Origin of the sequence: Acinetobacter sp. YH12040 (assembly GCF_013420005.1) — a bacterium.
Lineage (GTDB): Bacteria > Pseudomonadota > Gammaproteobacteria > Pseudomonadales > Moraxellaceae > Acinetobacter > Acinetobacter amyesii.
Map to the genome: position 1 here is coordinate 288,357 of NZ_VOZB01000003.1, position 57,671 is coordinate 346,027.

Annotated in this window: 55 protein-coding genes (2 of these 55 cut by a window edge); 21 read left to right on the forward strand and 34 right to left on the reverse strand. The window is 39.8% G+C overall.

The genetic code is table 11. The features are described from left to right. From FTT99_RS04645 to gcvH, 5 genes are all read left to right on the forward strand, one after another. Positions 1-1,068: the 3' portion of a GGDEF domain-containing protein gene (locus FTT99_RS04645; RefSeq protein WP_249682726.1), read on the forward strand. The gene continues 216 nt to the left of window position 1, outside the view; 1,068 of the gene's 1,284 nt are visible here — the last part of the coding sequence; its start codon lies off the left edge, out of view; its stop codon occupies positions 1,066-1,068. Positions 1,069-1,163: 95 nt separating this feature from the next. Continuing rightward, entirely contained in the window at positions 1,164-3,038 is a 1,875-nt protein-coding gene (locus FTT99_RS04650) for an ABC transporter ATP-binding protein (RefSeq protein ID WP_180129708.1), read from the forward strand. After that, positions 3,016-3,465 (forward strand): MaoC family dehydratase, encoded by a 450-nt coding sequence (locus FTT99_RS04655; RefSeq protein WP_180129706.1) that lies wholly within the window; start codon positions 3,016-3,018, stop codon positions 3,463-3,465. The genes FTT99_RS04650 and FTT99_RS04655 overlap by 23 nt, the downstream gene beginning before the upstream one ends. Positions 3,466-3,614: 149 nt before the next feature. Then, positions 3,615-4,643 (forward strand): AraC family transcriptional regulator, encoded by a 1,029-nt coding sequence (locus tag FTT99_RS04660; protein WP_078190954.1) that lies wholly within the window; start codon positions 3,615-3,617, stop codon positions 4,641-4,643. A 72-nt stretch (positions 4,644-4,715) separates the two neighbouring features. Beyond that, positions 4,716-5,090 (forward strand): glycine cleavage system protein GcvH, encoded by a 375-nt coding sequence (gene gcvH / locus FTT99_RS04665; protein WP_078193810.1) that lies wholly within the window; start codon positions 4,716-4,718, stop codon positions 5,088-5,090. 98 nt (positions 5,091-5,188) lie between these two features. On the opposite strand, the gene FTT99_RS04670 is transcribed toward gcvH, so the two are convergent. Both FTT99_RS04670 and FTT99_RS04675 read right to left on the reverse strand, forming a co-directional pair. Beyond that, positions 5,189-6,289 (reverse strand): PilT/PilU family type 4a pilus ATPase, encoded by a 1,101-nt coding sequence (locus FTT99_RS04670; protein WP_373684552.1) that lies wholly within the window; start codon positions 6,287-6,289, stop codon positions 5,189-5,191. A gap of 362 nt (positions 6,290-6,651) precedes the next feature. Next, entirely contained in the window at positions 6,652-7,734 is a 1,083-nt protein-coding gene (locus FTT99_RS04675) for a 3-deoxy-7-phosphoheptulonate synthase (RefSeq protein WP_180129704.1), read from the reverse strand. 699 nt (positions 7,735-8,433) lie between these two features. Here FTT99_RS04675 and FTT99_RS04680 point away from each other — a divergent pair. Further along, the gene (locus FTT99_RS04680) at positions 8,434-10,011 is read left to right on the forward strand and encodes an ATP-binding cassette domain-containing protein (protein WP_180129703.1); all 1,578 of its coding nucleotides are present in this window, start codon (positions 8,434-8,436) and stop codon (positions 10,009-10,011) included. Positions 10,012-10,110: 99 nt separating this feature from the next. On the opposite strand, the gene FTT99_RS04685 is transcribed toward FTT99_RS04680, so the two are convergent. The 3 genes from FTT99_RS04685 to FTT99_RS04695 form a co-directional block, all read right to left on the reverse strand. Continuing rightward, on the reverse strand, positions 10,111-11,280 hold the full coding sequence (locus FTT99_RS04685; protein WP_180129701.1) for an acyl-CoA desaturase: 1,170 nt from the start codon (positions 11,278-11,280) through the stop codon (positions 10,111-10,113). A gap of 35 nt (positions 11,281-11,315) precedes the next feature. Further along, positions 11,316-12,335 (reverse strand): flavin reductase family protein, encoded by a 1,020-nt coding sequence (locus tag FTT99_RS04690; protein ID WP_180129699.1) that lies wholly within the window; start codon positions 12,333-12,335, stop codon positions 11,316-11,318. 292 nt (positions 12,336-12,627) lie between these two features. Next, on the reverse strand, positions 12,628-13,743 hold the full coding sequence (locus FTT99_RS04695) for an S-(hydroxymethyl)glutathione dehydrogenase/class III alcohol dehydrogenase (RefSeq protein WP_180129698.1): 1,116 nt from the start codon (positions 13,741-13,743) through the stop codon (positions 12,628-12,630). 125 nt (positions 13,744-13,868) lie between these two features. Here FTT99_RS04695 and FTT99_RS04700 point away from each other — a divergent pair, with 125 nt between their 5' ends. After that, positions 13,869-15,425, forward strand: a complete 1,557-nt coding sequence (locus FTT99_RS04700; protein ID WP_180129696.1) for a phospholipase D family protein — start codon at positions 13,869-13,871, stop codon at positions 15,423-15,425. Positions 15,426-15,496: 71 nt separating this feature from the next. Here FTT99_RS04700 and FTT99_RS04705 read toward each other — a convergent pair whose 3' ends face one another. Next, positions 15,497-16,186, reverse strand: coding sequence for a class I SAM-dependent methyltransferase (locus FTT99_RS04705; RefSeq protein ID WP_218948585.1), 690 nt, complete (start codon positions 16,184-16,186; stop codon positions 15,497-15,499). Positions 16,187-16,324: 138 nt separating this feature from the next. Between FTT99_RS04705 and FTT99_RS04710 the strand changes: the two genes are divergently transcribed. Next, the gene (locus tag FTT99_RS04710; protein WP_180035746.1) at positions 16,325-16,762 is read left to right on the forward strand and encodes a hypothetical protein; all 438 of its coding nucleotides are present in this window, start codon (positions 16,325-16,327) and stop codon (positions 16,760-16,762) included. A 107-nt stretch (positions 16,763-16,869) separates the two neighbouring features. Here FTT99_RS04710 and FTT99_RS04715 read toward each other — a convergent pair whose 3' ends face one another. Beyond that, entirely contained in the window at positions 16,870-17,478 is a 609-nt protein-coding gene (locus FTT99_RS04715; protein ID WP_180129695.1) for a uracil-DNA glycosylase family protein, read from the reverse strand. 39 nt (positions 17,479-17,517) lie between these two features. Then, positions 17,518-18,234, reverse strand: coding sequence for an SGNH/GDSL hydrolase family protein (locus FTT99_RS04720; RefSeq protein ID WP_180129693.1), 717 nt, complete (start codon positions 18,232-18,234; stop codon positions 17,518-17,520). A 227-nt stretch (positions 18,235-18,461) separates the two neighbouring features. On the opposite strand from FTT99_RS04720, the gene FTT99_RS04725 reads away from it, so the two are divergent. After that, a complete protein-coding gene (locus FTT99_RS04725) occupies positions 18,462-19,826 on the forward strand; it encodes an alpha/beta hydrolase-fold protein (RefSeq protein WP_180129692.1) in 1,365 nt (454 codons plus the stop codon). Positions 19,827-19,890: 64 nt separating this feature from the next. Here the strand turns inward: FTT99_RS04725 and FTT99_RS04730 are convergent, their stop codons facing one another. The 5 genes from FTT99_RS04730 to FTT99_RS04750 all read right to left on the reverse strand — a co-directional run bounded on the left by FTT99_RS04730 (position 19,891) and on the right by FTT99_RS04750 (position 25,163). Beyond that, a complete protein-coding gene (locus FTT99_RS04730; RefSeq protein WP_180129690.1) occupies positions 19,891-20,937 on the reverse strand; it encodes a fatty acid desaturase in 1,047 nt (348 codons plus the stop codon). A 294-nt stretch (positions 20,938-21,231) separates the two neighbouring features. Continuing rightward, positions 21,232-21,975 carry an SDR family oxidoreductase gene (locus FTT99_RS04735; protein ID WP_078193819.1) on the reverse strand — a complete coding sequence of 248 codons (744 nt, stop codon included), beginning with the start codon at positions 21,973-21,975 and terminating at the stop codon, positions 21,232-21,234. Positions 21,976-21,994: 19 nt separating this feature from the next. Further along, the gene (locus FTT99_RS04740) at positions 21,995-22,693 is read right to left on the reverse strand and encodes a histidine phosphatase family protein (protein WP_180003718.1); all 699 of its coding nucleotides are present in this window, start codon (positions 22,691-22,693) and stop codon (positions 21,995-21,997) included. Further along, positions 22,690-23,811 (reverse strand): phosphotransferase family protein, encoded by a 1,122-nt coding sequence (locus FTT99_RS04745; RefSeq protein WP_180129689.1) that lies wholly within the window; start codon positions 23,809-23,811, stop codon positions 22,690-22,692. The genes FTT99_RS04740 and FTT99_RS04745 overlap by 4 nt, the downstream gene beginning before the upstream one ends. A gap of 110 nt (positions 23,812-23,921) precedes the next feature. Next, on the reverse strand, positions 23,922-25,163 hold the full coding sequence (locus FTT99_RS04750; RefSeq protein WP_180085040.1) for an acyl-CoA dehydrogenase family protein: 1,242 nt from the start codon (positions 25,161-25,163) through the stop codon (positions 23,922-23,924). A 93-nt stretch (positions 25,164-25,256) separates the two neighbouring features. Between FTT99_RS04750 and FTT99_RS04755 the strand changes: the two genes are divergently transcribed. The 5 genes from FTT99_RS04755 (at position 25,257) to FTT99_RS04775 (ending at position 29,681) form a co-directional block, all read left to right on the forward strand. Then, positions 25,257-26,174, forward strand: a complete 918-nt coding sequence (locus FTT99_RS04755; RefSeq protein ID WP_180129687.1) for a LysR family transcriptional regulator — start codon at positions 25,257-25,259, stop codon at positions 26,172-26,174. A 217-nt stretch (positions 26,175-26,391) separates the two neighbouring features. Then, the gene (locus FTT99_RS04760; RefSeq protein ID WP_078193824.1) at positions 26,392-26,946 is read left to right on the forward strand and encodes a thermonuclease family protein; all 555 of its coding nucleotides are present in this window, start codon (positions 26,392-26,394) and stop codon (positions 26,944-26,946) included. Positions 26,947-27,085: 139 nt separating this feature from the next. Beyond that, the gene (locus FTT99_RS04765; protein ID WP_078193825.1) at positions 27,086-27,862 is read left to right on the forward strand and encodes a DUF805 domain-containing protein; all 777 of its coding nucleotides are present in this window, start codon (positions 27,086-27,088) and stop codon (positions 27,860-27,862) included. 189 nt (positions 27,863-28,051) lie between these two features. After that, positions 28,052-28,498 carry a MarR family winged helix-turn-helix transcriptional regulator gene (locus FTT99_RS04770; RefSeq protein WP_180129684.1) on the forward strand — a complete coding sequence of 149 codons (447 nt, stop codon included), beginning with the start codon at positions 28,052-28,054 and terminating at the stop codon, positions 28,496-28,498. Beyond that, positions 28,482-29,681 (forward strand): MFS transporter, encoded by a 1,200-nt coding sequence (locus tag FTT99_RS04775; protein WP_373423555.1) that lies wholly within the window; start codon positions 28,482-28,484, stop codon positions 29,679-29,681. The genes FTT99_RS04770 and FTT99_RS04775 overlap by 17 nt, the downstream gene beginning before the upstream one ends. Before the next feature lie 7 nt (positions 29,682-29,688). On the opposite strand, the gene FTT99_RS04780 is transcribed toward FTT99_RS04775, so the two are convergent. Continuing rightward, positions 29,689-30,675, reverse strand: a complete 987-nt coding sequence (locus tag FTT99_RS04780) for a GlxA family transcriptional regulator (RefSeq protein ID WP_180129682.1) — start codon at positions 30,673-30,675, stop codon at positions 29,689-29,691. 122 nt (positions 30,676-30,797) lie between these two features. Here FTT99_RS04780 and FTT99_RS04785 point away from each other — a divergent pair, with 122 nt between their 5' ends. Then, entirely contained in the window at positions 30,798-32,585 is a 1,788-nt protein-coding gene (locus FTT99_RS04785; protein WP_180161269.1) for an acyl-CoA dehydrogenase, read from the forward strand. Between the two features lie 156 nt (positions 32,586-32,741). On the opposite strand, the gene FTT99_RS04790 is transcribed toward FTT99_RS04785, so the two are convergent. The 5 genes from FTT99_RS04790 to FTT99_RS04810 form a co-directional block, all read right to left on the reverse strand. Further along, a complete protein-coding gene (locus FTT99_RS04790; RefSeq protein ID WP_180129679.1) occupies positions 32,742-33,344 on the reverse strand; it encodes a nitroreductase family protein in 603 nt (200 codons plus the stop codon). Positions 33,345-33,549: 205 nt separating this feature from the next. Continuing rightward, entirely contained in the window at positions 33,550-34,041 is a 492-nt protein-coding gene (locus FTT99_RS04795; RefSeq protein ID WP_180059608.1) for a hypothetical protein, read from the reverse strand. Positions 34,042-34,402: 361 nt separating this feature from the next. Beyond that, on the reverse strand, positions 34,403-35,797 hold the full coding sequence (gene fumC / locus FTT99_RS04800) for a class II fumarate hydratase (RefSeq protein WP_180129677.1): 1,395 nt from the start codon (positions 35,795-35,797) through the stop codon (positions 34,403-34,405). 199 nt (positions 35,798-35,996) lie between these two features. Further along, the gene (locus tag FTT99_RS04805) at positions 35,997-37,004 is read right to left on the reverse strand and encodes an SDR family NAD(P)-dependent oxidoreductase (protein ID WP_180129675.1); all 1,008 of its coding nucleotides are present in this window, start codon (positions 37,002-37,004) and stop codon (positions 35,997-35,999) included. A 425-nt stretch (positions 37,005-37,429) separates the two neighbouring features. Further along, positions 37,430-38,074, reverse strand: a complete 645-nt coding sequence (locus FTT99_RS04810; RefSeq protein ID WP_180035732.1) for a phosphatase PAP2 family protein — start codon at positions 38,072-38,074, stop codon at positions 37,430-37,432. Positions 38,075-38,388: 314 nt separating this feature from the next. On the opposite strand from FTT99_RS04810, the gene tusD reads away from it, so the two are divergent. From tusD to FTT99_RS04830, 4 genes are read left to right on the forward strand one after another with little or no spacing between them, the layout of a single operon-like run. Beyond that, positions 38,389-38,757, forward strand: coding sequence for a sulfurtransferase complex subunit TusD (tusD, locus tag FTT99_RS04815; protein ID WP_180035731.1), 369 nt, complete (start codon positions 38,389-38,391; stop codon positions 38,755-38,757). A 45-nt stretch (positions 38,758-38,802) separates the two neighbouring features. Further along, a complete protein-coding gene (locus FTT99_RS04820; protein WP_180035730.1) occupies positions 38,803-39,153 on the forward strand; it encodes a hypothetical protein in 351 nt (116 codons plus the stop codon). 13 nt (positions 39,154-39,166) lie between these two features. Further along, positions 39,167-39,454, forward strand: a complete 288-nt coding sequence (locus FTT99_RS04825) for a DsrH/TusB family sulfur metabolism protein (protein WP_180035729.1) — start codon at positions 39,167-39,169, stop codon at positions 39,452-39,454. Between the two features lie 48 nt (positions 39,455-39,502). Further along, entirely contained in the window at positions 39,503-39,814 is a 312-nt protein-coding gene (locus tag FTT99_RS04830) for a TusE/DsrC/DsvC family sulfur relay protein (protein WP_111884335.1), read from the forward strand. A gap of 82 nt (positions 39,815-39,896) precedes the next feature. On the opposite strand, the gene FTT99_RS04835 is transcribed toward FTT99_RS04830, so the two are convergent. Both FTT99_RS04835 and FTT99_RS04840 read right to left on the reverse strand, forming a co-directional pair. Next, the gene (locus FTT99_RS04835; RefSeq protein WP_078191046.1) at positions 39,897-40,376 is read right to left on the reverse strand and encodes a helix-turn-helix domain-containing protein; all 480 of its coding nucleotides are present in this window, start codon (positions 40,374-40,376) and stop codon (positions 39,897-39,899) included. A 149-nt stretch (positions 40,377-40,525) separates the two neighbouring features. After that, positions 40,526-41,425 carry a LysR family transcriptional regulator gene (locus tag FTT99_RS04840; RefSeq protein ID WP_180078900.1) on the reverse strand — a complete coding sequence of 300 codons (900 nt, stop codon included), beginning with the start codon at positions 41,423-41,425 and terminating at the stop codon, positions 40,526-40,528. Between the two features lie 97 nt (positions 41,426-41,522). On the opposite strand from FTT99_RS04840, the gene FTT99_RS04845 reads away from it, so the two are divergent. Then, positions 41,523-41,975 (forward strand): CidA/LrgA family protein, encoded by a 453-nt coding sequence (locus tag FTT99_RS04845; protein WP_180115562.1) that lies wholly within the window; start codon positions 41,523-41,525, stop codon positions 41,973-41,975. Then, positions 41,972-42,682, forward strand: coding sequence for an LrgB family protein (locus tag FTT99_RS04850; protein ID WP_180129673.1), 711 nt, complete (start codon positions 41,972-41,974; stop codon positions 42,680-42,682). The genes FTT99_RS04845 and FTT99_RS04850 overlap by 4 nt, the downstream gene beginning before the upstream one ends. Before the next feature lie 64 nt (positions 42,683-42,746). Here FTT99_RS04850 and FTT99_RS04855 read toward each other — a convergent pair whose 3' ends face one another. From FTT99_RS04855 to FTT99_RS04915, 13 genes are all read right to left on the reverse strand, one after another. After that, positions 42,747-43,493 carry an adenosylcobinamide-GDP ribazoletransferase gene (locus FTT99_RS04855; protein ID WP_111884332.1) on the reverse strand — a complete coding sequence of 249 codons (747 nt, stop codon included), beginning with the start codon at positions 43,491-43,493 and terminating at the stop codon, positions 42,747-42,749. After that, entirely contained in the window at positions 43,490-44,113 is a 624-nt protein-coding gene (locus tag FTT99_RS04860) for a histidine phosphatase family protein (protein WP_180129671.1), read from the reverse strand. The genes FTT99_RS04855 and FTT99_RS04860 overlap by 4 nt, the downstream gene beginning before the upstream one ends. Further along, entirely contained in the window at positions 44,114-45,166 is a 1,053-nt protein-coding gene (cobT, locus tag FTT99_RS04865; protein ID WP_180161271.1) for a nicotinate-nucleotide--dimethylbenzimidazole phosphoribosyltransferase, read from the reverse strand. After that, positions 45,163-45,684, reverse strand: coding sequence for a bifunctional adenosylcobinamide kinase/adenosylcobinamide-phosphate guanylyltransferase (gene cobU, locus FTT99_RS04870; protein ID WP_180129668.1), 522 nt, complete (start codon positions 45,682-45,684; stop codon positions 45,163-45,165). Before cobU ends, cobT begins: the two co-directional genes overlap by 4 nt. Continuing rightward, the gene (locus FTT99_RS04875; RefSeq protein WP_180129666.1) at positions 45,681-46,355 is read right to left on the reverse strand and encodes a 2'-5' RNA ligase family protein; all 675 of its coding nucleotides are present in this window, start codon (positions 46,353-46,355) and stop codon (positions 45,681-45,683) included. The genes cobU and FTT99_RS04875 overlap by 4 nt, the downstream gene beginning before the upstream one ends. 190 nt (positions 46,356-46,545) lie before the next feature. After that, on the reverse strand, positions 46,546-48,717 hold the full coding sequence (gene mtlD, locus FTT99_RS04880; protein WP_180129664.1) for a bifunctional mannitol-1-phosphate dehydrogenase/phosphatase: 2,172 nt from the start codon (positions 48,715-48,717) through the stop codon (positions 46,546-46,548). A 235-nt stretch (positions 48,718-48,952) separates the two neighbouring features. Beyond that, the gene (locus tag FTT99_RS04885) at positions 48,953-50,173 is read right to left on the reverse strand and encodes an MFS transporter (protein ID WP_180161273.1); all 1,221 of its coding nucleotides are present in this window, start codon (positions 50,171-50,173) and stop codon (positions 48,953-48,955) included. A 111-nt stretch (positions 50,174-50,284) separates the two neighbouring features. Next, the gene (locus tag FTT99_RS04890; protein ID WP_180161275.1) at positions 50,285-52,552 is read right to left on the reverse strand and encodes a TonB-dependent receptor; all 2,268 of its coding nucleotides are present in this window, start codon (positions 52,550-52,552) and stop codon (positions 50,285-50,287) included. Positions 52,553-52,567: 15 nt separating this feature from the next. Further along, a complete protein-coding gene (locus FTT99_RS04895) occupies positions 52,568-53,839 on the reverse strand; it encodes an MFS transporter (RefSeq protein ID WP_257230539.1) in 1,272 nt (423 codons plus the stop codon). Continuing rightward, positions 53,815-54,207 (reverse strand): hypothetical protein, encoded by a 393-nt coding sequence (locus FTT99_RS04900; RefSeq protein ID WP_078190999.1) that lies wholly within the window; start codon positions 54,205-54,207, stop codon positions 53,815-53,817. Before FTT99_RS04900 ends, FTT99_RS04895 begins: the two co-directional genes overlap by 25 nt. Continuing rightward, a complete protein-coding gene (locus FTT99_RS04905) occupies positions 54,204-54,836 on the reverse strand; it encodes a GNAT family N-acetyltransferase (RefSeq protein WP_168378659.1) in 633 nt (210 codons plus the stop codon). The genes FTT99_RS04900 and FTT99_RS04905 overlap by 4 nt, the downstream gene beginning before the upstream one ends. A 54-nt stretch (positions 54,837-54,890) precedes the next feature. Beyond that, complete coding sequence (locus FTT99_RS04910; RefSeq protein WP_180161279.1) at positions 54,891-56,726, reverse strand: IucA/IucC family siderophore biosynthesis protein; 1,836 nt, start codon at positions 56,724-56,726, stop codon at positions 54,891-54,893. Continuing rightward, positions 56,726-57,671 carry the 3' portion of a lysine N(6)-hydroxylase/L-ornithine N(5)-oxygenase family protein gene (locus FTT99_RS04915; RefSeq protein WP_180129655.1) on the reverse strand. The gene runs 512 nt beyond the window's last position, so 946 of the gene's 1,458 nt are visible here — the last part of the coding sequence; the start codon falls outside the window, past its right edge — the gene reads right to left on this strand; it ends in the stop codon at positions 56,726-56,728. Before FTT99_RS04915 ends, FTT99_RS04910 begins: the two co-directional genes overlap by 1 nt.

Consider the following 57,671-nt stretch of genomic DNA (forward strand, 5'->3'; position numbering starts at 1 on the left):
CAGAAAGACTATTTAAAGCAGGTCAACTATTTCGCTCAATTGGCTTTTTTAATCTATTTTTGGGCAGATCGCTATGTCCTGCCAGACGTAGAAATGCTTTCAGGTGTAATTCGTATCATTGCAATTATTGGTGCATTTAGTCTGAATTATATTCTGTTTAAATATATCAAACAGATTAAATTGCTCGATTTAATATTACCACTAGCGACTTGCCTTTCTGCAATCCTCTGGTTTGAGATATTACTTCAGTCGAAAAATGAACTGGTTCATAGCTATCAATATGCTGCCATTATTTTGATTGTATTGGGTAATTTAAGTATTCATGTGCATTTTCGCCCTTCTATCATCACCTCAGCCATGATCACGGCAGCGATCCTTTTTGGCGCATGGCGCATTAATGATTTTGGTGATTTTACAATTTTTTTATTGGTGTACGTTCCTGTGCTGCTGTTCAGTATGTATATCTGCTGGAACTCTACGCTCAACTCTCGTAAAACGTTTCTAAGAGCGCTGCTAGATGACTGGAACTTTCATACCCTGCGCAAAATTGCCCATACGGATGAATTAACCCAGTTAAGCAATCGTCGCCAATTTGTACATGCTGCAAATAAAAAAATCCAAGAAACCCCGATGACGGTCTGTACCAGTCTGTTGATTTTTGATGTCGATCATTTTAAAACGATTAATGATCAATACGGACATGATGTCGGCGATCAAGTGTTATGCCAAATTGCTGAAATTGCAAGGAAAGAAATGCGTTTTTACGATATATTGGCGCGTTTCGGGGGTGAAGAATTTATTGTACTTTTGCCTTATACCGTCCCAGAAGATGCATTAAAAATTGCTGAACGGTTAAGACATAAAATGGAACAACATCAATTTCATATGGATGGTCAATTGGTGAAATTTTCGATCTCCATTGGTGTTTCCAAAATTGACCCTGACCACGCCAAACTTGATCAGTTAATTAAACAGGCCGATATTGCTCTATACGAAGCAAAACGCCAAGGTCGTAATCGGGTTGTACATTTTAATTCTATGAACTTTTGCAGCCAAGCTTTTAAGTAAATAAACAAATCAAAATGGAGAAAAAACAGCGAATCCATTACACTCAGAGCTGAAGAAAGAAAGATTAATTACAGCAAAATTCTCAGGTTATCTGCATGCTTAAATGGTTTGAAAATTTAGTTGACGCTTATCCTGAACAGGACTTGAATAAACCATTGCCGACAAAATTTTTCCCCTTTGTATGGCAAGCTGCGACGGGTGTAAAAAAATACCTATTGTTATTGGTACTCTGTACAGCAGGTGTAGCGAGTTTTGAAGCACTGCTTTATTCCAAAATTGGCGAATTAGTCAATTGGATCAGTAAGTCTCAACCTGAAACCTTTTTACAGCAGCACCAGACGAATCTGACTATTTTAAGCTTTATTTTATTGGCAAATATCTTCTTTTCTTGCCTTCAAACCATTATTAAACATCAGATTTTATATAGCACCTTTCCAATGCGCCTACGTTGGAGATTTCATAACTTATTACTGAAACAAAGTTTAGATTTCTTCCACAACGACTTTGCAGGTCGTTTATCTGCCAAAGTCATGCAAACTTCACTGGCTGTACGTGAGTTTTGGATTATTCTTGGTGACATGTTGGCCTATGTCTTCATTTACCTGATTTCGATCACCGTGATTTTAGGTGCTATATCGCCACTGTTGATTGTTCCATTATTACTTTGGCTGGCTTTATTTACTGGTTCTGCATGCTATTTCATCCCCAAATTAAGCAAAATTTCAAATGAACAAGCCAATGCACGCGCAGTAATGACTGGTCGTGTCACCGATGCCTACACCAATATTCAAACGGTGAAATTGTTTGCCCATGCAGGACGCGAAAGCCAATATGCCAAAGCCTCTATGAAAGAGTTTATGGTGACGGTGTATAAGCAAATGCGTCTTGCAGCAAAATACAATATCGCGACGAATTTGCTGATCATAGTTTTATATGGTGGTGTACTTGGAACAGCTGTTTGGCTTTGGATGGATGGTCAAGCTGAGCTTGGGGTCATTGCAGCAGCGACCGCCATGATTTTAAAACTCAGTAGTATTTCCGAGTTTATGATGTGGCAAACGTCTGCCCTTTTTGAAAATGTCGGGACAATTCAAGATGGTATGAAGACTATGGGCCGCCCGATTCATATTCAAGATAAACCTGATGCAACCGACTTAAAAGTACAGCAAGGCGAAATTAAATTTGAAGATGTCAGTTTTGCTTATAATGATAAAAAGGTCATCAATCAATTTAATTTAACCATTCGACCAGGTGAAAAAATCGGTATAGTCGGGCGTTCAGGTGCCGGAAAATCGACATTAATTCAACTTTTACTCCACTTTTACGATATCAACCATGGTCGTATTTCGATTGATGGCCAAAATATAGAAGATATTACCCAAGATAGCTTGAGAAAAAATATTGCTTTGGTGACCCAAGACACCTCGTTATTGCATCGCACGGTTGAAGAAAATATTAAATATGGCCGTCCGAATGCGACTGATGAAGAAATGTATGATGCAGTACGCAAAGCGAAAGCTGATGAATTCATTCCTCAATTGATCGATTTACGTGGCCAACGTGGCTATGACGCATTTGTTGGTGAACGTGGTGTTAAATTATCTGGCGGTCAGCGTCAACGTATTGCAATTGCTCGAGTATTTTTAAAAGACGCACCAATTTTAATTTTAGATGAAGCCACAAGTGCGCTCGATTCAGAAGTCGAAGCTGCGATTCAATCGAGTTTAGATGATTTGATGCAAGGCAAAACTGTGATTGCCATTGCGCATCGACTCTCAACAATTGCGCAAATGGATCGATTGATTGTCTTGGATCAAGGACGTATTGCTGAGCAAGGCACCCATGAAGAGCTTGTCGCTTTGAATGGTATTTATGCACACTTGTGGCAGCGTCAAACCGGTGGCTTTTTAATAGAACAACATAAAGTAGAATCAAAGGAAGATGAAAATGCTGTATCTGGAAGACCTTAAAGTTGGTGATCACTTTAGCAGTCGTGAATATGAAATGACTGTTGAAGAAATAAAAAAATTTGCCATCGCTTATGATCCTCAGGAATTTCATACAGATGAAGTCAAAGCCCAACAACACCCGATCTTTCAAGGGCTAGCGGCAAGTGGTTGGCATACTGCTGCTGTAACAATGCGCTTATGGACTGAATGTTTCCCTGTGGCTTATGGCTTAATTGGCTCTGAATCAAGTCTGCGTTGGCCGCGCCCAACGCGTCCAGGTGATAAAATTCGTGTAGAAGTTGAAATATCAGCAATTACTCCGTCGAAAAGTAAGACAGACCGCGGCATTGTGACCTATGTCACTCAAGCGCTCAATCAGCATAATGACGTTCTTTATATGTCTACGACCAAAATTGTGGTCTTTTCCAAAGAATTTAAAGCGAATTAATCCTTAATGGCCTACTTTACAATGCTAAGGTAGGCCGCTATAAATAGTTGAGCCTAGTCAGTTTGTCCAACAATTTTTGTGGGATACAACACAGAATCATGCCAATATAAGCTTGAACAGAAGAAAAACCCGCATTGCAACGGAACGCTATGAAAACAATTAATTCCCGTCAGGATCAGGGTATTCCCGGAGTGTATGGATTGCTCCTTTTAGATGTGGTCTCTCGATGGGGCTACACTGCAGAAACATTATTTAGTCCCTTCGGATTAAACAGCGAACAATTGGCTGAACCAGATTTCCGTATTCCAACACCCATCGCCAATCAATTGGTAGAGCACGCACTACGTTTAACTGGTGAGCCAACATTAGGTTTTCATTTAGGCAACCAAATGCGCATCTCGATTCATGGTTTTATTGGCTATGCCATCATGACGGCGAAGGACATAACCGATGCCTTAGTCTTGGCAAACCGTTTTATTCAGCTACGCATGCCCTTTTTACAGCTTTTTTTCTCGACTTTTGGAACCAAAGCTACTGTTCAATTACAAACCGACGTTACGATTGAGCCTTTACGTACTGAGATTTCAATTGCCTTAATTTTTGGCATGATCAGCATGGGCAAAGCAATTACCGGTGTGGATTATTCTGCTGGTGAAATTGATTTTGATTTTCCTCAACCTGAAGGTTTTGAGCGGTTTATTGCAAAATATCCACGCCATCAATTTAGATTTGATCAGCCACATCTCTTACTTAGTTTTGATAAGCAATATTTAACCAATAAATTGGTCCATGCAGACCCGATTGCCAGTCAAATCGCGATTAATCAATGTGAAGCTGAACTCTCCGCTTTGGGCGAACGTCACCGTATTGCCATGCGCGTTCGTGACATTTTAACCAACTCCGAACAGCACTATTTAAGTATCGAAAGTGTTGCTGAACGGCTACACATGTCCGATCGAACTCTTAAACGCCAACTTGCTGCCGAAGGGACTTCATTTTCAACATTGGTTGACGAAGTTCGCTACCGTCATGCTACTTCGCTTCTATCACGGACTGACTTTACCTTAGAGCAAATTGCTGATGAATTGGGCTATAGCGATGTCGCCAATTTTAGCCGTGCATTTAAACGCTGGAGTGGTCGTAGCCCAAGCAATTGGCGTAAAGATCCGTACTTATAAGTCTTTTGTTTTACGTAAAAAGCATGTATAACTCATGCCAAAAATGAATTTAATGGATTTAAGGAGTTATCAATGAATCATCCTTCAGATTTAAAGTACGCAAGTACACATGAATGGGTGCGAATTGAAGGTGACCTTGTTGTAACAGGCATTTCTGATCATGCACAAGACGCATTGGGTGATTTAGTTTATGTTGAAGCACCAGATGTTGGTCAACATATCACTGCTGGCGAACAAGCGGGTGTGGTTGAGTCGGTAAAAACCGCTTCTGATATTCATGCACCGGTTTCTGGTGTAGTCGTTGAAGTCAATCCGGACCTTGAAGATGATCCAGATTTTGTAAATGATGCGCCTTATAGCAAAGGTTGGATTTATAAAATTAAACCAGACAATATGGCTGATGTAGATGCTTTATTGACCAGCGAACAATATGAAGCTGGCCTGTAAATATTTCTAATATCTAAAAAATCAGCCCTCAGGCTGATTTTTTTTATTTCAATATGATAGCTGAATTGGCTTATATACCATTTGTATGAATATGCAGCTTATATTTCTTCCGAAGCTTCGGTACTTTCAGGTTCTTCTTTCTTTTCTTCAACCATACTAAAGGATTGCGCAGCCGCTGAAGTACCATTTGCACGTGAACTTTTCAGTTTAATTTGCAAACGTAATTCATTGGTTGAATCGGCATTTCTTAAGGCCTCTTCATAAGAAATTGCGCCGTCATTATATAAATCAAATAAAGCTTGGTCGAAAGTTTGCATCCCAAGTTCACGAGATTTTGCCATGATCGCTTTTAATTCATGAAACTCACCTTTCAAAATCAAATCTGAAATAAGTGGCGTGTTTAACATGATTTCAACGGCTGCACGGCGTCCTTTACCATCTTTAGTCCGGATTAAACGCTGCGAAACAATCGCTTTCATATTGCTCGATAAATCCATAAGCAATTGATTTCTTCGCTCCTCTGGGAAGAAGTTAATGATCCGATCTAGGGTTTGATTGGCGTTATTTGAATGTAGCGTACCTAAACATAAATGCCCAGTTTCAGCAAAGGCAATCGCATGTTCCATCGTCTCAGTGTCTCGAATTTCACCGATTAAAATCACATCTGGTGCTTGTCGCAGGGTGTTTTTTAAGGCGTTATGCCACGAATGACTATCTACACCAACTTCACGATGCGTAATCATGGATTTTTTATGCTTATGCACATATTCCACTGGGTCTTCAACAGTGATGATATGCCCTGCGCTGTTTTCATTTCGATAATCAATCAGCGCCGCTAAAGAGGTTGATTTCCCTGAACCTGTTCCCCCAACCACTAAAACCAAACCACGTTTTTCCATAATTACATGCTTAAGCGAAGCCGGTAATTTAAGTTTTTCAAAGTTTGGAATTTCTGCGGTAATGGTACGAATAACCATACCCACATGTAACTGTTGCTGAAAAACATTGACACGAAAACGCGAAACGTTTGGCACACTAATCGCAAAGTTACATTCAAGTTCTGTTTCAAACTCTTTGCGTTGCTTCTCATTCATCAAACTATAGGCGAAAAGCTTGGTTTTCTCAGCATCAAGCTCTTGCTGCCCAAAGGGTTTCATCATGCCTTGATGTTTAATACTTGGTGGAAAATCTGCCGTAATAAATAAATCAGATCACCCATATTCAACCACTTTGGTTAACATGTGGAACATAAAACGGCGTGCTTCTTCCAACAATTCAGCAGTGTACATCAACTTCCCCAATATAAAATTTCAAACACCCACGTACAGATTGTCTTTATTTCTAGCGCTGTATTGGGCTTAGATATTATTGTGCATAAAAATTCTGACTCACTCAAACATAAAATACTGAATTATCAGTATATATTTTAAATATATAGGCTATATTTTAATTTTTATATCACAGTAAACAACAAAGGATTTTTCAAAATAAAAGCCTTAGAACAATCAATGTTCTAAGGCTTAGCGGTTAATCAATTCAGGACTGAGTATGCTCTGGATTGTTAAGCACTACGTTTGATTTGCGATGCACGAAGCTCATTCGCAACCTGTTGAATCAAATCAATGGTTTTGTCCCAACCTAAGCATCCATCTGTTACAGATTGACCATAAGTCATGTCACAACTAATTTTTTGATTACCGTCCACCAAATGACTTTCCAACATCACGCCACGCACTTGGGTATGCTCACGCTCTGCTACAATTGTGCGTAATACTTCAGGTTGCTTCATTGGGTCTTTATGGCTATTGCCATGACTACAATCGATCACTAAAGCTGGTAAATCGCCTTTTGCTTTGCTGCGAATTTTGTCTATTTCAGCCAAACTATAATTTGGACCTGTATTTGAGCCACGTAAAATTAAATGTGCTTGCGGGTTACCAACAGATTCTAAAATACACGGTAAGCCAGTTTGACTCATACCTAAAAACTGGTGTGGATGCGAAGCAGATTGAATGGCATCTAGAGCAATTTGGATTGATCCATCTGTTCCGTTTTTGAAACCAATACTGTATGGCATATGACTCGAGATTTCACGATGAATTTGTGATTCGCTGGTACGCGCACCGATTGCACCCCAAGCCAAAAGGTCATCAAAATAACCCGTCGCCATTGGGCTTAAAATTTCAGAGGCAATTGGCAAACCCATTTCAATAATTTGTAAGTACAGCTCACGTGATTTTTCTAAGCCCAACTGCATATTAGATGAACCATCTAAACTTGGGTCATACATATAGCCTTTCCAGCCCACTGTAGTACGTGGTTTCTCAATGTATGCGCGCATCACAAGAAAAATTTGATCTGAAACCTGTGCCTGTAATTGTTTTAATTTTTCAGCATATTCCAACGCAGCAATCGGATCATGGATTGAACATGGACCTGTAATAATCATTAGACGCGGGTCTAGACCTGTCAAAATATTTTGAATAGTTGCACGATGTGCAGCAATTTGTTCTGCAGCATGAACTGATAAAGGTAATTGTTGTTTCAGTTGATGTGGCAAGCTCAAAAGCGTTTCTTTTGGCCGTGTAGATTTCTGAATTTCTGAATTTTGAGTTTTTTGTAAAGCTGTATTTAGCGCATTCATTGGTTCTATTCCTTTGGACTGTACGTATAAACAGTCCGATCTTTTATCTGAGCGTTATGGGACTTTGGGACTTCAAGGCTTTAGACATAGACTGACTAAAGTAAAACCAATAACCGTTGCTAAAATATGAATTATTTACTGTAAACATGAGATTTCTCCAAAAATATTATAAAAATCAAGACATAAAAAAACCTGATCAGGGTTGCCGATCAGGTATAAACTTGGTGGGCAACCTTTTTCATGCCCGAACGCGTTCAGGCAATTATCTAAACTGCCAGAAGTAATAATATGCGTTTGAGATTAAAGGTTGCTTTAACATCTTGATTTCATCAAAAAGTATCTGTCTGAAAATTAAAATACGCTGTATTCATCGGTTTGACAATAGTTTTTTGCTATTTTGTTGTATTAAATAACTCTACTGTCAATTATAGCGACCTATTTTTAAAATTTGATGTATTGATTAATAAATAAACATTTATTAGACTGCACAACATTAGGCTGTTTAAAGCTTTTTTCCATTTATTTTTAATTCGAGTATTTGCCAATGAAGTAAGCCCTGTTTTTTTGATCATCAAATCCATTTTTTGATGTGCAAACACATGGCTAATGACTTCGACTGCATTTTCTCAAATATTGTCTTTTTTATAGAATAAAATTAGTTATTTGTATTGCGCATCTTTGCTATCGCAAGGTGCATCTATGACTCAAACGGCTTGTACAATTTCCAAATTAAGCTTGGAATTTCCATCCAAAACACTTTTTAAAAACCTGAAATTTAACCTCAATCAACAACTTTCGGCATGTATTGGTCGCAATGGTTTAGGAAAGTCCTGCATCCTTAAAATCTTACATGCGCAAAATCTGAAAGATCTCCCCTATGAAGGTGAAATTTCATGGAATGTACCACATGCCTATTTATCACAATTTTCTCGACTAGAAGCTGACACGATTGCTTCTGCACTCGGTGTGGAAGATTTATATGACTCATTTCAACGTATCGAAATAGGCAGCACAAGTTTTGAAGACTTTGAGCTGACTGAAAATCAGTGGCACCGTCCTGCACTATGGCAGCAACAACTTAAGCAAGCTTCACTACCAACAGATTTAAATTTCCCAGTCGCTCAGCTGAGTGAGGGGCAAAAAAACAAATTGGCTTTGTGTGCATTATTTTTGAAAACTGACCATTATTTACTTTTGGATGAACCTAGTAACCATTTAGATGCATCCTCACGCTTATGGCTCATCGATCGTTTAAAAAACCATCCTGCCGGTGCATTTGTTGTCAGTCATGATCGAGAATTGCTGCAACATGTAGAGCATATCTATGCTTTAAATGAGTTTGGACTCAGTCATGTTACTGGCAACTATGAAGACTACGTTCAACAAAATGATCTGCAAAATAAAACCTTACAGCGTAATGCTATGCAGCAGCGTGAGTTAAAACAACTCAAATTACAACAACACGAAACACAGATGAAAGCGCAAAAACGAGAACAACAAGGGCGTGTCCTACGCAAGTCAAGCACCCAAGCCAAAGTGTTACTCGATTTTAAAAAGGAACAAGCCGGTCAAAGCCTCGCTTCAGTTCAAACGCAACAGCAGAAGCAATTGGAAGAAAAGAGATCTCAACTGATTCAGTCACAGCAACAACTTGAGCATGTTAAAGAGCAGCAATTCGTTTTTCAACATCACGCTGAAAAAACAGGAGAAATCTTAAGAGTTAAACATTTTCATAGCAAAACATCTCAGCACCAGCCTTTCGATTTGGCCTTACAGGCAGGTGAAAAAATTCATTTAAAAGGAAAAAATGGTATTGGTAAATCTACATTTCTAAAGTATTTGAGTCAGACCACATCACAGTCTAGCCATGAAACGTTTTTGTCTGTGCATACCCTGTATTTAGATCAAAACTTGAGTAATTTATCACCTGAACTGAGTGTTTTGGACAATTTGGCAAAGTTTAATCCTGAGGTTTCGTCAACGGAATGGCGTAATCAACTCGGTCAACTTAGAATCCGTGGTCAAAAAGCGGAACTGCCATTTCACTGTTTAAGTGGTGGTGAGCGTTTAAAAGTGACCTTATTGGGCTTAAATTATTTAACACCGAATATTGAGCTTTTATTGTTAGATGAACCTGAAAATCACTTAGATATAGAGTCTAGAGCGTTATTGGCTCAAGCCATTCAGCATTATACAGGTGCAGTGATCCTCGTTTCACATGATGCATATTTTGTAGAATCTTGTGGCATTCAGAGTAGCGTGCAATTAGTTGAATAGCTCTCTCTCACTCTTTAGAAAGATCTAAAATAGCAAAAGTAGATGAACGCTACTTTGGCGAATTTACAGCTTTAAAAATCATCCATTCGATACTGTGTTTTAATGCCCGATTTTCTTCATGATTTTTTGTTTTAGGCGCTGCTGAAGTGATGCTGAGCGTTCCTTGAGCTCGGCTCTCCAGTCATTCGGCACTGAGCATTTCGCGAGGCGAACCCAAACGCTGGCAAACTGTTTGATGAAACTGGCTTCATTATAGTGAATACCATATTCCTCACAAAGTGCTTTAATTTTAGGTGCGGCTTCTGCATAGCGGTTTGCAGGCATATCAGGGAATAAATGGTGTTCAATTTGGTGACTCAAATTACCACTGAGTATATGCAACCATTGTGTTCCACTAAAATTACTGGAGCCACGAATTTGACGGAGATACCACTCTGCTCGAGTTTCATTTTCAGTATTGTCCATCTCGAAGTTTTCCGCATCTTCAGTAAAATGGCCATTAAAGATGACAGCGGAAGCCCATAAACTACGAATCACGTTGGCTACCGCATTTCCTGCAAATACAGGAATCGCATTGGGACCTGCAATAAGCGGGAAAAACACATAATCTTTAATCACTTGGCGCTTAATTTTCTGACGTACATCGGCTGCTTCATGCCATACATCTTTCCAAGTTTTGGTTTTATACGCAATAACATCTTCTAAATGTAAACGTTGAATGCCGACATACCACTCAAAGAAAACCATGAGTTGGGCAGCCAGTGGAATATTAAAAAGGAAACGTGGCTCCCACTTTTGCGATTCACTTACACGGATTAAGCCATAGCCGACATCATGGTCCATACCGACAATATTGGTATAGGTATGATGCACATAGTTATGGGTATATTTCCAGTCTTGACCTGTGGCAATGGTATCCCAATCATAATTAGCACCATTTAAACTCGGGTCATTTAACCAATCAAACTGACCATGCATCACATTATGACCGAGTTCCATGTTCTCTACGATTTTAGAAATACCCAATAAACCCGTACCCAGTAACCACACCGGTGGAATCCAGCCTGCAAACATCAACATGCCACGAGATGCAATCTCGCTATAACGGACAAAATTACGAATTTTATAAATATACGCTGCATCTTTTTCACCTACGCTCTGCATGATTTCACGGCGAATTTGCTCAACTTTTTCGCCAAATTCAGCAGTTTGTTCTGGAGATAAATAACGTGACTTACTATTCGGACGAATATATATCGATTGATTCATGTTGATGCCCCTGATTTGTTTTTATGCGGCTTGGGTTAGAGTTGAATACGTACAGGTGAAATGGCCTGAGAGACACATAACTTGATTTGTGTGTTATTCGCATGATCAATTTCGCCAGTGATTAAGTTTTTCACTGACCCCTGTAATTTCGTACACGAACAAGTATTACAAATACCCATCCGACAACCATGCGCAGGTTTTAAACCGGCTTTTTCAGCACTTTCAAGTAAGTTACCTTCTGCTAAAAAATCTTGCTGGGCTAAACTAAAAGTGACAGGTTGAGCAGGTACTGAATCATCAGCAATCATTTGAAAATATTCAGTGTATAAATAATCTGAAAGCTTGAATTCACGATACAGTTGTTCAATGCTTTGCATCATTGGCGCTGCACCACAGGCATAGCAATCTCGCTGCTTAAAATCAGGGATCATGTGATTTAGCACTTCTGGTGAGATATGCAATTTTGTTTTCAGCGTATTAATCGCATGTAAATGTGCATGGTTAGATTGCTTCGCTAGTTGAATCAATTCATCCAAATAAGCATCATCTCGATTGAAATAAATCAGGTCAACCGTACGCCCAAGCTGAATCGCTTGTTTAAACAAAGCCATAATTGAGGTTATGCCACTACCAGAAGCAAGCAGCAAAATTGGTCGATCCGAATTTAGCTTTAGGCCAAACTCACCTTGCGGTTGCGATAATTCAACAACATCACCTGTTTTTAATTGCGTCAGGCAGTTGGACACTTTGCCTTGTTGTTTGACGGCAAACACCACATGACCTGATGTATTGATTTCGACGATGCTATAGCTACGTTGATGACGTACACCATCTTTGACAACTGTAACCAAAACACATTGGCCTGGTCGAAAGTTTGCTGATTTAAAGTTGTGATTCGCTAAAAAACTCAGTTCATAAAACCCGATCCCCACACAACGTGATTTAACCAATTGTGCTTTTACACGTTTGTAGGCCCAAATTGCATCAAATTTCTCTCCGATAAAATCAATAAAATCTTCCCGAATCCACTCAGGCTTGTAACTTGTAGTTGTCATTTTTTGCCTCGGATAATGCATTAATATACATTTGTTTTTAAATTATGCATACCTTATGTTTAGTGCTAATTTCCCACCATGTGAATTCGGGACAAAATCTATCATTTGGCATTTTTTATCATTTTATGTCTAACAATCTGTCACTTTTTGCAAATCCTAATTTGAAGTTTTGATTTGTTATAACGACACAAATAAAAAAAACTAGGCCAAAGCCTAGTTTTTAAAACAGTGCAAATTAACGCATTAATATTTAAATGATTAGTCGTTTAATCAAAAATATTTAAATCAAAGTTTAATCTTCAAAATGTACAACAGAGCGAATTGATTTACCTTCATGCATTAAATCAAAGGCTTCATTGATTTTATCCAGACCCATAGTATGGGTCACGAATGGTTCAAGTTTGATCTCGCCTGACATGGCTTCTTCTACCATACCCGGTAATTGTGAACGACCTTTAACACCACCAAAAGCAGTGCCTTTCCAAGTACGACCTGTAACCAATTGGAATGGACGGGTTGAAATTTCTTGACCTGCACCTGCCACACCAATAATCACAGATTGACCCCAACCACGGTGAGCACATTCCAAAGCAGAGCGCATCACACTGGTATTGCCAATACATTCAAATGAATGGTCAACGCCCCAGCCGGTCATTTCTACAATCACTTCTTGAACTGGACGATCATAATCTTTTGGATTAACAAAATCTGTAGCGCCAAACTCTTCAGCCAGTTTGAATTTGTCAGGATTGGTATCTACCGCAATGATACGACCTGCTTTGGCTTTTTTAGCACCTTGTACCACAGCCAAACCAATTCCACCTAAACCAAAGACTGCAACTGAATCACCTTCCTGAACTTTAGCGGTATTTTTAACTGCACCTAAACCTGTTGTTACGCCGCAACCCAACAAACATACATGTTCGTGGTTCGCTTCAGGGTTAATTTTTGCCAAAGACACTTCTGCAACCACAGTATATTCAGAGAATGTTGAACAGCCCATATAGTGATAAATCGGCTGGCCATTGTAAGAAAAACGTGTTGTGCCATCAGGCATTAAACCTTTCCCTTGTGTTGCTCGTACAGATACACAAAGATTTGTTTTACCCGATTTACAGAATAAACATTCACCACATTCTGCGGTATAAAGCGGAATTACATGATCACCCGGTTGCACTGAAGTCACACCTTCACCGACTTCAACCACAACACCTGCACCTTCATGCCCTAAAATTGCTGGAAATACGCCTTCAGGATCATCACCTGACAATGTAAATGCATCTGTATGACACACACCTGTATGGCTAATTTTGACTAAAACCTCACCTGCTTTAGGTGGTGCCACATCAATTTCAACAATTTCTAAAGGCTGACCCGGTCCAAAAGCAACGGCTGCACGTGATTTCATGTCTAAAAACATCCTGTATGGCTTATATTAACAGATGAGTTACAGTAACCTCTTTTTAAGCCTAGATACAACCTTAAAACATGATGTTATGATGAATTTTTCAAGGAATGATTAACGCTATTCGAATGATACAATTACGTGAAATAAGTTGTACTGTCGGTTTAACTGTTTCCATCAGCCTATTAACTGGATGCAGCTTACCTAGCAATCAGTCAAAAAAAGATGTCCCAATACAATCACATGCAGAAAAATGGATTACGTCTGCTACGGATTTAGAAAAATTAGAACAAAAACAAACGGCTTACTTAGCCTTAGATGATGCGTTCTTAAGCATTGCTTCTCGCCTACATTTGATTCGAAATGCAAAATACACCATCGATTTGCAATATTACATTTGGGAAAATGACGCTATTGGGCATCTGATGTTTCAAGAATTACTGCATGCCGCTGACCGTGGAGTAAAAGTAAGGTTATTAATTGATGATCAAAACGGGACGAAACTCGATCCGACCTTACAAGCCCTTTCAGCACATCCCAACATTTCAATCAAACTATTTAATCCCTATAAATTCAGAAAATTACGTGTCATTGATTATGCATTTCGCTTAAAGCATATTAACCATCGTATGCATAATAAATTAATTGTTGCCGATGGTTTTATAGGCGTAACTGGTGGTCGTAACATCAGTAATGAATATTTTGATGCCAGTGAAAGTTTTCAATTTACAGATTTGGACATCCTTTTCTATGGCGAAGCCATTCAACAAGCCAATCAGGTGTTTTTGAACTTTTGGAATGATGATTTAAGTTATTCTGTCCAGCAATGGATTGGTGCAGGTACAAAAGAAGAATTAAATCAATTAAGACAAACATACCAAGAAAACTCTATAACGTTGACTAAAGATCAGCAGCGCATTAACTATGCACAACAACAACTGGCGGCTCAGCTTAAACTTAGACCGGTGAACTGGGCTGAAGCTCATTTTATTGCGGATAGTCCGAATAAAATACGTGGTGAAGCCAAAGAACAAGAATTGATTTATAACCAATTTTCTACTTTGATGGGACAGCCCAAAGAACGCATGGAATTGGTTTCGGCTTATTTTGTTCCTACGCAACAAGGCACTGACTTTCTGACGGGTCTTGCAGGTAAAAATGTAGAAGTCCGTGTGTTAACCAATTCATTTTTAGCCAATGACGTCGCTGTCGTTCATGCGTTTTATCAGAAATATCGCAAAGACTTACTCGAAAATGGCGTGAAATTATATGAATTTAAACCCCATATAGAACGCTCTAAACGCACATGGTATGAAGTCATGACTGGAAATATCATCCCTGCGAAAGGCAAAAATGCCTCTAGTTTGCATGCAAAATTTTTCGATATTGACGGTATGTTATTTATTGGATCGTTTAACTTTGATCCACGTTCAGCAAATTTAAATTCAGAAGTTGGCCTAGTCGTTAAGTCTGATCGATTACAAAACGATATTTCTGCCGCATTAAACCAATACTTACCGCAAATTGCATATGAATTAAAACTGGATAAAAACGGCGAAATCATTTGGTTAGAGCATCAAAAAAATGGAAAAACCAAAACCTATACTCATGAACCAGAAACAACAAGATTCCAACGATTTAGTATAAAAGCAGTGTCATACCTCCCGATTGAATGGATGATGTAATGACAACGTACTGCTAAATGATTGAATTGCCCTCGTCGAGGCTATTTATTGAAATAATCTGATAAGTTCGATCAAGTCAAAAACGGTCTTAGTCTGTCTCGTTCATATGAGTGCTGGCTTTTGAAAAGAACCAAACCATTGACTTCACCCAGACATTCCACTTGGCCATAATTGGCTGCTTTCAGCGCGGCTAAATGTTCCTCAACTGACATATACAACTCATGATTTTGCTGTGCATGTGGTGCATATAAATGATCACATACAAAATACACGCCTTGTGTGTTTAACAACGTTTTTACAGTCCGATGAAACTCTGCTGCATACGCCTTATGCCTCAATTCATGTAAGGCCTGATGAATAATAATCACATCAAAGGTGCTGTTTTGATTGAAGTGAAGTGATTCTTCCCAAGCAGATTGTTTGAAATCCCCTGTTATAAAATTACATTTTAAGCGTTGCGCTGCACTTAGTTTTCCTTTTGCCAAGTCATGCATAGCTTCGGAAAAATCAAATGCTGTGTAATCTATATTTGGACAATGATTGATTAAAAACTCTGCCAAATAGCCTGGGCCTGAACCGAGTTCAAGCACGTGCGCATTCGGGTTTAAAGCCAAAATAGAGTCGACATACATTTGAAAGATGTCATAACGCCACGGTCGTTTAAGATTCACTTCAGCGGCCCATTGTTTAGCTTCGATTGGATCTTTTAAGTCTATGGGGCTGTGCACATCATTTATGTGAATATTATTTTCGCAATTCATTTATCTTAGACTTAATTTAGATAGATTGAATGCTATTTATACATAAAACATCTCAATAAAAGCAAAGGTTTTACTCACACTTGATGATGCTTTAACATCCACCGCTTATTTTGTTTTATCTCCCCCTAAAGTTTTCTAATGCAATTTTTTGATTTAAGCCGCCAATTTAATTTAAGTGATATTTTAACGCCTTTTACGACACTTCCTGAACTTGGTCATCAAGAATGGTTTTTGTCGAAAGTTCGGGTTGAGCATGACTGCTTATCTGACAATGACATAATTGAAGGCCAAGCTGTACTTAAATCTAATCACAATATTCAAATTGAGTTGGAATGGTTAATTCAAGATACAGGTCATGAATTACAGCTTTTATTTAAAGGCATTGAAACTGCAGCTAGCGAAGAAACTTTGGTGATCGTGAAAGGCGCGCAAATTGTAGATGATGCAAACAAAAAAGTTTCATCCCAGACTCTGAGTTTGTGGATCGATGGCACTTTACTGCCTATGCTGCCTCATATTCGCAAAGAAATTAAAGCGCGTTTAAACCTTTGGGATTATGTTGAATATGATGGCTAAGGAATTGGTGTTTATCCATTATTAAGATGCCACCTTTTAATCATTGAATGTTTGCCTGTTTAAATGAGACATAAATTTCAAGGTATCTCACAATAACGCAAACTTCCCTAAAGCAAGCCTATATCTTTAAATAAGCTTTGATAGGCTTCGGCTTTTTTTTCCAGTGCTAGTGGATAAGCTCTAGATGATGATGGCATACGGTATAAAGTCAAATCTCTGCCTGCAAATTCGGTATGAACAGCATGCCCAATGTGTGGTTTTTCCGTATTTTCTGGCATAGAGAGCATTAAAGTATCAGTCGCTTTGTCTCCTGTCGTCATAATACTATGGCAATTAGGCATCTGCGTAAGAAGCTTCGCAATATCGGTTGGCTGATGAATCTGTAAAAACTTGTCTGACGCATTGCCTTTCAAACGAATCACTTGATAGGCCGTATCAAAAATGCCTATGCCTATTTCATTGAAAAAATCTCGAATGAGCTGTTCTTTAAAAGTCTTGCTATCAAGATTGAGAAAATGATTTTTATCCTGAAAAAAACATAAGCCAAAGATTTTCCACATGTCATTTTGGAAATTTGGATAATAAAAATCCATCTTCCAGCGTGTTTTAGGTGGCGGAAAACTCCCTAGCATCAAGAGTTTCCCATTTGCTGGCAAAAATGGCGCTAAAGGATGCGTTTCGATTTGCGGATTCACGTCTGAAATATCTTTACTCATATAGATGTAACTTCACCAAGTGATTGAATCATATATTATCTATGAAAATTGTTCAGTGATATGTTTCGCTATTTTTTCAGCCCATAACTGATAAATTTCTTTACTCGGGTGAAAGCCGTCTTTGGCCATTTTTAATTTTTTTTCACGATACTCGTGTAAATCGTATTGAATTAATCTCATATTCGCTTGAGTATTAACATAATTTTTTAACAGCGCATTCATCTTTTGCGAATATTGTCCAAACAACCATGACAATGGAAACGGTAAAGCTGGAAACGCATTCATTGGTGGCACACCTGAAATGATCAATAGCTGTGGATGAAACCTTTCCTCGACAGCTTGATATAAACGCTGCTGGAGCTTCAACCATTGGTCTGGCTGTTTTAAAGCTGTGACATCATTGACACCAACAGAGCTGATCACGACATTAAAGTTCTGCGTAGTGACATTGTCCAAAGCATTGATGATTTGCTGGCTGTTATGTCCCGTTGTGGCTTCAAGGCAATAGTGAACTTGATAATCAGGCGATAAAATTTTAAGCAATTGTCCCAATAGCGCATCCGACTGATGCTCGACGCCGACACCTGCTGCTGCTGAATCACCTAGTATTAATACCGATAATGGCCGATTACCCTGACCAATTATTCCACAGCGCTCTCCCACCGGTTCTGCTAAACGTGGGGTATTTTTTTTCACACGGTAACCTTGGATCAGTAATGCAGGTAACAGCAGCAGTGTTGATACTTTGAGTAGCATAATATTTAGCAATGATTGAGAGCTTGTCGACTGCATTATTTTAATTAGTTTAAAAAACAAAGCATTGACTCTATTGTTATTTTTCTACATTTTCTTTTTTTAAAAGCACCATTCTGCGGCATATTGCTAGTTTTTTATATTAATAATGATTATCATTTATCTGATTTCATTCTACCTATTTTATTATTTCAATGAAAAAACTTTCCCCACTTTTTTTAGCTTGCTCTATGAGCGTTGCTGTTTCTTCTGCTTTTGCCCAAACTCAAAATTCACCCGCTTTAACCGATACAACAGAAAAAAAACATTTCCCCTATGCTGCTGCATGTGAAGATGTCAAAGCGCAAAGCCAAATATTATTAAACCTACAGCATCAGTTAAATCAAAATCCAAAACAACGTGCTCAAATACTTGAAGATTTTTGGATGAGTGTCGAGCTTATTGGTACACCAATCATCGAAAACTATGATGAACAACATAGCCGCATAGTTTTCTTATGGAAGGGTGCGCAGCATAATGTTCGTCTTATTGGTGGCCCGAGTAATGACCATGAATGGTTAACACGCCTACCAAATACCGATATTTGGTTTAAAGAATCCATCATTGATCATCGTTATATTGGCAGTTATAGCTTTGCTGTCGACTTACCGAACTTAGAAGGTTATCTGTCAAATTATTGTCCGCATCTGAATCCTAAACTTAAAGAATCAAGAACGCAGCGTCGTGCTGTGATACAAGTACAACGCATTGATCCTTTCAACAAAAACACTTATCTCGCAAGTGATGACACATCAGGCTTGCGTAATGAAAATTTAGTGGCGCTTAAAGATGCCCCGCCTTTTATTGATCCAAAACAATATCCAAATGTGAAACAGCCCCAATTACAAGAGTTTGCTTTAGACAGCAAAATTTTGAATAACTCACGTAAAATCCAAATTTACCAATCTAAAGCTAAGAAAAATCAAAGCTATATCACCGCTATATTTTTTGATGGTCAGCAATATAACGAGTTGCTGAATGTTCCAAAGGCATTAGATATATTAGTTGAGCATGGTCAGTTACCGCCAATTCAAGTCATATTTGTTTATCCACCGAACGATCAGGAACGACCGAAAGAATTAACACCCAATGCAAAATTTTCAGCTTTTTTTAGTGATGAACTGATGCCTTGGATTCAAAAAAATGCACCTGCAAAAGTCGATTCGAAGAAAACGGTACTACTTGGGTCAAGTCTTGGCGGTTTAAGTTCAGCTTATTTAGCCTTAGAAAATCCAAATCAAATTAGTCATGTCGTACCGTTATCTGGATCATTTTGGTGGCAAAATGCGCCGACAGACCTCCCTAATGGCATGAGTAAAATCATTCGTGATAAAACCTCACAACCTAAACAGCATTGGTTTATTACTGCCAATAGTTATGAAAGCTCTCGAAATAATAATGAACTGAGTATTTTAGAGACTTCACCTATTGTTGCAGCCGATTTAAAAAATAAAGGTCATGATGTGCATTACCAATCGTATATCGGCGGACATTCCTACGCGGTATGGCAAGTTGCCTTGCAAGATGCACTCAAACATTTTTTTGCGCAAAAGTAGTTTATAAACGTTTAGATCATAAAAAAGCCCTCAATTGAGGGCTTTTTTTGAAGCTAGTACTGATTTAATTCCAGCGATTTATGCGTTTAAAGGTTCCAAAATCATTGAAACGTACACCAACCTCACGCATGACTTGGTGTGCAGTTTTTGCGGTTAGATGACGAATATAAAACGGCTCTTTGACCACAAAATGGTGGATGGCATGGGTCGAACCAAAGTTAAAGCAAAACAATTGCATTGGGAACAACCACCACGGATTTAACACCTGAGTTTGTTTAATGATATCGCGTGGGTCAATATCGCCATAATAATGCATATTTGAGCTGATAAATTGTAAGCAGAAAGAACGTATAAAGTTCGGAATAATCCAAATCACAGCTAAAAAATTAATCATTGGAATTAATTTCACTAAATTGACTGACCAACTAATACTTTGTCCTAACATTGGAGCAATACCATTCACCACATGATAAATGACAAATACATACCAAATGCCGTAATAAACAAAACTTAAAGGGAAAAATCCAGTCAATTGAGAGAACAATGCCGTTTTACGTTCTTTTTCAGGTTGTTTTTCAATGAATGTCCTAATCATCTTAAACATTTGAAATGGGCGCAAATAAACCGTCATCAATTGATCGCTAATGACCAATATACGACGTAATCCCCAAGGCATGCCATTACTAATGCCCCGTTCTTCCAAATCGTATTCTGAACCTGAATATTTATGGTGATTGAGGTGCAAACGACGACGTGCCCAAGGACTAATAGTATTCGGACGTGCTAACCACACCAAGGCCAACATGAGATGGTGAGCCCACGGCGTCTTTTTAAAGTACATATAATGAATCAGGTCATGTTCTAATTCATGTGTCAGTGAAGCAAACATCGCCACCAAAATCACACAAGCCCATGCCGGTAAAATGCCAACAGCAAACGCCCAAGCTGAACCCAACATTCCTAGTAGCGCAAAAATAAGGATGGCTGCGCCTATAAAGTTTTGATGTTTTAAAATGGGATATTGCTGACGTAAGTCTTCACCAGCTTTCGTTACGACAGTTCTGACTTTGTTAATTCGCTGTTGATCTGTCATATCGGAAGACATAGACATAGTACAAACCTAAAAATTAATGAACAGTTGTACATTAAAGCAAATTAAAAAAAAGGAAATCGCTATTTTGAGAACAAATCATCGTCTGTTCAAATATTCAACATTTTATTTATTTTCAATATCTTATTTATAAATAATCTGAGTAATTACTCCATTTTTTCTTTGCAAAATCGGTTGCTTTTAATGTCTTTTCATCACAGGTTTTATGTATTCCTTTTTAAACTACAGAGGATGGCGAATATCATTTGAGAATAATAAAGCCCCAAAATTGGAGCTTTATTATTGCATAAAGGTTTAACCCAATTTATTCACGATCTTTAACGGCAATACTTTCATCGCAAGACCTAGAGGCAACCATGGCCATTGTGGTACATAGGCTTTAACCGGTGCTTTCTCAATGGCTTTTGCTAAAAGATGTGAACCAGTTTTTTCATCGACTTCAAATGGTAGTTTTTTCGCACCTTCATTGATCTCCGTACGAATATAACCAGGGAAAATAGTCGTCACTTTAATTGGGGTATCAATTAGCTCTGCACGAATACCTTCAGCTAGAGCAGCAACACCTGCTTTACTTGCACCATAAGCCGTTAAATGTTTAGGCATACCACGCATAGCACTCATCGACGAAATCACCACCAAATGCCCTGCATTTTGGCTACGGAAAATTTCAACCGCAGCTTCGCATTGCGCCAAAGCAGAGATAAAGTTAGTTTCAACTGTGGCGCGGTTAATTTCAAAATTACCTTTACCAATACGACGACCTTCACCGACACCTGCGTTGACAATAACACGGTCAATACTGCCAAAATCTGCTTTAAAGGCACGGAACACTTCAAACACTTGATCGTAATTTGTAACATCGAGGGTTTTCGCAATCACTTTGATGCCATATTGGCTTTCCAGTTCATTTTTTAGTGTTTCTAGACGCTCTAAACGACGTGCACAAATGGCTAAGTTATAGCCTTTTTGCGCAAACTCACGTGCCATTCCTGCACCAATCCCTGAGCTTGCACCTGTAATTAAAATTGTTTTAGCCATGATAATTCCTTTGTTTATCTTAGATCCAAGTCAATAAATTTGGATCAACTGCTTTTATAAAATGATGTTCATTTAAACTGAGTAATTGCGGTTCATTTCCAACCAAACGTAGTGTTGTCATACTGGTATTGGCAATGGCCCAATTAAGTGCAAATGTTTTTTCAGGACTGAGTCCTAAAATTTTACCGACTGCAACCGAGATCACACCACCTGAACTAAACACAACGGCATAGCGTGGTTTGGTTTCAGCTAGTTGATTGCATAATTTTTCTAGCGCTGTTTCGACTCGACTTTTAAAATGTGGCCAAGATTCATCATATTCATGATGAAATTCTCCGCCTGTCCAACGTTCAATGGCACCTTCAAAAATTTTAGATAAATAAGCACGCGGGTTTTCATGCTTAGATACATCTTCTTTTAATAAATGCGGCTGGTTAAATCGAGGTTCATATTGAGCAAAAACTTGCTGATGATTAAATTCATTCCACGCGTTATCTGTATCAACTTGTGCTTCTGGAAAGCATTCAGCCAATGCAAGATTGGCTGTTTGTTGATGACGTTGCATTGAGCCCGCAACCACATAAGGACTTTCTTTTAAAATACGGTCGAAATACTGTCCCAGCACCTTAGCCTGTAGCTCACCGTTGGGAGAAAGCTTGTCATAGCTTTCTGCACCAAAAGAAGCCTGACCGTGCCGAATTAAATATATCGTGGTCATTTCCCTAAAATATCCTTCATTTTTTCAATATATTTTTGTGCCACGTCATTGGCTTCAAGTTTTTGCAAACCAATAAGTTTTAATGCACGAATATGTAAAGCATGGATCACAATCCAAAAATCTTTGAATGCTGGATTATTGGTTTGTTTGTGGTAAAAGCGATAATAAATTTGCTGTGCAATTACCGCTAAACGGAAAATGCCGAACACTTCATAAAAGGTCCAATTGTCCGTTTGAAGACCAGTTTTTTCTAAGTAATATTCAACGACTTCTTTACGGCTAAACATTCCTTTCAAGTTGGTCGGCTGACGGCGTGTGGCTTTAAAAATTGCGTTATCGGCACTTTCAACCCAATACGCCAAAGCTGAGCCTAAGTCCATCAATGGATCGCCTAATGTTGCCATTTCCCAATCCAATACACCAATCACTTGGGTAGGATCATTTGGATCTAATATCACGTTATCAAAACGCCAATCGTTATGAATTACACAGGTTTTAGAGTCAGCAGGAATATTGTCTTTGAGCCAATTACGGACATATTTAAAAGAAGGAACATTTAAGGTTTTGGCTTTTTCATAGCGTGCGTCCCAACCTTCCACTTGACGACGACAGTAGCCGTCGCCCTTGCCTATTTTTTCTAAATCTGTGCCTTGGTATGGCACTTGATGCAGCTCAACGAGTTTATCAATCACATTGATGCATAATTCGCGAACTTGGCTTTCATCAAAATTTAATTCTTTGGGTAAGTTTGCACGTGGAATGATACCTTCTACGCGTTTCATTACATAGAAATCACAGCCAATCACTGATTCGTCCTGACATAGTGCCACCATCTCAGGGAGCACTGGATAAAATTCAGATAATGCCTTCTGTACATTATATTCACGTGCCATATCATGTGCAGACTTGGCTTTGGTGCCTTTCGGTGGACGACGTAAAATTAAATCAGCATTGTCGTATTTTAAGCGATAAGTCCAATTTGATGCACCACCTGAATATTGAGTGACTTCTACAGGCCCTTCTATTTCAACGCCATGTTCAATCAACCAATTTCCTACAGCACGGACATCCAGTTCTTCACCCTCACGAACTGAACCGCCTACATCGATCACTGACATGCTTTTCTTCCTAAACTTGAATCTATCATGATGATAAAAATATAATTTTCTATAGTTTTATAGCATGGACAACTCAGGGTTGCCATGCCAAATATGTGACTACAACTTGTTTATTTTTTACGGCGGCTGCTGTAACCGCGCTTTGCCAATTCTAATTTAGCAATCATACCTTTATGCACTTCATCAGGGCCATCAGCTAGACGCAGTGAACGTGCTTGCGCAAAGAAACCTGTGAGCGGTGTATCTCGAGAAACTCCAGCACCACCGTGGATTTGAATCGCCATATCGACAACTTTTTCTAAGACACTCGGCGCAACTACTTTAATTGCAGAAATCTCGGTTAATGCAGCCATATTCCCTAGAGTATCCATTTTATATGCTGCATAAAGGGTCAGTAAACGTGCCTGATCAATCGCAACACGTGCTTCTGCTACGCGTTCTAAATTGCCACCGAGTTTTAAAATTTCTTTACCAAAAGCAGTACGGCTCATACCACGGTCAATCATCAGTTCTAGCGATTTTTCGGCAGCACCAATACAACGCATACAATGATGAATACGGCCTGGGCCTAAACGACCTTGTGCAATTTCAAAACCTTGACCTGCGCCGCCAATAAAGTTTGCAACAGGAACACGAACATTTGTGAAGCTAATTTCACCATGTCCATGTGGCGCATCATAGTCGCCAAACACAGGTAACATACGTTCGATTTTGACTCCAGCAGTTTCAACAGGTACTAAAACCATAGAATGCTGATGGTGACGGTCTTTGCTTTCATCAGGTGTATGCGCCATAAAAATAATGATTTTGGCATTTGGATCACCTAAACCTGAAGACCACCATTTACGGCCATTTAACACAATTTCGTCGCCTTCAACGACAGCTGTAGCTTCCATATTGGTGGCATCACTTGAAGCAACAGCAGGTTCTGTCATACAAAATACTGAACGGATTTTGCCGTCCAGTAATGGTGTTAACCATTGCTGCTTTTGTTGTTCCGTGCCATAACGCCAAATCACTTCCATATTGCCGCTGTCAGGTGCATTGCAATTGAATACCGTAGGTGCAAGTAAGCTACGGCCTGAAAGTTCTGCGATGTGCGCATATTCTTGTACAGATAAGCCTTGCCCAAGTTCAGAACAAGGTAAGAACATATTCCATAAGCCCGCAGCTTTGGCTTTATCTTTTAAGACCTCTAACTGTGCTGGCCATTGCCATTTGGTCCAATCGCCACCTTGGTTCAGCTCATGAACTTCTGCCCAAAACTCAGTTTCTACAGGCTCAATTTCATCTTTAATAAATTTTTTTGTTCTTTCAATATAATCTTGTGCACGTGCAGAAAGTTCAAACATGACAACATCCTTTAAATATTATGTTCTTTACGCTTTACAACACCATAACCTGAAATCTAATATGAACAAAATGATTTAATTCAATAGATGAACATGAATAGTATTCATAAAAATACCGTCATCGATATGGGTGTTTTCCACCGTATGGATATCAATTTATATCCACTGTATATCGCAATTTATGAACAAAAAAGCATTTCAAAAGCTGCAAAAATTTTGTGTATTACTCAGTCTGCAGCGAGTCATGCACTTCAACGGTTAAGACAACATTTACAAGATGACTTATTTGTACGTGCTGGAGCAAAAATGCTTCCTACGCCATTTGCCGAGCAGATTTATCCTGTAATTAAAAATGCGCTTATTGCGATTCAAAGTATTTCTATCCAAAAACAACAATTTACTCCTTCAATGGTACAGAGCTTGAAAATTGCGGTACATGATGAAATTGAACCGATCATTTTTCCCAAGTTAGTTGAACACTTTCAACAGCAACAGTTTCAGATCCAATTTTCCAGTATTAAATTAGATCGTAAAACCATTGTGGCTGATCTAGCTGCACAGCAAATTGATTTTGCGATTGACCTTGAGCAAAACTTTGGTGAAAAGATTAATTTTCAAACCTTAGTTGAAGACCAATTCGTGGTTTGTAGTCAACATCCCAAAATGGATGAACATATTTATCTTTCGGCTCCTCATATTGGGGTTTCTTCCCGACGTGCAGGTGTATTAGTTGAAGATATTTATTTAAATCGTAAAAAACACTCTAGAGAGATTTTTTTACGCTGTCAGCATTACTCTACTGCGCTACAAATTTTGGCACAGCAGCCCAAGGCGATATTGACGATTCCGCAAAATATTTTGACGCATTTACAGGTTGCTCCCGAACTGAATATTTTTGATGTACCTGTAGACTTGCCGAAAATTAAATTAGGGATGTATTGGCATAATGATTTGGAATTAAATTCACGGCATGTTTTTTTGCGAAGCCAAATTTCTAAAATTTTTGCTTAGGCTATTTTATGATGATATATCAGCTTGCTTAGGCTATTTACATGGATTTAGATTGAATTCTGCGTGATGAAGCTTGCTGTATATTTATAGATCAAATGCTGATTATTTAAGGTATTTTTAACTGACCGTCGGTTTATTCGACAGCCATAAATCATGAGTTCTTATAAAATCTAAATTCCTGTTTTTATGCGATATGAGCTCGTTCATATCATTGTGTATGCTTTCAAATCTCTCCGCGAATTGGCTCATGGCGTTAGGTGCAGTACTGTGCCTGATCACTGTCTATGTTCTCTATAAAGTCACCATTTTCTTAAAGGATTTTTTCCAGCCTTTTAAGAAAGGAAAATCTTACCTCTGCCGTGTATCCGATATTAGTGATGGCGATACCCTCACCTGCTATCGGATGAATTTAAGACGTTCTAAAACCAAACTTCGCTTTGCTTATGTGGACGCGCCAGAATCAACACAAGCCTACGGTAAAGAGTCAGCCCGCCTGATCAAATCCATGGTTTATAAGAAATTTGTCCGCGTAAAAATCACTGATGTAGACCGTTATGGCCGCTGCGTTGGGGTTATTTATCGCTATCGTAAATGCATGAATGAAGAAATGGTAAAACGTGGTGCTGCGTGGGTGTACGAAGAATACATCCGTGACCAAAAGCATTTGCACTATATGATGAATTTACAAAGTAAAGCACGTAAACAAAAGAAAGGTTTGTGGAAAGCCAGTCGTCCAATGCGCCCTAAAGAGTATCGTAAATTACATAAATAACAGACCACATTACAGCATGGCTAAGGAATATTTGATGACTTAGCCATGTCTAATATTTGACCTTTTTTTACTTCGCTATACAATAAAGCTGCCCTTTGGGGCATAGAAAATAAATTAGATAATTAAAATTGGAATAATAATGACTGAACTTACTTCAAGCGAATTGAATCCGTTTCAACAAGATCAAAATATTCAGCCTCAAATTCAAAAAGCCGATCATCCACTGTCTCCTGAAGGACGTTTTGGCCGCCTGTCCTATTTAGCGTGGTTATTTATCATTAGTATGATTTATACCTGCCTATTGGGCATCAGCGTCGCGCTAGGTGTTTTTGCATTTTTCAATTCAGCAGAACGTAGTATTGAAGCACTTTTTAATTCATTCTTAGGACTCAGTGCAATCGCACTGATTGTCGTTTCCATCGTTGCAATGTTTGTCGCAATGATCTGCATTACGATTCGTCGTTTACATGATCTAAATAAAAGCGGTTGGCTCTGTTTAATTTTTCTCATCCCTCTCGTCGGTACCATCTTTAGCATTTATGTGATGGCTGCAAAAGGCACTGAAGGTGAAAATAAATATGGTATTAAGCGTCCAACGGAACAAACAGAGAAAGTTATTGGGTCATTGTATCTAATCCTGATGATTGTTTATTTATTGGTCATGATCCCATTGATGTTCAATATGCAAAGTATGATGAGCAATTTAGAACAAGCGCAATTACAAGAACAAGCAATGATGTCTGAAGGTGAACCTGAAGAATTAACAGATGAACAACTTGCGGCTTATTTAGAGCAAGCTGAATCAGAAGGTGAAGAACTTGCTTATGCAGATGGTGAAAGTGTAGAAATTTCAGAAAATGCAGACAGCTCAGCGGAAGATGCAGCAATTGCAGCTGCAGAAGCTTCTGTAGAATAAACACGCATTGTTTAGGGCATAAATGAACAATATGTATTGCAAGATATGCTTTGTAAGAAATGTTATGCAAAAAAACCTGTGTGCGCACAGGTTTTTTTATACCTGTTTTTTATGCTTTGAGTTGTTCACTTGAATTCAAAATAAATAAGGCATAAAGTTGCGATAATTTAGTTACCCTAGTTAACTATCATGAATTCCACATTAGGTTTCCGCTCTTCACTTCTACGCTGTGCGCGTTTGATGAGTGATGAAATCAACACGATTTTATTGCCCTATCAATTGAACTATTCGCTTTGGCAAGTCATGTTTGTCACCCGTGAAAAAACCGCTTGTACATCTATTGAAATGGCGGAATATTTAAATGTATCCAAGCCATCCATCACTAAGCGTGTCAAAATTCTTGCACAGATGGATATTTTGGCACATGTGCAAACTGACGATAAACGTCAAAAGAAAATGATGCTCAGCGAGACTGGACGTGAGTTATTTCAGCAATGTGCAAAAGACATAGATGCCTTTGAGCAGCGCCTGATCGCGCCATTAGCTAGCCAAGATATCCAACGCTCCATTCAAATTTTACACCGTGTCATGCAAGAACTTGAACAAAACACTGTAGGTGATGATCATGCAAGATAACGCACCACTTTGGACTCGAAATTTTATTTTAGTCAGCGCCATTAACTTCCAATTGGTTTTAACCTTTTATCTCTTGGTTGTGGTGATCGTGGGCTATGCGGTGGCTGAATTGGGTGCGACTACAGCCCAAGCAGGTTTAGTTTCAGGCTTGTTCATTGTAGGCACATTGGTCGGGCGTTTATTGGTAGGCAAGTTCCTAGAACGCTTTGGACGTAAAACGACACTGATCGTTGGTTTAATTGGCTTTTTAATTTTTTCTGGTTTTTACTTCATTCAGTCTGGCGTCGGCATGTTGCTCTTCATACGCTTTATGCATGGCTTTATGATGGGTATGGCATCAACAGTGCTGGGTACCTTAATTGCCCAAATCTTACCAGCGACACGTCGCGGTGAAGGCATTGGCTACTACAGCATGAGTAGTACGTTAGGTACGGCTATTGGGCCATTTCTTGCAATTTGGATGATGTTACACATTGGTTATCACGCGATTTTTATTGTTTCTACGATTATCGCATTGAGCTGCCTATTGGTTGCCTTACTGATTCAAGTGCCCGATTTACCCAAAATCAATAAACCCCTCGATACTGTTGAAGCCGTCAAAAAACCAAGTTGGATTGCTCAATTTGTAGAGCCTAAAGCATTACCGATATCATTCATCATGCTTTTCGCTTCAATCTGCTATTCAGGCGTTTTGTCTTTCATTAACTTTTATGCCAAAGAAATCGATTTGGTTGAAACAGCCTCGTTTTTCTTTTTGATGTATGCCATTGCGATTTTAATTTCTCGCCCATTTACTGGCCCTTTGATGGATCGTAAAGGTGAAAATATTGTGATCTACCCTGCTTTTGTGATTATGGGCGTAGCATTGGTACTGCTCAGCATCACTCAGAGTTCATGGATGCTTTTACTTTGTGCCGGCTTACTTGGACTCGGTTATGGCAATATTCAGTCGGTCTGCCAAACAGTTGCCGTGAAAAGTGCACCGCTTGAACGTATGGGCTTTGCCACTTCGACTTTCTTTATCTTTTTGGATGCAGGCTTAGGCTTTGGACCATACTTTATCGGTAAATTGCTCGACCATATTGGTTACTCACAATTGTATTTGTATAGCGCATTTGCTGCCTTTGCATGTATGGGTGCCTACTACATTTTACATGGTCGTTATGCCGTTCGAACCGCTTAAACTGTATTTAAACATCAAATCGTCGGCTGAAACGTCGACGATATTCTAAGGGGCTCAGCCCAGTTTTTTTCTGAAATAACCGTCGAAATGAGCTTGGGTCACTATAGCCAACCTCTCGCATAATCAGATCTAAAGCATGTCCCGTTTCTTCTAAACGCTTTCGTGCAGCTTCAATCCGTATCGATTGTAAGTATTGATTGGGAGGAATATCCAAAGCCGCTTTAAAATGTCGAATCAATGTCCTCGTTGTCACATTAAACTGCGCTGCAAGTTCATCTAAGACAATATTTTCATGATAATGCTGTTCTAACCAATCTTGAACTTTTTGCACCAAACCATCCTGATGCGGTTTAGATATTTTCAATAATGAATAGGACAACTGACTATCACGACGATAATCCAATACAAATGATTTTGCCGTATGGATTGCCGTTTCAAAACCATAAAAACGTTCTATTAGGTGTAGTCCCAAATCAAACCATGCTAAGCCGCCGCCTGCACAATAGATATTTTGATCATGGCTAATCAGCTGATCTGCATTCAGTTTCACCAAAGGATAGCGTTCACGAAACATTTGCTGAAAGCCCCAATGCGTCGTTGCCTGCTTACCATCTAAAAGCCCTGCTTCTGCCAGAAAAAAATTACCCGTACAATTTCCTGCGATCAGTCCGCTCTGCAATTGCCGAGTTTTTAATAACTCGATTAGTGCTGAATTTTGCGCTAAAACATCTAAAATCGCCGCGCCTATCGTTGGAACAATAATGATATCTGCATCTGTTATTTCAGAAAATGCTAAATCTGCATAAAGCTTGATGCCATTGATACATTGCACAGCTTGACCATGTTGTGAGGCAATTTTGACCTGAAATAGCCGCTGCACATTTTGTTTTTGGATCCGGTTCCAACTGACCCCCGCCATTGCAAATAAATCAATGACCCCAGTAATCGCGGAAGCTAAAGCGCCATCAAATGCTAAAATTATGATTTTCTTCATTTAAAGTTCAAATTATCAAAATGTCATTTTTGACTTATTAAGTGTCATTATTGACAATTCTATATCTAAAAATCAACTGCTAGGCTTAAGGCATAAAATTCAACCCGATTTGAGATTGAGCAATGGCGCAGTTAATCAATGACAAAGATTTAAATTTTTTGCTATTTGACGTGTTTAAAGCGCAAGACTTAACGCATTACCCACGTTTTGCTGAGCATGATGCTGAAACCTTCAAAAGCATCCTAGAAACTGCACAAGGTATTGCTCAAGACTTTTTTGCACCCCATAACGCAACAGCCGATCAAAACGAACCTACGTTTGATGGTCAACAGGTTAAAACTATTACAGAAGTCAAAATGGCATGGAAGCAATTTGCAGATGCCGGCCTACTTTGTGCGCAGCATGATTATGATGCAGGCGGTATGCAACTTCCGACTTTAATTAACATGGCTGCAAATGCTTATTTCATGTCAGCAAATCCATCGTCAGTGGCTTATTCATTTCTAACCGCTGCGGCTGCAAATGTAATTCAAGCTTTCGGTACGACTGAACAAAAAGATAGGTTTGTACCGCATATGTTCAGTGGTCGCTTTGCAGGAACGATGGCTATGACTGAACCTGATGTGGGTTCATCTTTAGGTGATTTGACTACAAAAGCTATACCGCAAGCCGATGGTACCTACCTCATCAAAGGCCAAAAGATGTTTATTTCAGGGGGTGACCAAGACATCACTGAAAATATCGTCCATTTGGTGCTTGCTCGGATACAAGACGCACCTCAGGGCGTAAAAGGTATATCTCTGTTTATTGTTCCGAAGTTTAAAACCCTGAGCGATGGTTCACTTGCAGGCGCCAATGACGTTCAACTGGCTGGCTTATTACATAAAATGGGCTACAGAGGTACAACATCGACAGTACTGAGCTTTGGTGAAAAAGACCAATGTACAGGCTATCTGATTGGTGAAGCAGGTGCTGGTCTTAAATATATGTTTAAGATGATGAATGAAGCACGAGTCGGTGTCGGCTTAGGTGCAGCCATGATTGGATACCGTGGCTATTTAGAGTCACTCGAATATGCCAAATACCGTCCACAAGGTCGCTTAGTATCAGATAAAAATCCTGCCTCAAAACCTGTCAATATTATTCAACATACAGATGTTAAACGGATGCTTTTGGCACAAAAATCCTATGTGGAAGGCGCACTCGCATTATGCCTATTTGCTGCACGATTAATTGATGAACATCAAGCCGCTAACAATGAAGACAGCGCGTTGTTATTAGATTTGATTATCCCTGTCGTCAAATCATTCCCTTCCGCCTATGGACCAAAAGCCAATGATTTAGCCATTCAAGTTTTAGGTGGCGCGGGCTATACCCGTGAATATCCACTTGAACAATGCTATCGCGACAATCGCTTAAATCCGATCCATGAAGGTACATTTGGCATTCAATCTTTGGATTTGTTGGGTCGTAAGCTTTGGCAGCACAACAGCAAAGGTTTGATGCTGTTATTACAACGTATGCAAAATACGATTGATCAAGCTCAACATCCAAAAACGGAAGCGCTTGCAGCGATTTTTTCAGCACATTTAAACACGGTGAAGAAAACCACACAAACTTTGGGACAAGTCCTCGCCCAAGGTCATGTCGATCAGGCACTGGGAAACTCTGCGTTGTATCTAGACATGATGGGCAAAGTCATCATTTCATGGCTATGGCTTGAAATGGCCAATCAAGCCCTTGTGAAATTTGAACATTCCGATTTAGCTGAAGATAAACAATTCTTAGCCGGTAAATTACAAGCCGCGCAATATTTTATCCGCTGGGAATTACCTGAAATAGAGCACCAAGCCAAGTTATTGCTAGAACTTGATGATACTTGCCTCAACATGCAAGAAAGTTGGTTCTAGTCACCCGTTTAGCTCAGTCCTCAATGGGCTAATCTGGACAAGGTTTTCACGGATGAAAATCTTGTCCAACCCTATCTATCTCAATAAAACTGCAATAAAAAAAAGGAACTTAGATTTCGTTCCTTATTTATCAAAATTGAGTCCTATACACCGCAATTATTGGAAGACTTTAAAACGAGCGGCATCATCCATATAGCCTTTTTCTTTCGCTTCACCTTCCACTGAACCAAAAACCAATTGAGCACGAAGTTTCCAATGCGCAGGAATGTCCCATTCAGCATGCACTTGTTCATCCACAATTGGGTTGTAATGCTGTAGTGATGCGCCTAAACCTTCGGTGTGCAACGCTGTCCAAGTCGCAAATTGGGCAATGGCAGTTGAATGTTCAGCCCAAATCGGAAAGTTTTCTGCATAAGAAGGAAACTGTGCTTGTAGACCACTGACCACATCCAAATCTTCAAAGAACAAAACTGTACCCAAACCTGCTGCAAAACTTGCCATTTTATCCGTGGTCTTCGCAGCACTTTCTTCATCTTTTGCATAAGATTTTAATTTGTCAGCGACTAAGCCCCAAAATTTTTCGCTTTCACCATTAAATAAAATAACAGCACGAGAAGATTGTGAATTAAATGAAGACGGGCTTTGTTTAATCGCTGTTTGGATCAAATCAGTTAAATATTCTGTGCTTTGGCTTACATTGTCCCCAATAGCATAAATAGTGCGACGTTTGCTTATCAGGTCAATAAACTGATTTGACATATAAAATGGTCCTTTAGAATATAATGTGTAGATGAATCAGATACATTTGGAATAATAAGTATCGCTACTTTCCAAATGTTTTGAATGCTTCATTTGTTGATGGGTCACTATGAAACAGTCACTTGCCGAAGTAAATCTGAAGTTCTGCTGTACATATAAAAAATCCTCCTAAGCGGAGGATTTTTCGACTAAAACCTTATGAAGTTTAGAATTTTGCTTCTAGCACATTCGCTGACACTTTGTTTTTCCAAAGCTCACGTAACGTCGGTAGATAGAATTTTTCACCTAGCTCGACCAACTCAGCATCAATTAAACCATGAACTTCGTGCATGAATAGATAATCCAGTTCAACAGTTTGTAATTTTGACTGTGCTTTTTTATATTCTTTGCGCTTTTGCTGTGCTTTTTTTACCAAGTTATCTGCATAAGCACGGTCTTTATATTGCGCAATAGCATTCAAACGCAGTTCGATTACGCCCCAACCACTGAGTAGTAATTTGAATTTTTCAAAATCAGTAGTAGTAGATTCCCAGCTCATTTCTTCTAGATTTTCATTCTCAGGCAAAACTGGAAGCAAAAGCTCCATAACACTTGGGAAAATCTTTTTAAAATTCAAAACAAATTTAACAGGATGCTCGCCCGGATAATCTTTAAATTGAACGTTCTTTTGGACATCTGTCAAATAGATGGTGAGCATTGGGGGAAATCCTTAAATAAAACACTGTCTTGCAAATATTTATTCAAACAAATGTCAAATAGCAACGAAAACAGAAAAAGAAAGGCATTTTAACAAGTGTGCCAATGAATTCAAAGCCCAATCCTATGAATTACTCGCTTCATACTCCGGCCTTGCTGCATTTTGTTCGTTGCCCTATTTTTAATAAACCGTCCTGTTTATATACATACATTTCAAGATGACTATGATTCAAAAGAATATGTGTTAGCCAGTATTTAGCGATAAAAAAGAATTAAAAATTTATCCAATAAAAGAGAGGCTGAGTATGAGTCAGCCTCTCTTTTTATTTTCAAACACTCTAGATGAATGATCTCAAAACTATTTATTTGGTATTGGGTGAAACCATTTGCTCAGGACGAACCACTTCATCAAATTGCTCTGCAGTGACTAAACCGAGTTCTACCGCAACTTGTTTTAGAGTTTTACCTTCTTTATATGCAGTTTTAGCAACTTTTGCAGCATTTTCATAACCAATCACTGGGTTGAGTGCCGTAACTAACATTAATGAATCATGTAAGAAATGATCGATTTTTTCACGGTTTGGCTCAATGCCTACTGCACAGTGGTCATTGAAGCTATTACATGCATCGCCGAGGAGTTGAATAGATTGCAATAAGTTAAAGGCAATAACCGGCATAAACACGTTTAATTCAAAGTTACCCGATGCCCCAGCAACATTAATGGTTGTGTCATTTCCAAGTACTTGAGCAACCACCATCGTCATAGCTTCACTTTGAGTTGGATTAACCTTACCTGGCATGATGCTTGAACCTGGTTCATTTTCTGGAATGCGTAGCTCACCAAAACCACAGCGTGGGCCACTGGCTAACCAGCGCACGTCATTGGCGATTTTATTTAAACTTACAGCAAGTGTTTTTAACGCCCCCGATGCAAATACAGCAGCATCACGTCCTGCAAGTGCTTCAAATTTGTTGGGTGCAGTGACAAATGGTAGTCCTGTTTGTTTCGCAATTTCTGCTGCTGCTTTTACAGCATATTCAGGATGTGCATTCAGACCTGTGCCGACCGCTGTACCACCTAATGGTAATTCATACAGTCCTTCTAAAGCTTGATTTAAACGCTTCAAACCATGATCGAGCTGTGAAACATAGCCACTAAACTCTTGGCCTAATGTTAAAGGCGTTGCATCCTGTAAATGTGTACGGCCAATTTTAACAATATCTTTAAAATCGTTAGATTTTGCTTCTAAGGTATTACGCAGTTTCGTTACAGCAGGAATTAAAAGCTCATTGATTTGTAGGCTTGCAGCCACATGAATTGCGGTTGGGAATGAATCGTTGGTCGATTGAGCACGATTGACATGATCATTGGGATGGACAGGTTTTTGTGAACCCAATGGATTGCCTAGTTTTTGATTGGCAATATTGGCAATTACCTCATTACAGTTCATGTTACTTTGCGTACCAGAACCAGTTTGCCAAACTACCAGTGGGAATTGTGCATCCCATTGACCTGAGATCACTTCTTCGGCTGCATTGACGATATAACCAGAAAGTTCCTGAGGGATTTGACCCAATGCTGCGTTGGTGATCGCAGCTGATTTTTTCACGAGACCCATTGCACGAATCATTGGACGTGGTAAACGTTCACCACCAATTTTAAAGTTTTGCAAACTACGCTGTGTTTGTGCACCCCACATCGCATCGCTAGGTACTTCAACATCGCCCATTGTGTCATGTTCAATACGTGTTTGCATAAATGACCTCATATCCTTATTTATAAAACTTGAACGTCTGTGCAGAATCAAACTCTGCTGATAAATACAGTTTAGGTAACTTGTTTAGCCTTGTAAATAATAACCATTATCAATTATAAGTGGTTTATTTGATAATCTTTATCGTGATTTTATAAAGAAAATCATGCACGACGATTAAAATTACCCAATACAAGACGAGTTAATTCCCTCTTAATGTTTGTTGATAGAAACGCCATTCATCTTCTAGCATTTTCTTTAAATCTTGTTCAGGCTGCCAATCAAAAGTACTTTTCGCTTTCTGTGTACTTGCCCCAAGCTGGTCATATTCATGGCTTGGGTAAAAACTAGATTCGACCGTCTTAATCTCCGCCTGTGTCACTTCTGAAAGCGTATCTAATAGTTGCTGTATCGAAACCAACTCACCTGAAATATTAAAAGCCTCACAGGCGAATTGCTGCTGCGACAACCATTGCAAACATTGCCACACCGCCTTACAACAGTCGAGTACATGCACGAAACTCCGTTCCACAGTACCATCTTCAGTTTTAGCTTGTTTGCGAAGTTCGATAAAATCTCGTTGTAAAGCCCCAACTTGCATCGCTAGTGGCACGATATTTTTTGGCAATGGCGCTACAAACTCACCTAAAACTGCATGTTCGAATGCACCTGCGACGTTTCCTAAACGCAAAATCGCAATTTTCCACTCATTATCAGTACGTGCCGTATCCCGTATAATTTCTTCCACCATTTGTTGAGATTTCACATAGGGATTTGGATAGGTAAAATTGATTTCTGTGTCTTCTGTTAATTCTGCCGACGACTGTCCATATACCGCTAAACTTGATAAATGGATCAGTGTTCGTACACCTGTTCGCTGCATAGCACGCAGCAAACTCATGATACAACTGACATTATCATTATAATATTCAAGTGGTTTAAGGACGGATTCTTCCAATGACTTAAAGCCTGCCGTATGAATGACAGCATCGACGGTATATTGTTCAAATACTTTATTGAGTGCGGGAGTATTTCGAATATCGAGTTTGACAAAAGGTACATACATGCCTGAAATAAATTCTAGTCGTTCAAGTGTTTGTAAATTTGCATTGGATAAATTATCCACAATAATGACTTCTTGACCTTGAGCCATTAAACTCAAGGCTATATGTGAGCCTATAAAGCCTAAACCACCAGTCACTAAAATCATTGTTTAGATACTCCTTATAGTTATCAAGCTTTTACAAATCTTTGGCATCATCTCGGTGTCGTCACCAACTTATCTACAGATCTAAATTTTGAAACTTCGCCTCAGCATTTTTCATGAGCCGAACAATCTGCAAGAGCATTCTTGTTTTATCTTACTGCTTTAGAATTTTGACTGTGTTGCAGTTATGGATATTAACTGTATTTGATTTACGACAAATGACCTAGCTAGCGATCCATTTAGAAGACATCACAAGTTTTCGTGGCATTTGAGTTGAAGTCTTTTTGAAGAAGATATTTAATAATAGTTACATTGCGAAGCATGTTAGACAGCAACAAAATATTAGAAATGATCTTAATCGAATGAGCAAATTGAATTGAGCAGTCTGACTATTTTTGAGGTCGAGAAGCAGGATGTTGGCAATGTAACTATAGCAGCAGCAAAAGTTTGAAATCGCAAATATCTAGCAAACTTAATTTAGCGGATATAGCCTTTTTAATCATGGCTGAGAATAGGAACTCGTAAACTTTTAAAATCATGCTCACCAAATAAGACCCATATTTTCGCCATAAAGACAGTCCAACAAAATTCAGCAAAACCGCAATGATCAGCGCTCCCTCCATATCCATTGGATAATGCACACCTAAATAGACTCTCGACCACGCCACAAGAAAAGCGAAAGCTAGAAATACATAGCCGACAGCTTTTTGCTTTGAAAAAATATAAGAAAATGCAATCGTACTAAAAAACAGCATGTGATCACTCGGGAATGATCCATTCGGTGAATGTTCTATAATCGTGCGTCCAACATCCAAGACAAAGGGCCTAGGATAGTAAAAGAAACTTGAAATCACTTGGCTGATTAGAAATGCGACAATTGTAAAAACAGTGGCTTTAACGATTTGTTTTTTGGTGTCAAAACTGACTTTAAACCAAGCCAAAAACATCAAAAGAATCACGATATAAAATAGATCATTGGCTATAAATATGGCAAAAGAAATGGTGAAATCTAAAGCATTGTCCGAAGCATTGATTGAATTAAATAAACTTAAGTTAAATTTCTCTATATTCATGAGATGGTTTAAAAAATGAAAAGATCATAGCTCTCTGTAAAATCAAAAATTGCGTTTTATTCATATAAAGATTTTTCAGTATGTAACCGCACAGTTTATTTATGAAAAACTGACGGCTTGAGGCTGAATCCAAATTAAACCCAATGTTATACCAATCGTTCTATTTGAAGAAAAATTTGCAATGGCAGTGCTGCCTAAATAAGCAAAACTTTGCAAATGTTCAGATCATTGAGTAAATCATTGTATACTAGCTTTTTCTTCTGAACTCAGAACAAACTGTCGATCTAGACCGTTTATTCATTTAGTGAATTTCGATGAGTACTCTATTACTAATTACCTCCTCACCCACTTCGATATTGGCTTGGCATGCTTTGGGTCTTGCCCAAGCGCTGAAGCAGAAAGGCGAAAACTTTCGGGTTTTTTTCTATCAAGATGGTGTAAATGTGGCAAATGCCCTGCAATGGGTGCCAGATGATCAACGCAAACTCAGTAGTGAATGGCAAAAACTCAGCATTCGCTTACCTGTTTGTGTAAGTGCAGCGCTCGCACGTGGGATCACAGATCAGGAAAATGCACAGCGTCACAATATTCAGCAACATAATCTAGCTGAGCAATTTGAACTTGTGGGCCTAGGCGAACTTGCCGATGCCGTCCAAGCTGCTGACCGTTTATTGCAATTCTAAGTATTTTGATTGCCGCGCATTTGTAGCATTGAAAAGGAAAATTACGTGAAATCTGTACTGGTTGTTTTAACCCATGCAAATCTTGCAAGCTTACAAGTACATGAAAGTCTTTCTGCGACCATGGTGCTTGCAACCTTCGGTTGTGACGTTAAAGTGTTGCTTAAAGATGCTGCCCTAAGCTTACTTCAAGCAGAACAAGAGTTTAGTCAGTTCAAGCATGCATTTAAACTCGCATCCAACATGGTTGATAGCTTTGAATTTTATGATCTCACCCCGATTTATATTGAACAAAAAAATTCACAGCATCCATTTGTGATCAACAGTGAACAAGAGCTTGAGTTTGTTCAATTTAATACCGAATTAATTCAACAATTTGATCATGTGTTGTATTGGTAAAAGAGGAATGATGATGTCAAATTCTACGCTGTATTTAGTCCAAGCCAGCTATGCCAATACCCTACAGCACATCCAGCAGTTAGCCAGTTTAATCAACCCTGAAGATGTGATCATCTTGATGGGTGAAGCAGTCTTACATATTGCAGATGAACAAATTCAGCAATTTGGCACATGTTATGTACTTGAAAATGATGCTGAGATTTTAGGTAAAACTATGAATTATAGTCATATGAAAGTGATTAACTATGCTGCTTTTGCTGATCTATGCCTTAGATTTAAAAGATGTATTTCACTCAAATAATTTGTGTAAAAGCGATCCATTTCTACAATCTTCTCTTTTGGAATGAATATGAATCTTGAATTAGACCAAGATGGCCATTTGGTGGATTACACTATTTGGAATGAAGCTGTTGCCCAAGAACTGGCTAAAAGTTTAGAGCTTGAGTTAAGCCCTTGGCATTTTGAAGTTTTACAAGCTGTGCGACAGTTTTATCAACAGTTTGGTCACTCACCGGCAACTCGCCCACTCATTAAATTTTTAATGAAAACGGTAAGCGCTGATATTAATAATGCGGTGTTACAAGACAAATTTAACACGGGTTTGGTCGCTCGGCATTTAAGTCGTTTAGCGGGCATCCCTAAACCTGCAAATTGTTTGTGATTTTAAAGCAACCCAAATACCGCTTAGGCTAATTTGGCTAAATAGATGCAAATCAGCATCTTGAAGAAAGCCATAAAACAGCTTAGGCAGGTTTTAATTGATTTAGAGCGATGTAATAGGCTTGGGTAAATATCGGTTTGACCTGTTTGGCTTGGATCGGTTCAGCACAACATGAGCACACCAAAACCGGTTTAAATTTTTGCCCACATGCCTGATGCACATATTCAACAGGTGATCCTAAGCCCTGATCCATATATTGATCAGCCCAATGGGTCATAGCTAAAAGGATTGGATACAAGTCTAAGCCTTTTTGAGTCAGCCGATATTCAAACCGTTCCTGACGCTCGACATAAGCAACTTTGGTTAAAATACCTTCTTCAACCAAACGCTTTAATCGGTCAGATAACACATGACGCGTCACCCCGAGATTTTGTTGAAAGTCATCAAAACGTCGAATGCCCATAAATGCATTACGGATAATCAACATGGTCCAACGATCCCCTAGCACTGAAAGCGCACGAGCGATTGAACACGGTTGTTGACCTATATCATCCCATTTCATTTTATGAACCATCAAAAATAACGACCAACACCCAATTTAATTCATGCCTGTTGATTTTGCAAAATCCTTTTCAATAATCTTTGTTGTACAAATCATAAATCCATCTTCATTTCCAATCATTTATTTCATCGGCTTGATCTGCATATGAACTAAAAATGTATTTTGTCTTTATTGTCCTCAATTATTTCTAGCCATGCACGCGTTGCGGGACTCATGGCAACAGTGGTATTCCAGGCCATACTGAGTTTCCAGTCTAGGTTTGGATTTTCTAATTCAGCCATATGGTATTTTGCCGCATCAAGTTGTTCACAATAAATTTTAGGCAGGAGTGCAATCCCGACATTTGAATCTACCATTTTGGCGATGAAGTCCCACTGGCTACTTTTACACACTACATTGGGCTCAAATCCGACGTAATTTGCCGCCTGTATAATGATGTCATTGAGTGTGAAGGTATCGTCATACAATAAAAAGGATTCTTCTTTTAATTCAATCAACGAAACGTTTTTTCGCTTACGCCACTGTGAGTTTTTTTTAGATAATAAACATAAAGGTGACTCCATCACTGGAATACCACTTAACACCGGTTTCAAGTGACCTAAAATGATCCCGACATCGACCTGTTTTTTTAAAATGGCATTTTCAATACCTGTTGCCCCTACCTCAAAAAAGCTCAATTCAATATTCGGGTATTTTTTATGAAACAGCGCGATTAACTGACTAAACATCACCGATGCCAATGGCGGTAAACCTAGAGTCAATTTACCTTGTTTTAAGGCACGAACTTGGGTGACTGTATCAAGCATCCGTTGTTGTTCATTCAATATCACCAAAGCATGCTGATAAATCTGCTCTCCCATATAGGTGAGCTGTGCTTCCCTTTTTCGACCTGCTTCTCCTTTATGAAATAAGGGTACGCCGATCTCGTCTTCTAACTGACGAATTAATTTACTAATGGTCGGCTGAGTGACAAAAAGCGCTTCAGCTGCATGACTGAAACTCTGTTTTTGCACGATGGTCACAAAGACTTTTAAGCTTTTAATGTCCATTATTATTCCATTTAAGCATAATTAATAATTAATTATTCATAATTATACAGGGTATGCACTTTTAAAATAGCGTCATCTCCTATTCTGCTGTCGTCTCATGGATACGCTTCCACAATCTACTTCCAAATTTACACAGTTTCTCAAGACCTTAGCCCAGCTAAGTTTATTGATATTGATCTGGTGGATCGGCTCTTGCATTCAATCATGGTTTAACTTGCCGATCTCTGCTGGCGTGATTGGTTTATTGCTGCTATTAGCTGCATTGTTGAGTGGTTTATTTAAAATGCAGTGGGTCAAACAAGGCTCAGATTTTATTTTGGCTGAACTGGTTCTATTCTTTATCCCCTGTGTAGTTGGATTAATTAAATATCAAGATTTATTACTCAGCTCTGGCTGGCAGTTAATTTTAGCCGTGGTACTGGGTACTGTCTGTGTCATGGTGTTTACAGCATTTACGGTTTATTGGGGCTTTAAACTCGAGGCAAAAATTAAAGCGAAACACCAAACTGCGACAGATCATGATGTCAACACAGCAGGAAAAACCTTATGAACGATTTTGGGTTGAACAGCATCTCTGTATTGTTTTTCGTCCTGACCCTTATCGGTTATGTTTTGGCGAAAAAACTACATCGTAAGTTACCGTATATGGTTCTTTCCCCTGCACTATTCGTCCCGTTTGTGCTGATTATACTCATGCTTTGCTTTCATATTTCATATGACACCTATATGCAAGAAAGCCAATGGATTGTATGGATGCTCGGCCCTGCCACTGTGGCCTTTGCTATTCCCATCTATGAATATCGACAAATTATCCGTCAGCATGCACTGAGCATTAGTTTAGGCATCGTGATTGGTATGTTAGCAGGGATTATCAGTGCTTTTTATTTGGCACAGTTGTTTCAGTTTGACCAAGAAACGTCTTTTAGCTTAATGGCACGTTCCATTTCTACCCCCTTTGCCATGGAACTTACCTCAAATATTGGGGGTTCAGTCGAATTGGTGATTCTATTTACCATGATTACTGGGATTGCCGGCGTGGCTATGGCTGACCTAGTTTTGGCTGGGCTTAAATTGCATTCACGCTTTGCACAAGGTGCGGCTCTTGGCAATGCTGCACACGGATTTGGTACAAGTAAAGCATTATCACGTCATAAAGAAGAAGGTGTTGCAGCCTGCTTGAGCATGGTACTTGCTGGGGTCTTTATGGTATTGCTTGGGCCATCGCTTATTCATTTAGTCATTTATCTATTGGGATAAATAAAAAGCCCAGTGCAGTCTCTGGGCTTTTTAAATGATGATTTAAACTGTTTCATCTGTAAAACTATACAGCTAAATAATGTATTGCTATGACAAACGCTAAAAGACTCGACACTTCTGTGATTTCAATCGCGGCACCAATTGTATCTCCTGTCACACCACCTATACGCTGAATAAATTTCCATCGTAAATACAATAAAGTACAAATAAATGTAAGAATACTGACCACTCCAGTCCAGCTAAAAGACAAACATGCACTTAGGCAGAGTATAAAGACTAGGTATGCCGACTTTCGTGGAATAGTTTCTGCTATCGATGAGCCTAAGCCTTTTTCGCGAACATACTGAGTTGTTAAAAACAAAAATAAAGGGGCTAAACGTCCCAAGACTGGAAATACAATTAATGCCAAATACATTTGCTGTTGTAGCAAAACATAAAGTGCCGACCATTTGAGTAAGCAAATCACGACGAGGCTCAAAACACCGATCGGCCCACATGCAGGGTCTTTCATGATTTTTAGTGTACGCTCGGCATCACCAAAGCCACCGACCCACGCATCTGCCGTATCAGCTAAACCATCTAGATGTAATCCACCTGTGAGCCAAATCCAAACTACCAGCAAAATACTGCTGAGTAAGATAATCGGCAGACTATGCAATGTAAAAGCAAGCAAGGCAAGAATGCCACCGATCAACAATCCCACCGCAGGATAAAACAGTAAAGACTGTCCATTTTGCTGTTTCGATGGCATCGCTTTAAGGTGAATCGGAAACGTCGTGAGAAACTGTAGAGCAATCCAAAAAGGTGTCATTCACTTTGCTCCAAAAGACGGATATTTGCGCGATTTTGAACAATGAATGAATTTAATTGTCCCAATTCGGCAGTCATTTTTAATAAATCATCTAAATGACTTTGCTGTGCCATACATTTTAATAATTTAATCACGCCACCATGGGAAACCAATAAAACGCGGTGCCAATGATGCTGTTGAGCCTGCAAGACTAGCTCATCTAGACCGCTTAATATCCGTTGTTGAAATTGCTGAAGACTTTCTGCATTCGGCGGCGTAAATGTGCTGGGACTTTGCCAAAACTGTGCGAGTAACTCTGGGGTGTTTTCATAGATATACTTGGTTGATATTGCTTCCCAGTCGCCAAAATGCATTTCTTGAAACTTCGCATTTTCAAACATTGGACGTTCAAGTTGTTGAGACAGTTCCAAAGCAAATAAACGGCAGCGCTGTAAGTCAGAAGTGATGATGACATCCCAGCTAGCTAAACCGCGTGTATACGTGCCGTCTAATGCATTATCTATAGTCTGCTGCATCTGCTGCCAACCATTTTGCGTCAAAGCATCATCTGTAGAGCCACGTAAGGTATGGCTCAGTTCAGTCTCACCATGACGCAATATATCTAAACGGAAATGTTCCATTTAAACTTTTTCACCAATCACAGCAGCTTGCGCGAAAGTTGCCATATTGTTATGTAAACGACATGCCAAACGAATTAAACCCAAGGCTGCACCGGCACCGCTGCCTTCACCTAAACGTAAATTCAACTTTAAGAGTGGTTCAGCTTCAAGGGCTTGAAGTAAACGTTGGTGCCCATATTCAGCCGATTGATGACCAAAAAGCATCCATTCACGTACAGCAGGATTTAAACGAACAGCGACCAAGGCAGAAACCGTACTAATAAATCCATCCACGACCATTGCTAGCCCCAATTGCGCACAGCGAATGTATGCTCCAACCATCGCGGCAATTTCCAAACCACCTACGGCACATAGGGCTTTAAAGACATCTTGGCCAACATAGTCCTGATGTAAGGCTAAAGCTTGATCAATCACTTGTTTCTTATGTGCCAATTGTTCAGCACGAATACCTGTACCAACACCTGTCAGTTTTTCGGCCGGCTCATTAAATAAAAAACATGCAACAGCAGAAGCAGAACAGGTATTGCCAATGCCCATTTCCCCTGCGACATAAATAGACGCACGTGCAGCGATAGCATCTTCAACACTTTTACGGCCGAGATTCATCGCTTCAATACATTGTGATTCGCTCATCGCAACAGTTTTAGCAAAATTTGCCGTCCCTGCTGCAATACAGTGGCGCTCTACCCCTGCATATTCATACGCATCACCCACAGAACCACAGTCAATCACTTGTAGTTTGGCTTGATACTCACGTGCAATGACACTAATACATGCACCACCTGTCGTGAAGTTTTGTAGCATTTGGCGTGTGACAGCTTGAGGATAGGCCGAAATATTTTCTTCCATCACACCATGATCACCAGCAAAGATGGTAATCCACGGAAAATCGATATTGGGCTGATCTGTGTTTTGTAATGATGCAAGTTGCACCGCTACATTTTCAAGTTCTGAAAGCGAGCCCGTAGGTTTAGTTAGCTTTAACTGGTGATTTACCGCCTGTTGCTTAGCTTCGATACTCGGATTTTGACAGGGTTCTTGCCACCAGTTCATGCTTTATCTCCTTTTAAGATTATTGGAAAACCTGCAACACAAAACACCACATGGTCAGCAATTTGACCAATTTGTTGATGTAAGCGCCCAGATTCATCGACGAATTTTCGACTGATTTGCCCCATGGGAACAACGCCCAGTCCAGTTTCGTTACTGACTAAAATAATGTCTGACTTTAATGTTGGCAGCACCTTAAGTAATTTTTGGCATTGATGCTGTTGAAAGTCTGCTTGTTCATGCAGCAATACATTACTCATCCACAGCGTTAAACAATCGATAAGAATGGTTTGATGCGCTTGGTCTATTTCAACTAAGCGATCGGCTAAATACAAAGGCTCTTCAATCAGCCCCCAATGTTCAGGTCGGTCCGCTTGATGATGCTGAATTCGCTCCTGCATTTCCTCATCATAGGCTTGTGCTGTAGCCACATAGATGACGGCTTGAGCACTTTCTTTGGCTTTTCGTTCTGCAAGTCGGCTTTTGCCTGAACGTGCCCCACCCAAAATGAAATGAATCATGACTGTGCCATCTCTATATTTTGTCTGAACTGATGTTGATAATAAGGACTCAAAGCCCCTTGTAATACTTGAGCCTGATAATGACCAAAAGTCAGTTGCTCGCTTTCAAAATCAAAGCTGTGCTGCTCAATTTGTTGGATTCTTTCAAAAATATCATCGCTATTCCACGCCTGTTTATACAATCCCAATGTGATATGCGGACAATATTCGATTGGTGCAATTTCATTCGAACTTAAATTCAAAGCTTGACGTAGATGGTCGAACTTACGATCTACATCCACAATTTCAATAAACAGTGCGCTTTGAAAGCTATTGATCTGACCTGTACGTAACCGAATATTAGATAGCGATAACTGTCGAAGTTGTTGTTGGTGAAGTGCCAATTCATCTGCTGAGAAATTATCATTCCATCGTTGTTCAGAATGATCGATTAATTGGGTTTTATTTAACTCTTCAAAAAAGCCACAAATAAACACGGTGATATGAAATTGGCGCGTATTCGGCGTGTATAAAATATCTGAAAACTGCGCTCGAAGTGCTGTGAGATATTCCAATAATTTAGGATCCTGTATTTCTAGATACCACAAAGCATAGTGCTGACGACCTTGATGCCAATCGGGATAATCCTGATTGAGCGTCGGTACGACTTGCGTTGAAGGTTTTAGAAACACAGATAAATCACTTTAAATTCAATCTGCTTTATTAAAGCATGAATCAAAACAGACTTTGCCCAATTTTGATTTAGTAATATTCAGTTAGAACTGAAATTCATTCATCTAAGAGCTTTCTTTAATAAAAAAATGCCGAGTCATACTCAGCATTTTGATTCAATATACATTGCGCACAGATAAGCATTATATTTTAGGCAAATTTCGCAGTATCTTTCTGATCTTGCGTTACAGCATGGTTTTTCCAAGATGTAAACTGCTCTGTGGACTGATCAGAAAAATGCTGCAACTGTATCATTACATTGGCCTCAATCTGTTCAATACGTTCCAGTTGTTCAAGCTCGTTGGTCTTTTTCAGTTCTGAAAATTGCAACTGGATAAAGTTGATAGCCTGATCCATCGAACATTGATTTACACTCACGGCATACATCAAACCATAGACAATCCCTTGTTGTAGATGTGTTGTCTCCAGTCCATATTTCACATTGGTCGCCAACGAGCCCAACACTCGTTCATTAATTGCAAGTTTACGTAAAGGATCTCGTGCCACACGCGCACATGGGTCTTTATACGCATGTTCACAAGAGTTTATAAAGCTTTCTGCCAGTCGTGTTAAATCAAAAGCACGATTTGGTAAGCGCAGTGCTAAACCAGCCTTCACCTCGTCAATGAGTTCATGCATAAATTGATCAACACGATGATCTGCAAGTGCCACACCTATGGTTTGATGATTGAACAGTGCAGATTGCCAAGCCAACATGGCATGTACGCCATTCCATAAGCGATTTTTGATTAGCTGAATATCTTCAATATGATCGACCAAAATCATTTGACGCATTTTTTCTAACAAAGGACTGTTATTTTCTACATAGATCGGCATGTCAGATTCTGCGTTAAATAAAATTAAATCCATGCTTTGCAATATATGACTTGGGTGGAAATTTCGACGCATATCCTCAACATATAAAGTGGCTTGACGTTCCTGATCAGGATTTAATTTCGTCGCATCTTCTAAGTCTAATTGAGCATTCACTTCAACTTCATCTAATTGAAATTGTTTGAAGATATTATATTTTATACGGAGCTGACGATATAAGTTTTGGTCACTTAACTTAGATACCATGCGGTTGACCACGGTATCGCAAAAATAGTGTTGTTGCATGATTTTCTCTGCAACAACCGCTCCAGCAAGCTCAGTTAAAGCCTGTTTTAAATGCGACATTAATAATTGTTTTGCTCCGACTTTGTTCAAAATGATCAGCATCGTTAGAGGTTCGATGGCTTTCTCATCATGTGCAATATGTCGTGCATACAGGCCTTGTGCAATGGTTTTGGCCTCTTCTGCAATCGCTTTTTCAGGCAAACAGATGGCAACCAAACTTGACTCTGTGTACATCTCTTGCATCTGCTGAATATTTTCAGCATCAATGACTGCCATGTTTTCAATGCGTTCGTCATAAGACAATTGACCATAGCGAATACAGTAGGTACCAAATGCATTGACCGCAGAGCGATATAGAGGGTTACGAGTCGATGCATAAATTTTTTTCGGGCGTGTATAACCATCCCAATGCGACAAAATTTGTGCTAAATAACCACCACCAATCGCCCCAAAACCATGAATACCAACAGTGAGCTGATTAAGGGTTTGTGGAAAAGCCTCTTGCACATGCGGCATCTCTAAATGCGCAGTGAACGGGTCAAGTTCCGTCAAACAGTCATACATACATTCATAATAATATTTGGCTTTGGACAGCATGTTTTGATTGGGCGATTTAATATCTTTAAACAGTACGGTAATACCGCCAGCGTCAAAGGCCGAAGTCACACCATTTTCCGAGTCTTCAAACATCAAACAATCAGCAGGATTTAAATTCAGCTTTGCGGCAGCACGCATAAATATTTCAGGATGTGGCTTACCATTTTCAACTTCATCGCCACAGACTAAGACATCAAAGAACTTATACACATTGGCATTGATGAGATATTCTTCTGCGATTGCACGGCGACTCGATGTTGCCACGGCCATCCTCAGTCCTGACTTGCGTAAGCGTTCTAATACTTGAACCAAACCTTTTTTGATCGGTACACCAAACTGACGAACATGCTCCAGTTCTAATTCATCTGCGCGTTTGCGAATATCTGCGTATGGAATGTTTTCATCATATTCGGCTTGGGCCAATCGATGCGCGCTTTGTGCACTTAGCCCCAAACAATTCATCAGATATGATTCGGAAAACTCAACACCGGTCAATTCAAGAGATGCCTGTTTCAATGTTTGAAACCGTAAACGTTCAGTATCAAACATTGTTCCATCCATATCAAAAATGGCGCCCAGAACCAAATCATTATTAAATTTAAGCATTTAACCTCCGTTATTTTTTTATGTGAAAAGAATAACGGAGAAAACTATTGATTCAGTACTTTGAGAATTAATGAAACAATTGTGGTTATTTTTTAATCAAAAAGCTTGCTTTTAAAATCTATTTTGTAAGATCAATCACCGATCAAGTAACATCATGTAATCAAAACCCACTGTTGTCAGGATGGTACGGTCTACACAGTGATCTATTGCTGTAAATATACAATTCACTGCAATTTCACTCAGTAACTCGCTTCACGGTTTGAGTTTTGGTTTGAAATAAAAAGAATACGATCAGACCGAGCATCACTAAAAATAAAAAATAATACGGAAATTCTTTGTGCCACTGATATAAACCCGTACTAATCAGTGGCCCGACAACAAAGCTCAAAGCCTGAGTGGCTGTACACCAACTTGCCACCTTAGTCTGTAACGCACTGGGCGCCGTTTGCGCTGCACCCGTTGTAAATGCAGGGATTAAACATGCAACCGATATACCATATAAAAGATATGTAGCTTGAAATATCTGTAATTCAGTGGTGAAAACCGAAATCAGCAAGGCTGCTGCCATGCTAAACAGCCCAACCCACAGTAAGCGATATACGGACCAATTTAAATACTTAGAAATCAGCGTTTGCATAATCACCAAAGCAATACCTACGACGAGAGAACATTCTGCAAAATGCACTGCGCCTTCTGCAGCAGTCATATTAAAGCGGTCTTGAATATAAAACCCGGCCGTTAAATTTACGGTCACGATGGCAAGATAGAGACTGAATCCCAACATTAACCATGGATAGCAGAGCTGAATGCTCAAATCTGTAGATGGTGACTCATGCTTTTCTGTCACTGGCTTTTCAACGCTATGCTGTTCGGTATGTCGGTCAAAGCTGAACACCAAGACCACAGAAATCAACGCTAAAATAATGATTGCTGCCCAAAGCGGCGTCATGATTCCACCAAAGCCCAGCAGCAAGGTGGTTAGAAATGGACCAATGATCACGCCTGCACTATTTAATGCACCGAATTTTGACATTGCTTGTGAACGCTGCTGCTCATTGCTAAAACGGGTCATCACATAAGTTTGCAAGGCAATCTGTGGCATCGCCATAAATACCCCAGTCGCTGCGCGTGACAACATTAATAAACTAAATAGCAGCAACATCCCTATATGAACAGTAAGGCCATACATCAACACGGCTGTAAATATCCCCCATGTCACAGCCATGCCCACAAAACCGATACTCAAGAGTTGATAAATCGAAAACTTAGATTGATTTTTTGAAATGTAAATGGCACCAACAGCCATCAGCAGCGCACCGACGGAAACCATCGCACCGCCTTGTAGTTCAGAAAGTTTTAACTCACGAACCAATGGCGCCAACAGCGGCAATATCATCGAGAAACTTGCACCATTGGCAAGACTGGCAGCAATAAACAGTTTGTTATTTCGATCCATTATTTTTGTTATCCATTTTTAATGGCTACGTTATAAACAATAGAGGTGACTTAAGCCACCTCTATTTTGTAAGTCACGATACCGTGCTTTAAACCTGATTCAGGCTTTAAATCAGTATTTCACCGTATAACTTAAACCGTAGGTGCGACCTTGAGCCGCTAGGCTAGAAATTGGGCCATAGACAGTTTCAACCGACTGGCTGTATACCGATTTATAATCCGTATTCCACACGTTGTAGACACCAAAGCCCACATTACCCGGTCCTACTTTTGCATTGGCAATCACGTCCATCGTTGCAAAGCCTTTAATTGCCGCTGCTGGAGCAGATCCATATTTCACAGCGTCTTTTTGGGCTTTGTCAGTACCGCCAATCGCTAAAGCTTGAACACGTAGGCTCATGTCATTATCAAATTGCCATTCTGAAAATGCTGTTCCTTTTAAAGGTGCCACACGAATGGCATCCAATTCTTGCCAGTCACCTTGGGTATTTTTAAATTGGCCCGTGGTATATGCAACTGTGCCTCCAACCGTCCAATTCGGTTGAACTTCATAACTGGCATTGGCTTCGACACCATAGATACGTTCATCGGTATCAATAACATCAATGGTGTAATTCGGCGCACCGAATTTCAGGCTCTTGTCTGAGTCATTATAAAAAGCCGTCACACCGGCATTTAAACCACCGGCATTTTGTACACGCCAACCGAGCTCATAGTTATTGACTTTAATCGGGTCAATGGTTTGGCTATTAATCACAGAATTTGCTGGCACATCACGCAGCATACGTTGCACATCGGGCAAGTTTGAACCTTGTGAGAAATTGGCAAACACTTGCTGTGCATCTGTTAAGTGATACACCGCGCCAACATTAAACAGCGTTGCATCATGTTTTACTTTGCCGCCATTCAGTGTTTTAGCCACATAGCCTGGGGTTAAATCTGCGGTGATGGCTTCCATATAAGGCACAGATGAATCAACATCGCTTTCTACCCGCTCATGGCGAATGCCGGCTTGTAAACCAAGACGGTCGGTTAATTCATATTGCGCTTGGGCAAATACGCCAAGTTTTTCTGTTTCAACATCTGGGCCAAAGGCATAATAGTTAAACGGCTGATAACTCAGACCATTACTTTGAATAAATGTAGCACTGTCATACATTTGGATATTTTGTTGATCTTTTTCATTTTCATAGTCCACACCATAGGTTAGCCCCAGTTCACGACCATTTAAGTTAAGATCTTTTTGTAGAGCAACACGCGCGCCTAAAACATCGATATCGGTTTCTGACTGATACACCAAGAAGAGTTCAGGTGCCATTTGACGTGCAGATGGGAACCACCGTGCTTTTTCATTTCGATAATAGGTTTCAGCATTTAGACGGTGGCCTAAAATATCTTGATTTTCATATTGTGCGTTGACGCTATAACGTTCAGTTTGTGGTTGTTCGGCAAGTTGTAAGCCTTTTACCGCATTTAAAGACAACGGCAGCTTGCCACCCACGGGCTGTGAGCGCAGCGCATTTAAATTTGGACCATAGTCTGGACCATAGTCACTATCTTGCTCATCATTATAATATTGCGCACCAAAACTCAGCGTTTGACCATCGGCAATTTTCCAACTGACACGACCATTTAGATCTAAAGTGTCGGTATCTTGACGGTCTGTTTGTGCAATTTCAGGCCCAATACGGTTGCCATGACTATCCTGTATTTCGCCACGTTTGGTATAGCTTGCACCTAAAGTTCCGCGTAAATTGCCTTGATTAAAGTTCATGGTTTGTGCAGCTTCATAAGCTAGCGCATCAGACTTAAAATTATTACCAGAAGTGACACCGACTTTCGTTTCAAAACTCAGCGGCTCAGATCCACCTCGTTTGGTGATGATATTGATAATACCGCCTGTTGCACCTGAACCATAAATACTACTTGCACCTGAGACCACTTCAATTCGTTCAATCATCGACGGGCTAATACTCGCCAGTTGTCGAGATCCATCACGATATCCCGTTTGCGGCACACCATCGATCATGTATTGCACCACACGTCCACGCATGGTCATCCCATAGTTAGACGTTGTACCACTCGATGGAGTCAGTGATGGCACCAATAAACCGACAATATCGGCTGTGCTTTTACCTGCATTGGCTTGTTTTTCAATTTCTTCTTTAGGAATGCTGTACACCGTACCCGCAATATCGGCAATGCTTTTCGCAGAACGAGTTGCCGTCACAACAATCGGTGCCATTTTAGTAGCTTCTGCAGTTTGCGTTTCGACCGCAGTATTTTGTGCAGTGTCTGTCGTGACGTCTTGCGCATAAAGCTGAGTGCAAATTGCTAAGCTGAGACAAGTCAGTTGCATCGGTAGAGCTAAACGTTTCATATTCTTTTCCATTTCTTAGAGTTCCGATTGGGTCGGAAGAGTTTGAGTTTTTAAATTTTGCGTTTTTAAAACAATGCGTTGACTAAGCAAGACACTGATTACTGAGCCGATTGCCAATACCAAGTAAAAATGTCCATAGCCTAATGATTTTGCGAGAAAGCCTGAAAATGCGCCGCCAATGAAGTAAACGAGCAATTCAAAGCACACTAATATAGTGAAATCGGTACCCGCCTGTTCTTTAGAACTGGTCTGCATGAAATAGGCATAAAGTGATGTCATGGCGATATAACGAATGGCTAGCATCAGCACGACAAATAGACCTAAAAGCAGATGCCATTGATTCAACCACCCCAATACAACAGCTGCCCCAATGACGGCATATAGCAATGTACGTAACCATCCTGCCCAGACCAACAATTGCGTTGCTTTGATTTTTTTCAGCAATACAGCTGCACTAACGGCTGCAATCAGACCGACACCGGCACCCACCACAGACATCAACACCCCAATCTGAGACAGTGACCATTTTTGATCGATCAACATGGGATTGAGCATCGCCATTGCGGGTGCTTCAACCACGCGATAACAAACAATGAGTAGCAAGGCCCAACGAATCTCTGGTCGTTTAAACGCTTGTCGTAGGCTTGGTTCGGCTTTGGCAAGTTGAGTTTGAGGCTCTTCTTGAATAAAAAACACAGCAAACATGGTTAAAAATGTCAGCAGCGCTAAAGTTGTGAGCGCTGACTGCCAACCCCAATATTGGTAAATCCATAAAGTTGCAGCGCCACCAAGCATGCTACCGACGGCCACCCCAATACTCTGTGCCATACTGCCCAGACGGTAATTGCCTTCGGTAAATTTCTCTACGGTATAACCATCAATCGCAATATCTTGCGTTGCCGCAAACGTTGAAATCCATAAACCAACAATGACAAATAAAGTCAGCCCATAAGAAAACTGCGTAAAGGCTAAAACCAGTACCCCCAGTACCAATGCGATTTGCGTAAACAACAGCCATGTTTTACGTTTACCGAGTTTTTTGACATAGAGCTGATCGATCCAAGGCGCCCAAAAAAACTTGAATGCCCATGGAATATAAAGCAGCGATAACATGCCGATCCAGCGTAAATCTACCCCTTGATGTCGTAAAATGGCAGGCAAAGCCACATTGTAAAAATACAAAGGCAATGCATGTGCTAAGTACAAAATAATCACGACGCTCAAACTCAGGACTGAAATTTGAGATGGTGAAATTGCATGATTTAATTTTCTTGAGTGTTGTTGCATATCCACCTCTGCACTGCCCATTGCAGCGCATCAGACTGTTCTAATGAAACGTAATAAGGCACACGCCACGCTGCATGCAGCGCGGGTGTATTTAAACGTTTGAAGTCATCTGGATCTTGCGCAATACGCACCAGACCCAAACAATATTGAAAAAAGAGATGTTTAAACTTCTTGTACCAAACGGCCTGTATTTGCCGATATTCTTCAGGAAAAGTCGTTCCCTCAGCCGTTTGCATAACCAAAACAAAGGGCTGACTTTTCAGAAAAAAGCGCTCAACTTGAGTCAACCATTGTTCAAACTCTTCCACTGAAACATGCGCTGAAAAGCGCATGTCCAGTATGTGCATGTGGGTGCAGCGATAACTCATGACACCGCCTTAGCTAGTTGCTGATGCTGAAATGCCTTGGAGTCGTTTAAGTAATGACCAAATTTTGAATAAAATGTTTCTCTAAAGCAGTAATACAACATGGCGGTCTTTTCAGGCATTGGGATTAGGCGCTGCGCTTCATAGCACATGTCTTCAACTACGACGGCATAAGGCTTCACACTATGATCAGGCTCTCCCACAATCTTGGCTGATGCAGCATTTTCAAAGATATAAAAACTCAATAAACGCATGACGGGACGTAAATAGCCTTTACCAAAAACGGACTTTTCACCAAATAACAAATGCCAACCTAGATCAAGCTCATCACCGTCGTAGTACAAACCTAATCGATCCCGTTTTCCTTCGTAGATCTCTGTGTAGCCCACATCTTCACCATTTACCCCCACAATCAAAATTCGGTGATGATCATCTGCCAGCATTTTTTCGTAATACACTTTTAGTTCAGTTTCTGACTTATTGAGCTGCCACTGTGGAATAACATGCGGTTCATGCATCCATTTATGAACCAAAGCCATATCTTCTGGATATTGCATTTGTCGTAAGTAGTATTGCGTCTCATTCTCATGGTATTCATAAAAATCAGGTAGTTGTCGTGATAACGTTGTCATGATGTCGTCCTTTAAATTTGTTTAATCTTTTCTGTTCTTAGCTCAAAAATCTGTTTATGACGCAATACGATTAGTTGTCGTTTTCTGTTCGGCGGTATGCTGTTGTTTCGCCCACTGATTTAAAGTGCTTGGACTCACAGGGTTTGCAATAGGATCTAAAAATACAGGTACTGGTCGTTCTGCTTCGTCGTTATAACTGGTGGTAAACAGTCGAACACGGTTCAGACAAATTTTCTCGAAACGTGGACGGAACATACTGAATTTTTCAATACGATCTGCCAATTCAGGATGTGCCTGATGAAATTCGTCAATCACGGTGGAGATGGTTTGCCAAAACTCAAGTTCTGTATGCTGTGGATAATCTTCAAGGAAGACATTACAGATATAGCGGTAATGCACTATGAATAAACCTGTAAAGATAAAGTGACTAAGTTCTTCAGCAGGATGGCGCAGTAAAATTTGCCCTTCAGGTGGTAAATTTTCGAGTTCAGGAAAATCTTCATCAACTAAATTGACATCATCAATAAAGTCCTTCAGCACCATTTTTTTCGGTAAGCCATTTTCATGGATCAACATGGTGTTTTCACCGTGCGGAGAAAAAGCTAAACCATATTTGTATAAGCAAATTAATAGCGGTGTTACACAAACTTCGGCAAATCGTTTCAGCCATTGCAAAGGCGTCAAACCTGAAGCCTGAATCAACACGGATAAAATAGACCGACCATTTATGTCTCGATGCAACAATGCTGCTTGGGAAAGTGCTAATTGATGCTCACCGATACAAGGCTCGACACTTTCACGCCATAAGCAACCAAACAATTCTTTAAATTGGTAAGGTGCACCATCTATCTGATCAAAACATGGCTGTTGTAATGTGAGACTTGCAACTTCGCCTAAAAATGCTACCTGTGTTTTTTGCAGGTCTACATCTTGATGTTGAATGTCCTTCAGCCACGCGGTCACTGCCGGTGCAGCCAAATTTCGTTTTGAAGGCAGACCTCGATATACCGCGGTATTAAAGATACTGACGGGTAACTTCACATAATGCCGCTCAGGATGACTGGTATTGCATAAAGTACGAATGGATTGCATTGGCACATAGTCGTCTTGTCCAATTTCCAATTCGACAATGCGCTGATCAACGATTTCATTGGCATAGGTCGGGATTAACCACTGATGCCATTGCCATGCATGTACAGGAATAAAGAAATACTCAGCAGCATTTAAGGCTTTGTCCGCCAATTGCTGTTGAAAATCGTGTAATTGCGCAGAATTCAATTCATGGCGATATAAGCTTTGCGCATCCCAAGCCTCGGTCGAACGAAACTCAGCTAAATCACGATGAACAGCTAACCACAGAACTTTGACCGTTGGAGAAATCTCTGGTGCGGAGCTTAAATAATCATCATAGCCAAAGCCCATACGGCCTTTACTCATAATAAGCCATGGGTGTCCACGTAACATGCCTTCAATTTGATAGTGTGGCGCTGACAAGACAGCATGACTCAGCAATCGCTGTTCATCAAAAACATGGGCTTCTGCTAACCATGTATTGTTCATTTCTTTAATCAAATATGCCTTGGTAAATGGTTTCACCTCAGCTTGATTTGAAAAAGCACGAATAAATTCATGCAGATTCCATGCGGGCTCTGTTGTCGATTCACTTAACTCTCGAACGCTCCCTTCAACAATACGCCAATGCCCAAGCAGAAACTGAGTCGCTTCAAATTGATACGTTTTATCATCCAGTTTGAGTTGCCAAGTGTTATTTTCCACTTGCTGAATCTGAATAATTTCTTCATATAAAAACTCAGCAATCGCCATTTCAATCAGTCTTTGTCCTGCACGGCGCCACTGCGTTTGATTTATCTTTAATTTTGCAAATGTCATTATAATTTCTCGAGTTTAACCGTATTCTGTTCTTGCTTATTCGGCATGGTCGTATTGCGGTTCATTGCATAGTTGGCAATGGTTTTTTTAACGGATAAAGGTCTTTGGATATTGGTTGGCGCTGATTTCTTCACAATGCCCATACTGTGCATTTCAGTATTTTCACTGGGTGAAAAATGTTGGAAACTTTGTGCTTGATCGCCTAAATCGTATAAGTCAAAACCCAATAATTGATTAGCAATGACCGCTGCACGGTGAGCACCCAGCCCTAAATCTGGTGTTCCTACGCCGTGGCTGTGCATTTCCTGATTTTGAACAAAAATTTCACCGACAGCGTCATGCTGTACGCGGTAGTCCTGACTGATTTTCCAGCGGCCGAATTCATCACATTGAATCAGTGGTTTTAGATATTTGAGATATTGCCACTCTGGACTGTGATATCCCGTTGAAGCCACAACAAAGTCTGCATCCAGATAGAATTGTTCTGATGTGACTTTATGCTGAAACTGCAAACGGATGCCCGCACCATGAGGCTCGGCATCGACCAAACCCACCTGAGCATGTAAATGCGTCTGTTGAATATTTTGACCAATACTCCGGTGATACAGTTTTTGGTAAATATCACGGATGGTTTTTGCACTGATGCCCTTATATAACAAACCTTGTTGTTTCAGTTGTTCGGCTTTATTTTCAGGACTTAGTTGATAAAAGTGCGTAGTATAATCCGGACTAAAATGCTCTAAACCCAGCGGCGCATATTCCATCGGGAAAAAACCATTAGAACGGGTCAGCCAATGCAATTTAAACTGCGCTGTTGTCGTCTGATCCTGCAAATATTGACGATCAAACAGATCCATAAAAACTTCGGCCGAAGACTGGCCTGATCCCAGTACAACCACATTCCCTTTCAAGTGATTTAACGCTGCATTGCAATAATTTGCAGAA

What these genes read in the sequence shown, in the direction of transcription:
- FTT99_RS04650 (WP_180129708.1), top strand. Translation starts at nt 1,164, where the DNA reads ATGCTTAAATGGTTTGAAAATTTAGTTGACGCTTATCCTGAACAGGAC.
- FTT99_RS04655 (WP_180129706.1), top strand. Translation starts at nt 3,016, where the DNA reads ATGCTGTATCTGGAAGACCTTAAAGTTGGTGATCACTTTAGCAGTCGT.
- FTT99_RS04660 (WP_078190954.1), top strand. Translation starts at nt 3,615, where the DNA reads ATGAAAACAATTAATTCCCGTCAGGATCAGGGTATTCCCGGAGTGTAT.
- gcvH (WP_078193810.1), top strand. Translation starts at nt 4,716, where the DNA reads ATGAATCATCCTTCAGATTTAAAGTACGCAAGTACACATGAATGGGTG.
- FTT99_RS04675 (WP_180129704.1), bottom strand. Translation starts at nt 7,734, where the DNA reads ATGAATGCGCTAAATACAGCTTTACAAAAAACTCAAAATTCAGAAATT.
- FTT99_RS04680 (WP_180129703.1), top strand. Translation starts at nt 8,434, where the DNA reads ATGACTCAAACGGCTTGTACAATTTCCAAATTAAGCTTGGAATTTCCA.
- FTT99_RS04685 (WP_180129701.1), bottom strand. Translation starts at nt 11,280, where the DNA reads ATGAATCAATCGATATATATTCGTCCGAATAGTAAGTCACGTTATTTA.
- FTT99_RS04690 (WP_180129699.1), bottom strand. Translation starts at nt 12,335, where the DNA reads ATGACAACTACAAGTTACAAGCCTGAGTGGATTCGGGAAGATTTTATT.
- FTT99_RS04695 (WP_180129698.1), bottom strand. Translation starts at nt 13,743, where the DNA reads ATGAAATCACGTGCAGCCGTTGCTTTTGGACCGGGTCAGCCTTTAGAA.
- FTT99_RS04700 (WP_180129696.1), top strand. Translation starts at nt 13,869, where the DNA reads ATGATACAATTACGTGAAATAAGTTGTACTGTCGGTTTAACTGTTTCC.
- FTT99_RS04705 (WP_218948585.1), bottom strand. Translation starts at nt 16,186, where the DNA reads ATGAATTGCGAAAATAATATTCACATAAATGATGTGCACAGCCCCATA.
- FTT99_RS04710 (WP_180035746.1), top strand. Translation starts at nt 16,325, where the DNA reads ATGCAATTTTTTGATTTAAGCCGCCAATTTAATTTAAGTGATATTTTA.
- FTT99_RS04715 (WP_180129695.1), bottom strand. Translation starts at nt 17,478, where the DNA reads ATGAGTAAAGATATTTCAGACGTGAATCCGCAAATCGAAACGCATCCT.
- FTT99_RS04720 (WP_180129693.1), bottom strand. Translation starts at nt 18,234, where the DNA reads ATGCTACTCAAAGTATCAACACTGCTGCTGTTACCTGCATTACTGATC.
- FTT99_RS04725 (WP_180129692.1), top strand. Translation starts at nt 18,462, where the DNA reads ATGAGCGTTGCTGTTTCTTCTGCTTTTGCCCAAACTCAAAATTCACCC.
- FTT99_RS04730 (WP_180129690.1), bottom strand. Translation starts at nt 20,937, where the DNA reads ATGTCTATGTCTTCCGATATGACAGATCAACAGCGAATTAACAAAGTC.
- FTT99_RS04735 (WP_078193819.1), bottom strand. Translation starts at nt 21,975, where the DNA reads ATGGCTAAAACAATTTTAATTACAGGTGCAAGCTCAGGGATTGGTGCA.
- FTT99_RS04740 (WP_180003718.1), bottom strand. Translation starts at nt 22,693, where the DNA reads ATGACCACGATATATTTAATTCGGCACGGTCAGGCTTCTTTTGGTGCA.
- FTT99_RS04745 (WP_180129689.1), bottom strand. Translation starts at nt 23,811, where the DNA reads ATGTCAGTGATCGATGTAGGCGGTTCAGTTCGTGAGGGTGAAGAACTG.
- FTT99_RS04750 (WP_180085040.1), bottom strand. Translation starts at nt 25,163, where the DNA reads ATGTTTGAACTTTCTGCACGTGCACAAGATTATATTGAAAGAACAAAA.
- FTT99_RS04755 (WP_180129687.1), top strand. Translation starts at nt 25,257, where the DNA reads ATGAATAGTATTCATAAAAATACCGTCATCGATATGGGTGTTTTCCAC.
- FTT99_RS04760 (WP_078193824.1), top strand. Translation starts at nt 26,392, where the DNA reads ATGCTTTCAAATCTCTCCGCGAATTGGCTCATGGCGTTAGGTGCAGTA.
- FTT99_RS04765 (WP_078193825.1), top strand. Translation starts at nt 27,086, where the DNA reads ATGACTGAACTTACTTCAAGCGAATTGAATCCGTTTCAACAAGATCAA.
- FTT99_RS04770 (WP_180129684.1), top strand. Translation starts at nt 28,052, where the DNA reads ATGAATTCCACATTAGGTTTCCGCTCTTCACTTCTACGCTGTGCGCGT.
- FTT99_RS04775 (WP_373423555.1), top strand. Translation starts at nt 28,482, where the DNA reads ATGATCATGCAAGATAACGCACCACTTTGGACTCGAAATTTTATTTTA.
- FTT99_RS04780 (WP_180129682.1), bottom strand. Translation starts at nt 30,675, where the DNA reads ATGAAGAAAATCATAATTTTAGCATTTGATGGCGCTTTAGCTTCCGCG.
- FTT99_RS04785 (WP_180161269.1), top strand. Translation starts at nt 30,798, where the DNA reads ATGGCGCAGTTAATCAATGACAAAGATTTAAATTTTTTGCTATTTGAC.
- FTT99_RS04790 (WP_180129679.1), bottom strand. Translation starts at nt 33,344, where the DNA reads ATGTCAAATCAGTTTATTGACCTGATAAGCAAACGTCGCACTATTTAT.
- FTT99_RS04795 (WP_180059608.1), bottom strand. Translation starts at nt 34,041, where the DNA reads ATGCTCACCATCTATTTGACAGATGTCCAAAAGAACGTTCAATTTAAA.
- fumC (WP_180129677.1), bottom strand. Translation starts at nt 35,797, where the DNA reads ATGCAAACACGTATTGAACATGACACAATGGGCGATGTTGAAGTACCT.
- FTT99_RS04805 (WP_180129675.1), bottom strand. Translation starts at nt 37,004, where the DNA reads ATGATTTTAGTGACTGGTGGTTTAGGCTTTATAGGCTCACATATAGCC.
- FTT99_RS04810 (WP_180035732.1), bottom strand. Translation starts at nt 38,074, where the DNA reads ATGAATATAGAGAAATTTAACTTAAGTTTATTTAATTCAATCAATGCT.
- tusD (WP_180035731.1), top strand. Translation starts at nt 38,389, where the DNA reads ATGAGTACTCTATTACTAATTACCTCCTCACCCACTTCGATATTGGCT.
- FTT99_RS04825 (WP_180035729.1), top strand. Translation starts at nt 39,167, where the DNA reads ATGTCAAATTCTACGCTGTATTTAGTCCAAGCCAGCTATGCCAATACC.
- FTT99_RS04830 (WP_111884335.1), top strand. Translation starts at nt 39,503, where the DNA reads ATGAATCTTGAATTAGACCAAGATGGCCATTTGGTGGATTACACTATT.
- FTT99_RS04835 (WP_078191046.1), bottom strand. Translation starts at nt 40,376, where the DNA reads ATGAAATGGGATGATATAGGTCAACAACCGTGTTCAATCGCTCGTGCG.
- FTT99_RS04840 (WP_180078900.1), bottom strand. Translation starts at nt 41,425, where the DNA reads ATGGACATTAAAAGCTTAAAAGTCTTTGTGACCATCGTGCAAAAACAG.
- FTT99_RS04845 (WP_180115562.1), top strand. Translation starts at nt 41,523, where the DNA reads ATGGATACGCTTCCACAATCTACTTCCAAATTTACACAGTTTCTCAAG.
- FTT99_RS04850 (WP_180129673.1), top strand. Translation starts at nt 41,972, where the DNA reads ATGAACGATTTTGGGTTGAACAGCATCTCTGTATTGTTTTTCGTCCTG.
- FTT99_RS04855 (WP_111884332.1), bottom strand. Translation starts at nt 43,493, where the DNA reads ATGACACCTTTTTGGATTGCTCTACAGTTTCTCACGACGTTTCCGATT.
- FTT99_RS04860 (WP_180129671.1), bottom strand. Translation starts at nt 44,113, where the DNA reads ATGGAACATTTCCGTTTAGATATATTGCGTCATGGTGAGACTGAACTG.
- cobT (WP_180161271.1), bottom strand. Translation starts at nt 45,166, where the DNA reads ATGAACTGGTGGCAAGAACCCTGTCAAAATCCGAGTATCGAAGCTAAG.
- cobU (WP_180129668.1), bottom strand. Translation starts at nt 45,684, where the DNA reads ATGATTCATTTCATTTTGGGTGGGGCACGTTCAGGCAAAAGCCGACTT.
- mtlD (WP_180129664.1), bottom strand. Translation starts at nt 48,717, where the DNA reads ATGCTTAAATTTAATAATGATTTGGTTCTGGGCGCCATTTTTGATATG.
- FTT99_RS04885 (WP_180161273.1), bottom strand. Translation starts at nt 50,173, where the DNA reads ATGGATCGAAATAACAAACTGTTTATTGCTGCCAGTCTTGCCAATGGT.
- FTT99_RS04890 (WP_180161275.1), bottom strand. Translation starts at nt 52,552, where the DNA reads ATGAAACGTTTAGCTCTACCGATGCAACTGACTTGTCTCAGCTTAGCA.
- FTT99_RS04895 (WP_257230539.1), bottom strand. Translation starts at nt 53,839, where the DNA reads ATGCAACAACACTCAAGAAAATTAAATCATGCAATTTCACCATCTCAA.
- FTT99_RS04900 (WP_078190999.1), bottom strand. Translation starts at nt 54,207, where the DNA reads ATGAGTTATCGCTGCACCCACATGCACATACTGGACATGCGCTTTTCA.
- FTT99_RS04905 (WP_168378659.1), bottom strand. Translation starts at nt 54,836, where the DNA reads ATGACAACGTTATCACGACAACTACCTGATTTTTATGAATACCATGAG.
- FTT99_RS04910 (WP_180161279.1), bottom strand. Translation starts at nt 56,726, where the DNA reads ATGACATTTGCAAAATTAAAGATAAATCAAACGCAGTGGCGCCGTGCA.